Source organism: Pedobacter suwonensis (genome assembly GCF_900111825.1).
Lineage (GTDB): Bacteria > Bacteroidota > Bacteroidia > Sphingobacteriales > Sphingobacteriaceae > Pedobacter > Pedobacter suwonensis.
Genome location: NZ_FOJM01000018.1, coordinates 1 through 57,671, shown reverse-complemented (window position 1 = coordinate 57,671; position 57,671 = coordinate 1). Strand labels below are relative to the sequence as shown.

Below are 57,671 nucleotides of genomic sequence, written 5' to 3'. Positions count from 1 at the left end.
AAAGGGAAGATCAGATCATAAAACGTAAAACCGTTCCATGGAGAATGGTGCAGCTGATTGCTGATTCCAATAAAAAATTTTTCAAAGAAAGATAAGCTGTCATTTGTAGAAATGGTCCAGTCTGTAGGATTTCTTTTTAAAGCATGCTCGTTCATGATCCCAGTGGCAAGGCCATGGAATATCCCTTCACCACTCACAATCCAAAACATGTCGAAACCCCGTAAAGCATCCAGGGAAATTAATCTTTTGGGCTTTTCTACCTTTTCGTCAATGTTTTTTGTTTCAATAGCTGTCATGAAAGGGTTACTTCTTGATTAAAGTGTTATAAATAACATCACCTTTATCGTTAATTACCTGCACGCGTAACTGGTCTTTATTTACTGAAAATAGCATAAAGCCATATTCTGATGCAACCATTTGTGCTTCCGGTATGAGTTTAACAGGTGTCTTCTCTGATGCACCTCCGGAAATGAAATGATGGGTTTTACCTGCTGGCTTAAGATATTGTAAACTGTGTTCGTGGCCGGTTAAATAAACATCAACACCGTATTGATCAAGTATGGGTTTCAATGTGCTTCTGATCGCTTTGGTATCATAACCATCTGTACGGCTACCGCCTGTAAACATGGGGTGATGACCTACAACAATTTTCCACTTAATTGACGGATCTTGATCAGCAAGGGTTTTAACCAACCATTTTTTTTGGCCTGTGGTGTCTTGCCCTTTAACGTTTGGACCATACTCCGCGTTTTTATAAAACTCAGGTATGAGCGGATTTGTATCAATAAATGCGATCAACACCTGATTATTTACATCTCCGTTGATGGGAAACTTCTTTGAATAATAACGGGCCGGCATTTTCCATCTTCTGCTTATTTTCGAATATTCTACCTGCGCATCAGGATTGGATTTGTAATCATGGTTTCCTAAAACTACATACCAATCCCATTGTAAAGAAAAGTCAGTATAGATATCTTCATAAGAATATTTAAATGATGGATCTTGGGGACTGATTACACCACTAGGGTAGAAGTTATCGCCGGTAGAAATGATAAACTGTGCTTTAACATCAGCGGCGGTAATGCCCATTTGTTTTGCAACCGGTTTCTGATGGTCAGCGCCATTTCGTCCCCAATCGCCTAACGCCAGAAAATGCAATGCGCCGGGGTCTTTAACTAAGGTTTTACTGGCAGCAACGGCTTCAGCCGGGTTTTTAGTAATGATTTGGGCATAAAGCGTACTGACAGAGAGAAGCGGAATAAAAAAAAGTAGTCGTTTGATCATCATTTTGAATATAGTTGCAAAGAAAGACAATGAAGTGTTAAAATAAAAATTTCTCCAGACGGATCGTCTGGAGAAATTTTAACTAAAGCTGGATTTAATTATAGCCCGGGTTTTGTTTCAATTTTGGATTGAGAATCAGCGCCGAGGCCGGAATAGGCATCAATCGATGGAAAAGTTGCGCATCTGTTTTAAAGCCCCATGTTCCTTCATATTTTCCAAAGCGAATCATATCGTTGCGGTGCCAGCATTCCCAGGCCATTTCTCTGCAGCGTTCTTTATATAAATCTTCTAAAGTAACTGAAGTCCATGCAGGTGAAGTGGTACGCACTGCTCTTAATTGATTCACTAATGATAATGCCGTTTGACCTTGGGTAGGCGTAGCCCCGCGAAGGATCGCTTCTGCTTTCATCAATAAAATATCTGAATATCTGAAAACCGGCACGTCATTGTTTTGATTTCTGCTTGATGAGGTACTGTCGCAATAAAATTTATTGTTTCTGTAGCCCATGTTCCAAGCAATTTCATCGTTTCCGGCGTCAAAAGGTCTTGATGCATCTCTCAGGGTAACATTTGGCGTAATATCTACCTGATAGGTGAGTGCAGCAGAACCATCAGAGCCTGAATAAAATTGATCGTATCCTTTTTTGGTAGTTGCGACTGTTACGGGCGAGCCATCATAATAAGTCTGCAACCCTTTGATCCATTGTGCATTCCTTTTATCATTAGGATCATTGAAATTTGCATAATACTCTGGCAAAGTACTCATTGGGGCACTTGGCGTAAATTTTAAGCTATATTTTTTCTGTAAAGAACGCGGTAGAGAGTAACGGGAATAAATCATGGTACCATTACTGAAACCCGGATCGAAAGGAATGGCAAAAATAAATTCCTTGATTTGTGGTCCGTTATCAATGAAGAACATCTTTCTGTAATCGCTTTCCAAACTATAAGGAGAGCCTGAGGCACCAATAATGGCATCGCATGCCGCTACTGCATCGTTATAACGTTGAGTCCCGGTATATACTTCGGCATTTAAGTACATTTTAGCCAAAATTGCATAGGCCGTATATTTATTTGGGCGGCCATAGGTTGCTGCTCCTGTAGCACTGCTTAAGTTCGGCAATACCTCTTTAAGTTCGGCTTCAATAAAGTTAAAAACTTCCAGGCGCGATTTGGTTTCTGGCGGCGTTGTTTGTCCGAAAGTGGTTACAATAGGTATATTTCCCCATAAGTCCATCATCATAAAAAATGCCAGGGCCCTGGTTGCCCGTACTTCGGCTACGGCTACTGTTTTTCCCGGTGATTCTGGTGCATCTTTCAGTAAAAATAAGCTCTGGTTGGCTTTACTGATGGTTGCAGAAAGCCATCCCCAACCGCTACCCACATGTCCGTTGTCTTTATTCCAGGTGTGTTTATGGTGGTTTTCAAATACCCCTCCATCATACCAGTTTCCACCACGTGCCGGCATAATGGCTTCATCAGTACTCAACGACTGCATAAAGAAGTAATCGGTACTCCAGTTTTGGCGCAGTTGTACATATACCTGACCAGTTAGCTGTATGAAGTGTTGGTCTGTTTGTGGAAATGTTTCTGGAGTAAGCTGTGTTTCCACTTTTAAATCCAGTTTATGGCAGGAAGTTAATACGCCTAGCGATAAAGCTGTTCCTGCAATATATTTGATAAGATTTTTCATCTTCTTAATTTTTAATTAAATGATACGTTTAAACCAAATAAGAAAGTTCTGGTTTTAGGATAAAAGTTATTGGTATCTACACCCGGAGCAGTACCACCCTGATTAATCTCAGGGTCTATTCCTTTGTAACCGGTAATCACAAACAGGTTATTTGCTGTGGTATATAACCGAAGAGAACTTATACCAGGGATAAGTCCCTTTTTGAACGTGTAGCCAAGTGTCGCATTATCTAAACGCAGGTAACTCGCATTCTCCAAGAATCTGCTCGAATATTTATACGAGTTGAAATCAGCTACTGATTCATTTTCAACTTCTACCGGTATATTGGTAAACTGTGCAGTACTCGGGCGGAATAAATCTGCACGGGTAACGTTCATGATTTTAACACCCACTACTGCTCTCATAAATACGCTCAAATCAAAATTCTTGTATCTCACATTGTTTGTCCAACCTAACAAAGCTTTCGGTTGTGCATTACCAAGGATATAATAATCGGTTTTATTAAGCAATCCCTGTGTTTTAATATTACCAGCAGCATCATAATATTGAGATACGCCATTGGCATCTTTACCAGCATATTTAAAGGTGAAAAAAGTACCAATCGGCTCTCCTGGTTTAAGTATTTGCAATGTTGCACCACTCTGTCCGGCTCCATCAGGAGAAACCGTAAGGCGGTCTTCGATATTAAATCTGCTGTCATCTGACAAGCTGATCACTTTATTGCGGTTATGTGCCAGGTTGAACCCGGTTGTCCATGTAAAATTGTCGGTGCTTACTGGCGTACCGTTTAAAACCAATTCGATACCTTTATTGCTCAAACTACCAACGTTCGCCGTATAGGCACCCGCTGGATATAGATTGTTATCTACGCCAAATGTCAGAATCAAATCGGTTGTTTTTTTATCGTACAGGTCAACAGAACCCGATAATCTGCCGTTGAAAAGTCCGAAATCTAAACCGATATTGGTTGTAGCAGTCTTTTCCCATCTTAAATCAGGGTTTTCATTTTGGATGGCGCCATAAGCACCTTCTCTTGGCGAACCGTTATAATAAAACTGCCCAACCTGACCATAAATAAGTTTAGTAGTTAACGGGGCAAAGCCAAGTGAGTTACCCGCTATACCATAACTACCTCTTAATTTAAGGGTTTTGATTACGCCAACGTTTTTAAAGAAGTTTTCCTGATCAATGTTCCAGGCTGCACCTACAGATGGGAAATAGCCCCATTTTTCATTGGTACCAAATACATTTGATCCGTCTCTTCTGATTGATCCCTGTAAAAGGTATTTGTTTTTGTAGTTATAATTTACCCTCGCAAAATCAGAGATCATCAAAATTTCCTGATACGTTACGCCTGGATTAAAATCAACCCTGAAGTCGGTTACCGCATAAGGGTTTCCCAAACTTAAGTTGTTGTAGCTAACCTGATTAATCGGAAAATTGGTAGAGGTAGCCTGAAAGCCATCATTATTTAATGATTGCTGATAAGAATAACCCACCACGGCATTGATATCATGATCGCCAAATTTTTTGTTCCAGGTTAAATAGGTTTCAACAATTTTATTGGTGTTTTGATAAGCATTTCTTACGGCCAGACCATCTTTACCCACTAAGGTTACGAAGCTTGGTGTTGCTGGTGGCTCAGGCGTATTGCGCACATTGTTATATCTGGAAGTATAAATGCTGTTGTAAAATGCACCGTAAACATTTTGGCTATTCTGATAGGAAGCAGAAACATCATAAGAGAAACCGAATGGTAATTTCAGGTTAACGGTTAAATTACCTAAGATATTTTTATTCTTCAGATTTTCTGTACCGTTTTCAAGCATCGAAACCGGATTGTAGTAGCTGGTTTGAATAAGGTTATCAAAATAAGACCCGTCCGGGTTTTTTACAGGCGATGTTGGCAGATAAGTGAGCATTTGCGACAATACCGTATTGCGATAAGGAACCAGGTTAGCATTACTTACCGAGTTGCTGATGTTCAATCCAATTTTTAACTTATCATTTAAAGCTTTTTGTTCAATGCCAATACGACCGATAAATCTGTTTAAGTCGCTTGTTTTTATAATACCATCTTGCTTGAAATAGTTTAAGCTTGCATTATAGGTCGTTTTTTCAGTTCCTCCGCTAAGCGATACATTATGGTTGTATGACAAGGCATCGGTACGTTGTACCTCATTCTGCCAGTTGGTGTTGGCACCTTTATCATTGGCTGGCGTAAGGGCAGTATTTGTTTTCGCTAAAAATGCCTTTAATTGATCAGCATCCATCATGTCGTATCGGTTCGATACATTTTCTACACCAAAGTAACCATTATAGCTAATTTGTGTTGCGCCTGCTACTCCTCGTTTAGTAGTAACCATAATTACGCCATTCGCCGCCCTGTTACCATAAATAGAAGCGGCAGCAGCATCTTTTAGCACGTCAATGGAAGCAATGTCATCTGGAGCTAAAATCGAAATATCGGCACCAACAACACCATCAATTACAAAGAGTGGCGATTGCGCACCATCACGTAGGGTAGAGGCACCACGCATGATGATGGCTGCGGTACGGTTTGGATCGCCACTTCTGGTAATATTTAATCCAGGTACCTTTCCTTGCAGCATCTGGCCTACATCACTAATGGCTCCCTTATTCAAATCGTCACCTTTAACCGTAGAAATGGAACTGGTTAATGCTTTTCTCGAGCTTTTTCCGTAACCTACAACCACTACATCCGTAAGTGATGAAGCTGCTTCACTAATAACCACCTGGTAGGTAGAGGCATTGGTTACGGTAAGTTCTTTTGTTTGATAGCCTAAAAAGCTAAAGAGGATTTTATCGCCTGTTTTTGCGGTGATGCTAAATGAACCACCAGCGCCTGTTGAGGTAACTTTTGTTGTGCCCTTTACCGTTACAGAGGCCCCTACAATAGGCAGTTTGGCATCGTCAATTAAATTTCCGGTAATTTTTCGTTCAGTTTGCGCATAAGCAGTGTTGAACGCCTGGCTGAGGAGTAAAAGCAGCATAAACAGGCCGCTATACTTTAAGCGTGTACAGTTAAATCTCATAATTTTTGTAAAATTAGATTCATAAATTGTTTATTTGGTTATCAATGTTTGGAGATAGAATTTAAAATTTAATAGTGGCTGGCAAATACTTCGCCACCAATGCTTTGTAATAAGGTTCCAGTTCTGCCCAGCTTTTTTGATTGGGGTTTTTAGAATATAAATCGTACGGGTTAAACAGGTTAACCCACTTGAACATTTCATGGTCTTTTTCATTCATCAGGTGTTCGTAGGCATGCTCCCGGTGTTGCGAATAAAAAGAGTGGTAACGGAGCATGTATAATCCTGGTTCAGGCAGGTAGGGTTTCATCATGTGGTATACATATTCATCATGGCCCCAAGACATGTCTACATTATCCAGTCCACAATTTTGGGTATAAACCCCTAATTTGGTCTGGTAAATTTCATTTTTGTAATCAGGATTCTCACTAAAAAATTCCGGATAAACAATTTTATCAGAATAAGCACAACCTACCGGGAAAGTATCGCCCACAACAGCCCATTGCGGTTCTCCGAATAAACAAAGTACTTTACCCATATCGTGGATTAAACCAACCAAAACCATCCAGTCCGGGTGGCCATCGTTCCTGATGGCTTCAGATGTTTGCAACAAGTGCTGCATCTGGTCTAAATCCGTATCAGGGTCAGAGTCATCCACCAGCTTGTTTAAAAAATCGAAGGCACTCCAGATCGGCATCTCTTTTTTATCAAACTTTAAGTAATCGGCTTTTTTCTGTTTTACAAAATCATAGGTTTGATAGGTATGGTTAAGCCTGTAAAATTCTTTTACACTATCCTTTTCCGTTTCTTCGTAATTTCTAAACTGCTCTTCTTTTTTGTCAGCATTGATATTTTTCGGATCTGGATAGCGGGTCAGGATATCCTCTTCCCATTGATCAAGATTTTGCAACGGATTTTGATTATCCTTTGAAGATGCGCTCTGGTTTCTCATAAGGTTAGAAATTTATTTTTACGAAAATTTTGTTGGTTGTTGAGTTAAAGTTGAGTTTTTGCAAGCTGAAAATTTTATGTTTGGCCAACTTTATTTACTTAAACGATTACGTAAAATCTTATTTCAAACGTTTGATATTTTTTTAAGTATCTGAAAATCAAATTCTTGTTATATTTTGTTTACCTGTAGCGCAAGCCTGCTGTTTTGAAGCATTTAGCGAAAAGCAAAAAAGAAAAAATGGACTTGATCGTGTGATTATTTTATATTTGCGTTTGTAGCCGGCGTATTTATTCATAAAAAAAATATCAGGTTGCTTAACCAGCAAACGTTTAAAAATCTACTTCAGTGGTTGTATCGTATAATCAATGAGGTTATTGTTTTTAAGGTGCTGCTGGTAAAGAAAGGTGAGCGCTGCCGTCGCGATTTTATCGGTAATGGTTATGCAAGCCTTAAAAACTAACAAAACAAATTAAAAACATGGCGGAAGCAGTTAATATTAAGCGGTTGGCTCAGGAGTTGAACATTTCTATCGCAACCGTTTCTAAGGCCCTCAACGACAGCTATGAAATTAGTTTAAAAACCAAAAACAGGGTATGGGATTTAGCCAGAGAACTGAATTATACCCCAAATCCGGCGGCGAGTAACCTCCGCAGTAATAAAACCAAAACTATCGCAGTAGTAATACCCTTTGTAGCCAATAATTTCTTCTCCCTATCGATCATGGGAATCGAAGAAATTGCAAGGCAGTATGGTTATCATGTGCTTATTTATCAAACCCATGAAAATATAGAGGCTGAAAAAGCATTTACCAATAGCTTGCTAAATGGAAGGGTAGATGGCATTCTTACATCTGTATCGAGCAGTGAAGATAATCGTGAATATTATGCCAATCTGGTCAAGAAAATTCCTTTGGTATTTTTCGATCGGGTTTACGAAGACCTGGATGCAGTTAAAGTAACTACTGATGATTACGAAATCGCTTATCAGGCCACTGAACATCTGATCGATTGTGGCTGTACCAAAATTGCCTATTTATTTGGACTCGAAAACCTTCCGGCGGGCAAGGCAAGGTTTGCAGGGTATCTTGATGCCCTGAAAGCACACGGCATAGCGCCTTCAGCCGAACTTGTTGTCAACTATCTGGATGGAGAAGCACTTAACCTCGAACAAATAAAGAAATTGCTTGAAAAGTTCCAACCCGATGCACTCTTTTCATCAATTGAAGAATTTATTATCCCTGCTTATTGCGCCTGTAGAGAAGTAGGTTTGCAAATTCCGGATGATATTAAAATACTCAGTTTTTCTAATCTGAGTACAGCAAAGCTTTTAAGTCCTTCGCTTACCACCATTTCACAGCCTGCTTTTGAAATTGGGCGTGAAGCAGCGAAATGCCTCTTCAAAATCCTCCACAAAAAACAATTGGATGATGAACAGAATATTATCCTGAAATCGGTACTCATCAAGCGCGAATCTACGGGCTGTTAGCCGTGTGGTTTTAAATCGTTAAAGCCTGTAACGCGAAAACGTTTACGTAATTAAATAATTCAATAAAACATCCAACATTGGGATTTTTTCTGATTTTTAAAAAAAACCAAATGTAAAATATCCTTATGAACCACCTGTCTGCATTCGACTATGTTATTTTTTTAATGTATTTTATATTAGTGTCTGCATATGGTTTTTGGGTGTACCGGAGCAAGAAAAAAAAACGTACAGATACCAAAGATTATTTCCTTGCAGAAGGTTCGCTCACATGGTGGGCTATCGGGGCATCTATTATCGCCTCTAATATTTCTGCTGAGCATTTTATCGGTATGTCGGGTTCGGGTTTTGCCATGGGGCTGGCCATTGCAAGTTACGAATGGATGGCTGCCGCCACACTTATCATCGTGGCCATATTCTTCTTACCCATTTACATCAAGAACAAGATTTATACCATGCCACAGTTTCTATCCAACCGTTATAATAAAACGGTAAGTACGCTGATGGCGGTTTTCTGGTTATTGGTTTATGTATTTGTAAACTTAACTTCGATATTCTTTCTTGGGGCCATTGCCATTGAAACCATTACGGGGATTCCGTTTAATATATGTATCGTTTTTCTGGCGATTTTTTCTGCCATTATTACGCTGGGCGGCATGAAGGTAATTGGTTATACCGATGTAATACAGGTTTTTGTTTTAGTGGCAGGCGGACTGATTACCTGTTATATGGCGCTTAAACTGGTGGCTGAAAAACTGGATGCACCGAGTGTTCTGGCTTCGCTTCCACTGTTGCGCAGCGAAGCGTCTGATCATTTTCATATGATATTTGCCAGGGGAGATAAATTTTACAACGAATTGCCCGGGATAGCGGTACTGGTGGGCGGTTTGTGGATCAATAACTTAAATTATTGGGGCTGTAACCAGTATATTGTTCAAAGGGCTTTGGGTGCGGACTTAAAAACCGGGCGTAGCGGACTAATATTTGCGGCGTTTCTAAAATTACTTATTCCGGTAATTGTGGTAATTCCGGGCATTGCAGCCTATGTATTGTATCAGCGGGGATATTTCCAGGCCGAAATGCTTGATGCAGCCGGGACGGTTAAGCCCGATCATGCCTATCCGGTACTGATGAATTTATTGCCGGCAGGAATAAAAGGCCTCGCCTTTGCTGCGCTCACCGCTGCTATTGTAGCCTCGCTAGCAGGTAAATGTAACAGTATTGCCACTATTTTTACGCTTGATATCTACAAGAAGTTTATTCAACCGGAAGCCTCAGAAACACGGATGGTTTCGGTTGGCCGCTGGTCGGTGGTTGTTGCTTCGTTAATTGCCATTGTTATTGCCCCTGCCTTGCGGAGTTTCGATCAGGTTTATCAGTTTATTCAGGAATATGTTGGTTTCATTTCACCAGGGGTTTTTGCCATTTTTTTACTCGGCTTTTTCTGGAAAAGAACCACTTCCCGCGCAGCGCTTACCGCTTCTTTATTAACGATCCCATTATCTACTTTTTTTAAATTTCTGCCTACATTAACCCGGGGCACTATCGAACCTATTCCTTTCTTAAACAGAATGTCGTGGGTATTTCTGATTATAATTGCGGTAATGGTAATCATAACTTTAGCCGATCCGAAAAGTAAAAATAACCCGAAAGGGCTTGAAATTGATAGCAGTATGTTTAAGGTTACACCGGCATTTACCATTGCCTCAGTAATTATCTGTGGTATACTGGCAGCACTTTATACTGTTTTTTGGTAACTGGAACAATTAAATACCCAAAATATTTTTTTATAACGATTTGAAAATGAAGATTAGACCTTTATTGTTTTTTGCACTGCTGATTTCTTTCAGTGGGATGGCCCAGAATAAATTATATAATATTAAGAATTATGGTGCAGTGGGCGATGGCAAAACCAATGATGCCGCTGCTATCCAGAAAGCCATTAATGCCTGTTCGGCGGCAGGTGGCGGCCAGGTTATTGTACCTGCCGGAAATGTGTTTTTAGCAGGTCCTTTCAATCTGAAATCTTTTGTTGAATTAAGGGTAGAAGGCGGGGCAAAAATCTTAGCCAGCCCTGACGAAAAATTATATACTCAAAGTGCTTTTAGGGAGAATAAGGGCGAAGGCACCATTTGGATAGGTGGAGAAAAGCTGGAACAGGTGAGCATTACCGGAGCAGGGGTAATTGATGGGAATGGAATTTCGTTTATGGGGGAGGAATTAAGTGATTCGTATGTTTTAAAACCTTTTAATATTGTAGATCCGAGGCCGCATTTGCTTACACTAACCGGTTGTAATAAACTGAATATAGATGGGGTAACTTTTCAAAATTCCGCTTACTGGACGGTTCATTTGGTGGGCTGTAATGATGTTTCCATATCAAATATCACATTGCTGAACAGCATAAAAATCCGTAATAGTGATGGTATTGACCTGGATCACAGTAAAAATGTACGGATTACCAATTGTTTCATAGAATCAGGTGATGACTGTATTTGTTTAAAAAACAGGCGCGAGTTTGAAGAATATGGTGCGTGCGAAAACATTGTGATTAGCAACTGTACCATGACCTCCAGCTCGTGTGCCATCAAAATAGGTTCTGAAAACATGGACCGGATCAGTAATGTACTCATCAATAATTGTAATATCAGAAAGAGCAACCGAGGTATTGGAATTCAGAATCGTGACGAGGGAACCGTGGACAATGTGGTTTTTTCAAACCTGTTTATCGAGTCGAAATTGTTTTCAGATGTATGGTGGGGCAAGGCAGAACCGATTTATATCACTGCTTATCCAAGAGCAACGAGCAATAATAAAGACGCTGGCTGGCGTTTACCAAAGGGCCAGACCAAAGGTAAGGTGGGTGCGGTTAAGAATATTTATTTTAGTAACATCAGGTGTACAGGAGAAAGCGGTGCTTACATCAGCGGCGAAAGCCCGGATAAAATTTCTGAAATCTATTTTGACCAGGTGAGTGTTTATCTCGATAAAACAACTAATGAAGCAGGGGGAGTATATGATCGCAGACCCAGCAATGTTGAAGGACTGGTTAAAAGCGCGGTTGCAGGATTTTATTTCGAAAATACAGGATACATCAGTTTGCAGAACAGTAATGTAGTTTGGGGTAAAAATAAACCAGCCTATGCAGGTAAGGCCCTGGAAAAAAAGAATGTAACTAAGCTTAAAATAGTTAATTTTAGCGAAACCACCGTTGAGAAGTAAGAGATTTTAATACTTTGGTTGCGTTTTAACGAACCAGGTATTGCTGTTTAAAGTGTAGATTGATCTGTTATTGGCTGCTCGTTATCCATGGCAATTTCAATCAATGCGTTATTGATTTCGCCGATGGTTTTAACACTGAAAACATGTCTGCCGGTTAACCAACGCTTGATTTCATCGGGATTAATATCCAATATGGAAGCCAGGTCGTTTTCTGTTGAACCCTTTCCAGCAAGCATTGCTATGGTTTTTTGGGCAACAGCAAGGTTTAACTGCGTTAATTTTTCAATCGCAGGATTTCCGGTTTCTTGCAGCCAGATCGAAACAAAATCATTTTCTTCCATTTTATTCTTTACTTAAAACGTCAGCTAACTTTAGCAGCAGCAGGTTGTTTGGGCGACAAATTTAGCGATTAAGCCAGTTAAAGCAAATCAGAATGAAAAGAATAGCCTAATTTTACAGAAAGTTCAAGTCAAATCAATTTAAAAATGGCATCAGATCAGAAATTTGTAGATTTTATAATCGATCAGGTCGGTTATGCAGGGCAGATTACCTGTAAAAAAATGTTTGGCGAATATGGCTTGTATTTTGATGATAAATTGTTTGCACTCGTATGTGATAACAAATTATTTGTTAAACCAACGCAATCAGGAAAGGCCTATATCAGTGATGTAGTAGAAGCGCCGCCTTATCCGGGCGCAAAAAATCAATTTCTAATTGAAGAGCAGCTGGAAGACCGCGATTGGTTGCAAAAACTCGTAGCTATCACGGTTGCTGAACTGCCTGAACCCAAACCTAGAAAAAAGAAATAAGGAGATGAATGCAGACTAAAAAAGTGTTCCTATACTTATTTTTTATGAACGGCTAGCCAAAAAAAACTATTTGTGTAAATTAAGAATTTGCATTTCTGGTTCAGAACCTGCAGAAATTTCACCTAACGGCGCTATGCCACAAGCTGCCCATATAAATTTAAAAATATTAAGGAATTCGCATTGGATGTCCCTGTCAGATTGTATTTCGTTTTCCATATTATACCGCTTTAATCTGATTATCAAACAAAAAATGGCTGGTTTTCTTTGCACTAAAATAAAGCTTTAATGTAAATATACTGTTCTGTAAAGGTTAAGGATATATTGTCTTTTTAGCGGCCATTACTTATATAATCAAGGTGATGGAGAAAACCCTTCACCTGTCCTTACACGCAAATACAACGAAAAAAAAGACGTTGTTTCATGCTTTAAAAAATAAAAAACATCATTCATATTGTGCTTTTTGGTTGAAATCAAAGTGTTTACAGTAAGTAAACCGATTTAAAATATAGTTTAAAACCCTGTATTTCTGTTTCTAAATACAATTTTTCCTGCCTAAACCTGAAGTTCAACTTCATTATAACTTCATAAAACTGTATTTATTTCGCTATCGAATTAAATCATTGCGTAACCATCATTTATTGAAATCAAAAAAGCATCTATAAACCGGTTGTGGAATGCTTTTCATAAATAAATGGTTACCCACGGAAACTAATTAGAGAAAAAATAAATCAGATTAAAACCACTCCAAAAAAATGAAAAGAGTTCTCATGTGCTTAGGCTTGTTTACTTTGCTTTACGCAACAAGTTGCACCTCGAAGAAAGAAGAAAAAGAAGAAGTAGCCACTTACGCGGTAACTTCCCCCGTACGAATGGACACCTCCTTTACCAAAGAATATGTTTCGCAGATCAAATCTGTTCGGAATATCGAAGTTAGGGCCCAGGAAAAGGGTTATCTCCAAAATATTTATGTAGATGAAGGCCAGCATGTAAAAGCAGGCCAGTTGTTGTTTAAAATTATGCCTAAAGCAGCACAATCTGAATTGTTAAAGGCACAGGCAGAAACCAAATCGGCTCAAATCGAACTGGAAAACACCAAATTACTTTCAGATAAAAATATCGTTTCCAAAAATGAGCTGGCCATGGCCAAAGCAAAGCTGCAATCGGCAAACGCCGAAACTTCTCTGGCGAAATTCCACCTGTCTAATACCGAAATCAGGGCACCTTTCGATGGTACGATCGATCGTATCCCTTTAAAATTGGGAAGTTTGGTTGATGAGGGGGCTTTATTAACCAGCCTGTCAGACAATAGCCAGGTTTTTGCATATTTCAATGTGTCAGAACCTGAATATTTAAACTACCAGAGTGCTGCGAAAGCAAAAGGTCAGCAAGAAGTGAGTTTATTATTGGCAAACGGCGAATTTCTAAAGGCAAAAGGTAAAGTAGAAGTTATTGAAAGCGAGTTTGATAACGAAACCGGAAATATTGCTTTCAGGGCAAGGTTCAACAACAGCGATAACCTGCTTAGAAACGGCGAGACAGGTAAGGTTCATATGGTCGTACCACTAAAAAATGCCATCATTATCCCGCAAAAAGCCACTTACGATATCCAGGACAAAACCTATGTTTTTGTAGTGGATAAAAATAATAAGGTACACTCTAGGGTAATTACCATCGCGGGCGATCTTCCTGATTTGTACATCGTGGGCGATGGCATTACCGTTGAAGATAAAATTCTGCTTGAAGGCGTACAAAAGGTTAAGGACGATGATAAAATTGCCTTTAAATTTCAGCAACCTCAGGAAGTATTGAAACAATTGAGATTGAAAACAGAATAATCTAAACCCTCTATACTTAATTTATGTTTAGTAAATTCATACAAAGGCCAGTCCTTTCTATCGTAATATCACTGGTTATTGTGTTTTTAGGGGTGTTGGCCATTAGCTACCTGCCTGTTACACAGTTTCCAACCATATCTCCTCCCAAAGTGAACATCACTGCAGAATATCCGGGAGCGAATAATGAACTTTTAATTAAATCTGTCGTTATTCCGCTTGAGCGTGCGCTTAACGGTGTACCGGGCATGAAATACATTGCATCTGATGCGGGTAATGACGGCGAAGCCTCGATACAGGTGGTATTTAATTTAGGTACCGATCCCAATCAGGCTTCGCTTAACGTACAGAACCGTGTGGCTGCTGTAACCAACAAGCTGCCGCCCCTGGTTATCCGCGAGGGCGTAAAAATTACCCGCGAAGAGCCAAACATGCTGATGTATATCAACTTATACAGTAAAGATCCTAAAATGAATCAGAACTTTCTGTATAACTATGCCGATATCAACCTGCTTTCAGAACTTAAACGGGTAGATGGTGTAGGTTTTGCCGATATTTTGGGTGATAGGGATTATGCGATGCGGATCTGGTTAAAACCCGACCGTATGCAGGCTTATAAAATCTCGGTTGATGAAGTGATGAAAGCGCTTGACGAGCAAAGTTTAGAAGCTTCGCCTGGTAAAACAGGAGAGAGTTCAGGTAAACGTTCGCAGGCTTTCGAATATGTACTCAAATATTCAGGTCGTTTTAATACCAAAGAAGGCTACGAAAATATCGTGGTAAGGGCTACTCCTGATGGCGAGTTGCTCCGCTTAAAAGATATTGCCGATGTAGATTTTAGTGCTTCTGCTTATAACTTATATTCAACCTTAAATGGAAAAGCATCCGCTGCAATTGTTTTAAAACAATCATACGGCAGTAATGCCAGCCAGGTTATTAAAGATGTGAAGGCCAAAATGGCCGAAATCAAATCGGCATCCTTTCCAAAAGGTTTAGATTACGAGATCAGTTACGACGTTTCCAAATTCCTCGATGCATCTATCGAAAAGGTTATCCATACACTGGTTGAGGCCTTTATCCTGGTAGGTTTAGTGGTATTCTTATTTCTTGGCGACTGGCGGTCAACCCTTATTCCGGCTATTGCTGTACCGGTATCATTGATCGGAACATTTGTATTTATGCAGTTCTTTGGCATTACACTTAACCTGATTACCTTGTTTGCATTGGTACTCGCCATTGGGGTGGTAGTAGATGATGCCATTGTGGTAATTGAGGCGGTGCATGCGAAGATGGAGCATGACAGGCATCTTTCGGTGTTAAAAGCTACACAACAGGCCATGAAAGAGATCGGGGGTGCTATTATTGCCATTACCTTCTTAATGGCCTCGGTATTTATTCCGGTAGCGTTTATGTCTGGACCGGTGGGTATTTTCTATCGCCAGTTTTCCATTACCATGGCCACGGCCATTATCCTTTCAGGTATTGTAGCGTTAACACTTACACCTGCGTTGTGTGCCATTATGCTTAAAAACAATCATGGTACGGCAAAAAAGAAAACCTTAATTGATCGTTTTCTGGATGGCTTTAACCGGGGTTTTGGTAAATTATCAGGCAAATACGAATTTGTATTGAGCAGGGTGGTAAGCCGTAGGTTGTTAACCTTCGGGGTATTGGTAGCCTTTTGTTTCGGTGTTTGGGCATTAAGCGGAAGCGTGCCTTCAGGCTTTATTCCTAACGAAGACCAGGGAATGGTTTACGCCATTATTCAAACCCCTCCGGGATCGACTTTGGAACGTACCGATCAGATTGCCGAGAAACTGCAGAAAATGTGCGAAGATATTGACGGTGTTAAATCGGTTTCCTCTCTGGCCGGATACGAAATCCTGACCGAAGGTACAGGATCTAACTCAGGTACCTGTTTAATTAACCTTAAAGATTGGAGTGAGCGTAAACATTCTGCGCAGGAGATTATTGAAGAATTGGATGAGAAGTCAAAATCTATACCAGGTGCAACTATCGAATTTTTCCAGCCACCGGCAGTACCGGGTTATGGTGCTGCAGGCGGTTTCGAACTTCGCTTGCTGGATAAAGCAGGTAGCGGCGATTACAAAAAAATGGAAACCGTGGGCAATGATTTTGTACGCGAGCTGAACAAACGCAAAGAGCTATCGTCTGTATTTACTTTCTATAGTGCCAGTTTCCCTCAATATATGCTGGATGTGGATAACGATATTGCACAGCAAAAAGGCGTGAGTATTGATAACGCGATGAATACGCTATCTACTTTTGTCGGCAGTAACTACGAAACCAGCTTTATTAAATATGATCGCCAATATAAGGTAATTGTACAGGCTTTACCTCAATACAGGGCTTTACCAGAAGATATTTTAAAACTCTCGGTTAAAAACAGCCGAGATGAAATGGTACCTTTCTCGGCCTTTATTAAAATGCGCCGGGTTTATGGTCTGTCTGAAATTACGCGTCACAATATGTACAACGCCTCTGAGATCAGCGGACAGGCCGCACCGGGTTACAGTTCAGGCGAAGCCATCAAAGCCATTACCGAAGTAGCACAGAAAACCTTACCAAGGGGATTTGGTATCGATTGGGCAGGTATCTCTAAAGATGAGGTATCAAGAGGTAACGAAGCCATTTACATCTTCCTGATTTGTTTAGGTTTTGTTTACCTGGTATTGGCTGCACAATATGAAAGTTTCATCCTGCCACTTTCCGTAATCCTTTCTTTACCTGCTGGTATTTTTGGTGCATTCCTGTTCCTTAAGTTATTGGGTTTGGAAAACAATATCTACGCCCAGGTAGCCATGGTCATGTTAATTGGTTTACTTGGTAAAAATGCGGTATTGATTGTGGAATTTGCCACACAGCGCCAAAGCCAGGGGGCAAGCGTGCTTAAGGCGGCAATGGAAGGGGCAAGCGTGCGTTTCCGTCCGATTTTAATGACTTCGTTCGCCTTTATTGCCGGTCTGATTCCGTTGATGATTGCCACCGGTCCGGGTAAAATTGGTAACCGTACCATTGGTTCTGCCGCTGCCGGCGGTATGCTTTTCGGTACCATTTTCGGGGTAATCGTGATCCCTGGCTTATATTATATATTCGGATCAATTGCAGCAAAACACAAGCTGATCAAAATTGAGGAAGAACATCCGTTAACTGAAGAAATTGAGAATAATGTTTAAGAATAAATTATATAAAGGCCTTGGACTGGTGTTGATATGCGCTGCATATACCGCCTGTAAGCTGCCGGAAGTAGCCCAACGTGCCGAAAATAGAAATACCCCTGTGAGCTTTAACGGCTCGCAGGATACCCTGAGTTCTGCCAGTATACAATGGCGTAACTTTTTTACCGATCCCAATCTGATCAACCTGATTGATACGGCACTGAAGAATAACCAGGAGCTGAATATTACCCTTCAGGACATTGAAATAGCCAAAAATGAAATAAAGGCCAGAAAGGGCGAACTTTTGCCGAATGTAACCTATGGTGTAGGAGCAGGTTTGGATAAAGTTGGCCGTTATACCAGTTCAGGTGCGGGCGATGCTTCTACAGAAATTACACCGGGCAAAGGTGTGCCGGAAGTATTGCCTGATTATCGTTTTGGTTTACAAGCCAATTGGGAAGCCGATATCTGGCATAAACTGCGTAATTCTAAAAAAGCAGCCATTAATCATTACCTGTCTACGGTTGAAGGTAAGAATTTTGTAATCACCAATTTAATTGCTGAAGTCGCAAATTCATACTATGAATTACTGGCATCTGATAATCAGTTGGAAACCGTGAGAAAAAATATCGAACTTCAAAGCAATGCACTGGAGTTGATGAAAATTCAAAAGCAAGCCACGAGGGTAAACGAACTGGCTGTACGCAAATTTGAAGCAGAAGTATTGAGTTCTAAAAGTTTGGAATTTGATATTCAACAGGATATTATTGAAAACGAGAACAAAATTAATTTTCTGTTAGGCCGTTTCCCTCAGCCCATTATCAGGGATAAATCAAGCTTTACTGATCTGGTGCCGGCAACCGTACACACGGGTTTACCAGCGCAATTGCTGGCCAATCGCCCTGATATTAAACAAGCGGAGTATGAGCTTGCAGCGGCTAAATTGGATGTGAAAGTGGCTAAGGCCCAGTTTTATCCATCATTGGGAATTTCTGCGGCTATCGGTTATCAGGCTTTTAATCCTTCTTACTTACTGAGAACACCAGAATCCCTGATTTATTCGCTGGCAGGAGATCTGGCCGGACCGCTGATCAATAGAAACGCCATCAAGGCAGAATACGCTTCTGCAAATGCAAAGCAATTACAAGCTGTTTTTGATTATGAAAAAGCCATTTTAAACGGTTACATTGAAGTAGCCAACCAGATGTCGAAAATCAGCAACCTGCAAAAAAGCTACGATCTCAAATCCAAACAGGTTACCGCCCTTACACAATCCATCGATATTTCGAACGATTTGTTTAAAGCGGCACGAGCTGATTATTTTGAAGTATTGATGACCCAGCGTGATGCTTTGCAATCAAAATTGGAGCTAATTGAAACCAAAAAACAACAATTAAATGCTGTAGTAGATATTTACCAGGCACTTGGCGGCGGCTGGAAATAGGAAGCACCAGCATGGAAAACCATAAAGCATAGTAAAGTAATCCTTATATTCTGTAAGGCTGTTCCCCAATCCGGAGCAGCCTTTTTTTTTCTGGCCTTAGCTTCTCTTTCTGGTCTTAGCGTCCCGCTAACACCTTTTTTACTATCAGTGGTGTCAGATGTTACCATCTGACACGTATTAGTTTAGTGAGTACATTAGTTCCTCATTTATTTATCATAAAATTCGTTTGGAAAACAATGCGATTTACCTGTGGTTATCTTTATCGTAGAATTTATCATTATATCTGAAATAAAATGGGAAAAACAACATTTAAATTTGGCGGGTTAGAGGTTAACCGTTTAGGTTATGGCGCCATGCAGTTAACGGGTAACGGTGTTTTTGGAGAGGTGGCAGACCGCGAAAATGCAATAACCGTTTTGCGCGAAGCAGTAGCAAATGGCGTTAATTTTATTGATACTGCAGAAGCTTACGGGCCGAAGTTTAATGAATCGCTTATTGCAGATGCCTTATCACCTTTTCAAAAAGACCTTTTTATTGCTACCAAAGGTGGGTTCGACCGCCCAGGCCCTAATAAATGGGTACCTAATGGAACACCTGAAAAAATCAGACAGGATATTGAAGGCAGTTTGCAACGCTTAAAAGTAGATTCAATCGATTTATGGCAACTGCATCGCATTGATCCGAATATTGAGGTTGCCAAAACCCTGGCTCCGGTGGCCGAAGCGGTTAAGGAAGGTAAAATAAAACATGTGGGTTTGTCAGAAGTAACCATTGATCAGATTAAGCAGGTTCAGGATATTCTTCCTGTAGTTTCTGTTCAAAATTTATACAACCTTGGCAACAGGCAATGGGAGCGTGTTTTAGATTTTACGGCAGAACAAGGTCTGGCCTTTATCCCATGGTTCCCTTTAGCTTCTGGTCCGCATAAATTAGCAGATAAAATTAAAGCGATTGCCGAAAAACATAAAGCCACTACCGCTCAGATTGCTCTGGCCTGGTTGTTAAAAAGATCATCAAATATCCTTTTAATTCCCGGAACAAAATCTGTAGAACATTTAAAAGAAAACTTAAAAGCTGCAGAAATTGAATTGACTCAGGAAGAATTTGAAAGTTTGGCAAATTAACATTGTCATTCTCAGTGCAGCGACGAATCTTTTTTACTTTGTTAGAATGATCTGGTCTTAGCGTTTGATCTGGTCTTAGCATCTCGCTAAGACCTTTTTTTTCCGTGGTGTCTGCTGTTACCAGCTGACACTGATAAAACCCTTTCATTTGTAAAAAAGCCATGACGCAAGCACTTAAATTATTAATATTCTTTTCTGGTCTTAGCGTCTCGCTAAGACCTTTTTTATTAAAATGTTGCTTTCTGAGGAACAATTTATGATATAGAGATCAACCTAAGCGACAGGTTTTTTGCATCATATTTTTTCCGTGGTGTCTGCTGTTACCAGCTGACACTAATAAAACCTTTTCATTTGTAAATAAGCCATGACGCAAGCACTTAAATTACCAATATTCGCATTTAAGTGTGATATTTAGGCATGAAACAAATCATCCTGACCGCTGGCATGCTATTGTCTGTTATTTTTCAAAAAACCATGGCACAAAATAAAACCGAAAACACACCCGCTATTTTAAATCACATCGCTGTTTATGTGTCAGATCTGGGCAAAGCCACTACTTTTTACCAAAGTGTATTCAACCTTAAAATAATTCCTGAACCTTTTAAAGATAACCGGCATACCTGGTTTACTTTAGGACCCGCCGGACAGCTTCACCTGATACAGGGTGCAAAAGGCAATGAAACTTTCGACAAAAACGGGCACTTATGTTTCAGCGTTCCATCAATTGATGATTTTGTAAAAAAACTAAACGCCAAAAACATCAGCTTTGAAGATTGGGCCGGAAAAGAAAAAGGCATTACGCTTCGCGTTGATGGTGTAAAACAGATTTATTTTAAAGATCCGGATGGCCATTGGCTGGAAGTAAACGACGACAAATAATTTCCTGAAATACTTCAGAACTTTTTCTACTATACGGTCTATGTTCATCTTATCCTGCAAGCTTATGAAATTTAAATACTTTTATGCACTACTACTACTACTACTACTAATCGTTGGGTTAAGCTCAGCAGTTCAGGCACAGCAGGAAAAAGCTGAAGCAGATTTTAAATCGGTAATGGAAAAATACAATGCAGTTGGGGCTTCAGTGGCTGTGGTAAAAAATGGCCGGATAATTTATAACCACTCTTTCGGTTTAAAGGATCTGGAGCATCAGACCCCATTAAACAACCAGGATATTTTCAGAATTGCTTCCATTTCCAAGTCTTTTTCGGCAACTGCCATCATGCAGCTGGTAGAGGCAGGTAAAATTTCGCTTGATGATGATTTTGGAGAGCTGGTGGGTTTTAAAGTCAGGAACCCAAAATTTCCCGATCAGAAAATTACCTTAAAAATGGCATTATCACATACTTCCGGTTTAAACGATTCGCAGGGATATTTAAATTTAGATGTGATCAATCCTGATAAAAATCCAGACTGGGCCAAATGTTATAACGATTATGCCCCGGGAAGCAAATTTGATTATTGTAACCTTAACTTTAATATGATTGGTGCTGTTATCGAAAAAATATCTGGTGAACGCTTTGATAACTATATAAAACAACATATCATAAAGCCGTTGGATCTTTATGCAGGGTATTGTGTTGACTCTTTAGATAGTACACGTTTTGTAAAACTGTATGAATACCATCCTGATAGTAAAAGTTATACACTGTCATCAAATGCTTATGCGCCGAGGCGAACCGAGATTGCCAATTATGTAATGGGCTACACTACGCCTGTTTTTTCGCCAACCGGCGGAATGAAAATTTCTGCTCATGATTTGGCCAGATATATGATCATGCACATGAACTACGGAACATCAGATGGCGTGAAAATAATAAACAGAAAAAGTGCGAAAATAATGCAAACGGCGCTAAGTGCTGATGAGGGCTATGGTTTAGCCATCATGACTGCAGATGATTTGATACCGGGAGTTAAGCTAAAAGGGCATACCGGCTCAGCCTATGGTTTACACAGTACGATGTTTTTTAGTCCTAAACATAAATTTGGATTTGTGATCATTACCAATGGAATAAATGCGACTTATACAGACGGATTACCCGACTTTAGCCGTGCCGCTATAAACAGCCTGTACCAATCGTTCTTTAATCACCTAAAGTAAGTTAGACAATCCATTTTTATGAAAAAATACCGATAACGTTCTGATGCCGGCATTTGGATGGCTTAAGTTATTACCTTTAATTTTCCGGTTTAAAACACCTTTAACGGGTGGAAGATCAATCAGGTGCGTATATTCGGTAATGGTTTGCTCAACCGCTACCGTATTTTTGCTTTCATTTTTATTATTCATACATTGGTTATTGATTTACAAAACGTTGATAGGTACTTCCTGATTTAATTTTTTCCATCATGAAATGTTCCTTCAGTTTTGAAAACTCCATGCTGTGTAATGCTTTTACGGCTGATTTAAGCTTTTCAGTACTGATGCCTAATCTTGCGGCCCAGTAATTGCGATCCTGCTCATCTGCGATTTCGATAAATTCTTTCCTGGCATTCATCGAATTAACTTGATATTCCATGTCTATAAATTTTGGTTAGTAATCATCTATTTAAACAGGCAGAATTCCATTTGGTTTTAAAGTTTTGTCAGTAAATTCTCAGAAATATGGTATAAATAACAGGTTCTGTTTAAAATTATAGGTCAAACCACAATTGTTTCTACCAAAAAGCCAGATTTATTGCATCATTGCCAGTATAGTAATTTTTTTTGCGTTAAACCCGCATCACTTTCATTCATAAAACATTAGGTTTTGTCGATTTTCGTTTTTATAATTGTATTGTAATATATTTTTTACAATGCTAAATTATTTTCTAGCCACCAATCAAAGTTTGCCTTCAGGTCGTAAGTTCTATCAAGACAATCGTTTTGTGTTGTTTATCTGGGTGCTGATTACCCTTATTTTTGTAATAGATTCCTGGATAACACACCGTTACAACAATTATCTGATTTTCGAAAATACATTCAGAAACCTACTGCATGAGCGTTCACTCTATGCAAATTATCCGGCTTACCATGATGATTCCAATCATTATGGCCCTGTTTTTAGTGTGTTGATTGCTCCATTTGCCATTTTTCATAACTGGATAGGATTATTGTTATGGAACCTGTTTAATTGCTTCTTCCTTTTTAAGGCCGTGCAAACCTTGCCCTTAACCGAAGATCAAAAAATTGCTGTAGGTTATATCGCTATTCCCTGTTTAATAGAATCGATGCTCAATCAGCAGTTTAATGCCGGTGCGGGGGCATTAATGGTATTAAGTTATACCCTGCTCAATAAAGATAAAGGAATATGGTCTGCACTTTGTATCGTACTGGGTACCTTTATTAAATTGTACGGCATTGTGGGGCTGGTTTTTTTCTTTTTTTCGAGAAATAAGCTCTCTTTTGTGTTGTGGTTGCTTTTATGGTCGGTGGTTATATTTTTATTACCGATGCTTATCGCTTCACCAGGTTATGTGCTGCACAGTTATGTAGATTGGAAAAACTCTTTAATGAGTAAAAATATGGTAAACGTACTGGGAGGGGGGATTGATATTTCCATTATGGGTTTCTTCAGAGCACTTTTCAATGAAAAGAATATACCGAACTTTCTATTGCTGAGCCTCGGTGCTTTATTATTCAGTTTGCCTTTTATAAACCTGTCGCGTTTCAAAAAAAACCGCTTCCAGTTAATGATCCTGTCATCGGTTTTGATTTTTCCGGTATTGTTTAGCACAGGTGCAGAAGACTGCACTTTTATCATTTCAATTATCGGGGTAGGTGTATGGTATGTGAAAGAAAAGAATGAGGTGATGAAAAGGATACTACTACCCATTTTATTGTTAATTACCTGTAATTTCCCGCTGTTGTTATTCCCGGTCTTCGCAAAATCGCATCCGTTATCACTGGCAATCATCAGCTTTCCTTATTTTCTGGTTTGGTTGAGGATTATTTACAGTGCAACCTATAATAGTTTCTGGTATGCAGAAGAAACAGAACCTGAAATGGTTACTGCATTAGCAGATTAAATTTTAAATGTTTGTTTTTTTTAGGTTTTAACAGCTGTTTGCACAAACGGAGGTTAAAACCTTTTTTGTTATGGGGCTGTTTTATAATCATCTAATCAAGAACAGTTATGGATGATAAACAAAAAACAGGTAACCCTGATCGCGCAAGGATCAATGTTAATGAAGGTTATGAGCTGGATTATTGGTCTAACAAATTTGGTGTGAGCAAAGATAAACTCAAGGCCGCCGTAGAAACAGTGGGTACCGCTGCCAGTGCAGTTGAAGATTATTTGAAAAAGTAAAACCTTAATTCTATGAGTCTGAAAAAGTATGTTTCCAAACGCGATTTCTCCAAAACTACCGAACCGAAATCGGGTAAAAGCAGCGATCGGAATAAATTACATTTCGTCATTCAAAAACACGATGCTTCGAGGTTGCATTACGATTTCAGACTCGAAATGGAAGGCGTTTTAAAAAGCTGGGCGGTACCAAAGGGTCCTTCAACCGATCCTAAAATTAAACGCCTGGCCATGATGGTAGAAGATCACCCTTATGATTATAAAGATTTTGAGGGGATTATACCAGAGGGCGAATATGGCGGCGGAACCGTTATTGTATGGGATGAAGGTACTTATGAGCCGATAGAAGCCATTAAAGGCAAAAAAGCACAGGAAAAACATTTGCTGGGCCAGTTAAATGATGGTTCTTTAAAAATCAGGCTGAATGGAGAAAAACTTCAAGGCGAATTTGCACTTGTTAAAACAAATGGCATGGGCGAAAATGGCTGGTTATTGATCAAACATAAAGACGACTACGCTTCAACGAAAGATATTACCAAAGAAGATAAATCTGTGCTGTCTGGTAAAACGATCGAAAAGATGGAAAAAACATCAGATAAAGTTTGGAAAGCCGGAAAAGAGCAGGATTTGAAAACGGAAAAAAAAAGCCCGAAACTAAAGGTAAAGAAAGAAACTAAATCCGTTGGTGATGAAGTTACCGTAGATGTTAAAAGCATTCTGAAAAAGGCGCCGAAAACTGCTATCCCCACGGGCATAAAGCCCATGCTGGCCACGCTTGTTAATGAACCATTTGATGATCCTGACTGGCAGTACGAGGTAAAATGGGATGGTTACCGTGCCATGGCCTTTCTTAACAAGGGTAAGGTTGACCTGTTATCCAGAAATAATAAATCCTTTAATGAAAAATTTTATCCCATTTACGATCTGCTTTCAGACTGGAAACTGAATGCAGTTCTTGACGGCGAAATTTTGGTGTTGAATGATAAGGGCATATCTAATTTTGGTTCATTGCAGAACTGGAGAAGCGAGGCAGATGGCGAACTTGTTTTTTATGTGTTTGATATCCTGTGGTATGAAGGCAAAAACCTGATGGAGCTGCCACTTTATCAGCGCCAGGCCATATTAAACGAGATTTTACCCACAAATGATGACCGGATACGTTTAGGAAAAGTTTTTAAAGCAAGCGGCGTTGATTTTTTTGATGCGGCCGAAAGGATGGGCCTGGAGGGGATCATCGCAAAAAAAACAGACAGTACCTATAGCACAAATTACAGATCTAAAGAGTGGCTTAAAATTAAGGTACATAAAAGGCAGGAAGTGGTTATTGCAGGTTTTACCAAAAATGCCGATACCAGCAAATCTTTCAGTTCTTTGCTACTGGGCGTTTACGAGCAGGGAAAACTGCAGTATGTAGGCAAAGTGGGGACAGGATTTTCAGACAAGCTCCAAAAATCCATGATGGAGCAGTTTAAGCCGATTATTGTGGATCAGAGTCCTTTCGAAAGTATTCCTGATGTAAATAAACCCTCGCGTTTCAGGCCCAATCCGCCAAAGGCGAAAGCCACCTGGTTAAAACCCGAACTGGTATGCGAAGTTGCTTTTGCTGAAGTAACAGATGATGGGGTTTTCCGTCATCCTTCCTTTCAGGGCATGCGCGAAGATAAAAAAGCCAAAGATGTGGTCAGGGAGGTAGAAATGCCAACCGAAAAAGTAGTGGAAGATGCAGAGACCCAAAACCCACACGCAAAAGCAATTAAAGCACCCGAAGGCAAAGTACCGAAGACCTTGTTAAATCCAAAGGATGAAACCCAGGTAAGGAAAATTAAAGGGCATGAACTTAAATTTACCAACCTGAGTAAAATATACTGGCCCGAAGATAAGGTGACGAAAAGAGATATGTTTAATTATTATTACCAGGTTGCTGAATATATTTTGCCTTATCTGAAAGACCGCCCACAGTCGCTTAACCGTTTCCCTGGGGGTATACATGGAAAAAGTTTTTACCAGAAAGATGTAAAGGGGAAAGCACCTGACTGGGCCAAAACCTTCCCTTATGAAAATGGCGACGGTGAAAAAAAGGAATACCTGGTTGGAACAGATGAAGCCTCTTTGCTTTGGATGGCCAGTTTAGGCTGTATTGAGATGAATCCCTGGTTTAGCAGGGTACAAAGCCCCGATCATCCCGATTATTGTGTAATTGATTTAGACCCCGATAAACAATCTTTCGATCAGGTAGTGGAAACCGCGTTGGAAACCAAAAAGGTACTGGACGCGATTGATGTACCCAGTTATTGCAAAACATCAGGCTCAACCGGGATACATATTTATATTCCGTTAAATGCAAAATACAGTTACGATCAAAGCCAGATGTTTGCCAAAATAGTGGTGAACCTGGTACACCAGCAAATACCCGAATATACTTCCCTGGAGCGGATGATCAGTGCCAGAAAAGGCAAAATGTATCTCGATTTTTTACAGAACAGGCCAGGGGCAACCATTGCCGGACCTTATTCTTTACGCCCGAAAATTGGTGCAACGGTATCAATGCCTTTACATTGGGATGAAGTTAAGCCAGGTTTGAAAATGAAAGATTTTAATATTTTTAACGCCATTGATCGACTAAAGGTTGAAGGAGATCTTTTTAAAGGCGTTTTAGGCAAAGGAATAGATTTGATCAAGGCGGTAGAGAAAGCTAAAAGTGTTTTTGGATAAGCGTAGCTTCTTTAATGCTTTCCTTTATATTTGGTAAAAAATTTAAAGATGATCGCACACCACGTTTTATTCTGGCTAAAAGCCGATACCACCGATGAGCAGAAAGTTGCTTTTCGCAACAGCTTACAAACATTGGAAAATATTGAAGTAGTAAAAAGTTTTTATGTCGGTGTACCGGCACCCATTGAACGTGCTGTTGTAGATACCACTTACACCTTTAGCCTGCTTATATTATTTGAAGACCTGGCAGCACATGATGTTTACCAGGTTCATCCATTGCATAAAGCTTTCCTGGATGAGTTCAGGATTTACTTTGAAAAGGTTGTAATTTACGACGCAGCATAAACCTCCGTCGGGCTGTACAATAGGTTAGATATAACACTAATCTGTAAGGTTTACCGCTCAAGGCAGGTAACCGAAGTGCCGTTAAAATATTAAAACGGCACTTTCATAAATTAATGGTTATGATTATGTAGGTTATGGCTTTTTCACCCTCAGGGCCACATATCAATAATATCTGTATCGTATTTGCTTACTGCAGTTTAATCGCCAGGCTTTAAAATGTGTTTCAAAAACTCAAAAAAAGCCAGATTTTTTCTAACCCATGTTCTGAATAATATGAGAAGTATGAAATCCAGTTACCCAATTTTTTTAATAGGCCTGATTTTTACCATCTGCTGTAGTTTCATGCCGGATAAGCAAGATTATCCCCGTTTAGGTATCGTATCCGGTTTAGCACAGGATAGTTTAGCTTATGTTTCAGGTTTTAAAATGATTGGCGAATCAGTTCCGAAAATGCTTTCGCCTCAGTTAACTGATGAGCAGTTCAATGCTAATCTCGAAAAAATCAAGGCAGCAAAATGTAAAGTGTTAAGCTGTAATCTTTTCTTTCCATCAAATATTAAAATTGCCGGACCTGATGTAGATGAAGCGAAAGTTTTAAGATATACCGAAACGGTGCTTTCAAGAGCCGGGCGGGCAGGGGTTAAGTTTATTGTTTTAGGAAGCTCGGGTGCCAGGACTATTCCTGCTGATTACAATATGGTGAAGGCAAAAACAGATTTTATTGGTTTATGTAAAAAGCTGGCCAAAATTGCAGGCAGATATGAGGTTACAATTTTGTTAGAAAACCTGGAAACTACCGAAACAAATTTCATCACCTCGTTAAAATCGGCAGCTGAGGTGGTAAGAAAAGTTAACCACCCAAATTTCAGATTAAATGCTGATATATTTCATATGATGCGTGAGAGCGAGGCTCCTGATGAAATTATCAAGGCCGGTAAATGGATTGGATTTGCAGAAGTTGCTGAAAAAGAAAAAAGGTCGCTGCCTGGTGTAATGGGCGATGATTTTAAACCTTATTTAAGGGCTTTGCACCAGATAAAATATAAAGGATATATTTTTATCGAAGGCAACATCAAAAATGCAGCTACTGAAATACCAGTTGCCTTTACATATCTTTCAGCACAGATTGCAGCCGTATATGCAGAGCCTAAACCTTGATGATTGAACCAGATTTTTGTAAAGCAGCTTCACCAGAAAAATGAAAGCTCCAGTTACCAGGCTATTTAGCAACGATAGTTAGTTTTCGTTACCATGCAGGTATGGCCGTTAATTGTATTTAATAAACTCTTGAATAATTAAACAGTAATAGCCTGTTCAGCTTTCATAAGTTTAGGGGCCATGTTTAGTGCTGATAAAGAAATACTGATGTTTACCTGATAAAAACCTTCTTCATCAATTCCGGCAGTCATTTCGGCATCCTGATGGTACGCATAGTTTAAACGGTTACGGATATTATCCATACCGGAGCCAAAGCCTACTTTACTTTTTACCAATCTGGGTAAATTACGGCCTTCGATGTGTAGCTTACCATCAATAGTATAAACAGCTATACTGGCCTTATTTTCTACATCGCTTAGGTTTCCATGTTTAAACATATTTTCCAGAATGGTGAGCAAAACCAGTGGAATTATCTTAATTTCATCAAGATCGGGTCCGCTGGCCATTTCAATATAAATTGCACCCTGTGTAATGTGATGCAAACCAATCAGGTTTTCGCACTGTGAAATTTCTTCACTTAAATATACAAAACCTTCATTATGTTGAGTATTGGCAGCAAAACGCATCATATCAGAAAGGTAGAGCATTACTTTTGCATCTTCCGGAGAGTAGGTGCTCAGCTTTTGGTGTACAAACTCAAAGGTATTAAAAAGCAAATGCGGGTTAATCTGTGCTTTCATAAATGCGTTTTTAGACATGGCCAATTCCTTTTCCATTTTCTCTTTCTCAAGAAGCATCTGAAAACGCTGTTTCTCGATCCGGGATTTTTCGGTTTTTTCTTTAATAAACCGTTTCAAGAAATAATAACCTGTAGAAAAAAGAAGAAAAAATGAACCTCTGTAAAGTACCTTGCTTATTCTAACCTTAAGACTTGGCAGTTCTCCGGGCAAAATATTGGTGTAGTTATTTAGCAAAATGTCTACGCCGGTAACTGTGCCTAAATAAATCAGAATGGTTGATACAACAACTACCGGAACTTTCCATAATGCACCATTAGGAAATGTGGTTGCTTTATCCAGCAGTAGAGCATAAGTATAAAATAAGGTGATATTAAGGGTATAGTGAATAGCATAATTACCAAATGTACCTAACTGGCCAAGAAAGTAAATCACCATCACAGTCTCCCAAAAGATAAATGCTGTCCAAACAATGATGTGTATACGATAAGTATTCAGCCATTTTTGCAGCATAGTCACGCTCCGTTTTAATCTATCCATAAAGGCATATTTACTATTTGTGTAACAACTAAAGTTATAGGGTGCACCCGCCGCTAGTTTTCGAAAAAAAACAATTATGAAAACTCAAAAACTAGCTAAAAGAACACTTTTTGTATTTAAAAAAAAACTGTGCAGAAACATCAATAGACCAACATCCAGTTCTGAACCCACTACTACAACGTTTACTACACTTACTGGTCTAAATTAAAATCAATAAACGTTTTCATCAGTAGCCGTCATTTCTTACGGCTGCTGATAATTAACCTTTCTGAAATAAAACTTTTAAATTCATGGTGATAAATGTCGCCAACGGTAAAGCTAATGTGGTTATTCATGGTAATCCTGTTGCCATCTATATGCAAAATTTTATCAATGGCTACAATATAACCACGGTGTAACTGTATAAAACCTTTTTTAATGCTAAGCTGTTCGCGAACATCTTTTAAGCTTAAGTAAGCAATAATTACTTTGCTTACGGTATGTAGTTTAATATAATTGTGAAAGCTTTCAAAAGCGATAATATCCTCATATTTCACCATTACCGCACGGTGTTCTTCTTCCTTATTTTTAACCAGAAAATAGTCTTCATTGGCTCCGCCCGTCATTTCATGCCCAAAAAGCCTGGTAATGGTTGTTGCAAATTTAGCATAGCTATATGGTTTAAGCAAATACGCATCTCCGGCAGCCTCAAAAGCATCAAAAGCATATTGCTGATGAGAAGTGGTAAAGATGAGTTTTCTGGTTCTGAAGCGGATAGCTTTGGCCAGTTCGAGCCCTGAAATCTGGGGCATTTCCACATCCATAAAAATTACATCAACTGTTTCTGAGCTGGCTAACTCTCTTAAAGCAGTAATGGGATCTGTAAATTGCTGCACTAGCCGCATGTTTGGTGTATCTTCTATATATTTTTGCAGCCCTGCTAAGGAACTGTACTGGTCATCTATGGCTATGCACTTAATCATCTTCAAAATATCTGGTTCTCTTATAACGAAATTACGCCTTTTTGTAACGAAAAACGTACTATCTGTACGCAATAATTTAAAGTTTCTCCTTTGTTTATTAATTTAACTAAAATATTTGTCAATTAAGTTCAATTGATGCGGGCAATAGCCATAATCCATAAAATACTCTACAATATTGGTGTTTATAGCAACTAATTGATTTGCTATCAATATAATAAGTTTAATCAACTTAAGAGCGCCTGCCCATCTGTTTTGTTACCAGAATATACAAACTCCTACAGTGCTGTAACGGGTAATGTCTGATTCTTTTTTGTTTTTTGCATAGATCCTCTTGTGCTATTGCCGGTTGTGTTGGCTAAGCGTCATAAGTATTCATTTAAGGCAGACTTGGTTTTATTAAGGATATTTTTGCAATACAGATTTATCTTTTTAGTTTATGGCTGATCACTTATTGAAAAATATACCTTATTCCGTTCTCGATCTTGCAACCGTTTTAGATGGTTCTACTGCTTCAGATACCTTTAAAACCAGTTTAGATTTAGCAAAACAGTCTGAAGCTTTGGGTTATACGCGTTACTGGTTTGCCGAACACCATAATATGGCCGGCGTGGCCAGTTCGGCGCCGGTGGTATTGATTGGTTATATTGCGGGTAATACCACCCGCATACGGGTAGGCTCAGGAGGCATTATGCTGCCTAACCATGCGCCCTTAATAGTGGCCGAACAATTTGGAACATTGGCTTCGTTATATCCTCACCGCATTGACCTCGGTTTGGGCAGGGCGCCCGGCACCGATCAGGTTACGGCAATGGCCATCCGTGGCGAAAATTTTAATGCCGTTCATAGTTTCCCCAGGGATATTGAAAAATTACAGCAATTCTTTTCTGCCGGTAATAACCGGGCGGGGGTAAGGGCCATACCTGGCGAAGGATTGGATATTCCGATCTGGATTTTGGGTTCAAGCACCGATAGCGCCCGTTTGGCAGCAGAAAAAGGACTTCCGTATGCTTTTGCCAGCCATTTTGCCCCAACGTATTTCGAACAGGCCGTTTCCATTTACAAGAATAATTTTAAACCGTCACCGTTTTTGAGCGAGCCTTATGTAATGGCTTGTGTAAACGTGGTTGCTGCCGATACCGATGAGGAAGCAGAACGTTTATCGAGTTCGGTAAAAAGGATGTTCCTTGGCGTAATCACCGGTAAAAGAGAAATGCTCAAACCAGCGGTTGATGATATCAATATGTATTGGGACCGTATGGAAAAGGAAGCGGTTGAGCAGATGTTATACTACTCTTTTATTGGCAGCGCCAAAACCATTCAGGAAAATTTAACAGCTTTTGTAGCAAAGTATGGTGTAAACGAGATCATGAGTACCTCGCATATTTACGATCATCAGGCAAAGTTGCGTTCGAATGAAATTTTTGCAGGGTTGTTTAAAGGTTAAGGTAATATTTGAAACGATGAGGGGAACTCCCCTCCTGATTCAGGAGGGGTGGGGGTGGTTATGAAACAGAATTTATTCTGCTCGCCTTTTGTTGGCTTGTCTCATTGTTTTTCCGTCATCCTTGAGTGCAAGATTTTTTAATGCCTTTATCGCGAAAAATCCGTCATCTCGACCGCAGTGGAGAGATCTTTTAAGATCGCTCAAACATTTCTCCGTTTCATTGCGTTCCAGTCGGAATCAAGACCGGTTATTAACAAGAAAATCTGCGAGGCCGGGTGGCAGGGCGCATACAGCATGAAGTATAAACATTATCCATGGATCAATTACTTTGAAACTTTGAGGGGAACTCCCCTCCTGATTCAGGAGGGGTAGGGGTGGTTATGAATGGAATTCTCTTCTAGTCCGTTCCGCCAACTTAGGCTTGCCTCGGCTCACCGCCGCCGAAGGGCTCTTACTTTTTTCATTGTTTGTATATGTTTTTATCTGTCTTCAAGCTTGCTTCTCAGGTTTCTTGATAAAAAGGTAACAAACCTGAGCACAGCGAAGGCATGCCTGCCATTAAAAACAACAAACACAAAGGCATAACTGAAAGGCTTGCATCGTTTTTTATGAGATAATGTTGTTTTTATCGGTATAAAAGATTGCTGCGCAATTACTTGTAAAAAGCTACGGAAATCTTTATTGTGGCAGCATCGAGGCTCTTACCCTTTGCTTATCCCCACTGCTCTCGCTTTGATCCTGCCTTAGCTTGTGGGGTTATGTGGGGGGTAACTGCAAAGCTTTCCGTGCTTTTTCCGGCGGAAATCTGCGAGGCCGGATCGCAGGGTGTATAAGATAGTTTCTAATATGGTATTTGTTCCATCAATAAATCCGTCATTTCGACCGTAGTGGAGAAATCTTTTAAGTTAGGTTAATAGTACATTCTTTGCCATGGCTCTGGCTTGCCTCGGTTAGCCACCGAAGGGCTCTTACCTTTTTCTTGATAAAAAGGTAACCAACCTGAGCGCAGCGAAAGCATGCCTGCCCTAAAAAACAACAACAGAAAAGGCATAACTGAAAGGCTTGCATCGTTTTTTATGAGATAATGTTGTTTTTATCGGTATAAAAGATTGCTGCGCAATTCCTTGTAAAAAGCTACGGAAATCTCTATTGTGGCAGCATCAAGGCTCTTAGCCCTGGCTTTGTCCCACCGCTCTCGCTTTGATCCTGGCTTGGGCTGTGGGTTATGAAGGGGTAACTGCAAAGCTTTCCGTGCTTTTTCCGGCGGAAATCTGCGAGGCCGGATAGCAGGGTGCAGACAGCATGGTATATACGATAGTTTCTAAGATGGTTTTGTTACATCAATAAATCCGTCATCAATAATCCGTCATCTCGACCGCAGTGGAGAGATCTTTGAACCTGCATCAAAACGATGAGTAACACTTCAGGAGGGGCTGGAGAGGTTTGCCCACTTTCCCGGCCTGTTCCCACGCAGCTATAGACCGAAATAACCCTAAAATAAGTTTCTCGTTACCTTTTATTTAGTTAATGTTGAATCGCCAAACGAAAACGATGCAAACCTTTGCTATCGTTCATCTATAACTTGGCGCTGTTTCAACTAAAGCAAGTCCGAAGCAGTAGGCAAGTTAGTGTACAGCAGGGGATAAGCAAGCCTGGCCGGAAGGTGGGGTAAACGTGGTGTAAATGTGGGGTGAAGGTGGACTTTAGAATATTTTTTTTGGGATATTTAAATCAGATTGATTAAATTGAGTGATCATCCCTTTTGTTTAACCTAAAATACTAAAATTATGGCTAACCAGAATGGAATTATTAAAATTAACGGACAACTCGGCGATCTCGTTTTTTACAAACGCGGAAATACAGATGTGGTCAGACAAAAAGCTGCCCACAAACAGCAAACCGAAGCGAGCAAAAAAAGCAGTCGCGATTTTGGCAGCGCCAGCAGAAATGCGGCTTACATCCGCAAGGCATTTGCTCCACTGGTTAAACTTTATGCCTATGGCGATCTTGTTAACCGCCTGAACAAACGTTTTATCGAAATCTTTAAAACCATCCCTGCCGAACACGCCGGAAATAGAAGGTTGATGGATGGTAACATCGCCCTGCTTAAAGGTTTCGAATTTAACGCCGGCAAGCCCCTTGAGCAGTTATGGCTGAACGAAACCGATTTGCGCATCGAACCTGGTGGATTAGTAAAACTGATGCTGCCTAAGTGCGAAACAAAAAAGCTTCTGAAACCACATCCTAAGGCGACTGAAGCCCGGTTGCAGCTCATGGGTTTTCATTTCCACCTGGATGATAACGGCGGCTACGAAATAATGGAAGTAAATGATCTGGTGATCCCTTTACATCAAACCCATTTTCCGAAAACAAGCTTAGCCTTGAAGCTCGATCACCAGGGCGACAAAGCGTTGATTTTTGCCATGGGCATTTCTTTTTTTTCAGGCAGCGCACGCTATGCCGACCGGCGTTATTATGCGGCTAAAATTATCCAAGCCCTGCATGTAAAGGATGGTGTAATCGTCAATTTTGTGGCGCAACCTCAAGTGCACAGCGAGGTAGTGGAGCAGGGGGATAGGCTAAGCTGGGTGGTGGAGGAAGAGTGAGTTTGCTGTTATTTAATCCCGGGTTTTAATTAAAAATAGTTTAATTACCCTTGTTTAGGGTACGTGAAACCGTATAGTATATTTAAAAAAACTATCAAATTTGACCCTTGTTTTATCGGTCATATTTAGTTTAATCGTTCAAAAACGCTAATTTGTGGCCTTAAAATCATACAATGAATTACGGAACCCGCATAACCTCTGTACATAATGGATTAGTTTATTTACTGGTGACGCAGGTGGTGGCGAATTAACATCCGCTAGTATAGCACCGTGAAATTTTAAACCTTGCTTAATATGAATTCTGAATTAATTTTATACCAATCTGAAGATGGGCAAACTAAAATACAAACCCGTTTAGAAAACGAAACCGTTTGGCTTACGCAAGATCAAATGGCCTTACTTTTCGGAAAGGCAAAATCGACCATAAACGAACACATTAAAAACGTTTATGAAGAAAAAGAGTTGGAAGAAAGCACCACCATGCAGAAATTCGGAAATTCCGAATTTCAGCAAAAACCGTTTAACTACTACAACCTTGATGTAATTATTTCTGTTGGTTACCGCGTAAAAAGCTTACAAGGTACCAAGTTTAGGCAGTGGGCAACAGCCCGGTTACGCGAATACTTGGTAAAGGGGTTTACCATGAATGATGAACTGCTGAAACAAGCAGGTGGTGGCGATTACTTTGATGAGTTATTGGCTCGGATTAGAGACATTCGTTCTTCTGAAAAAGTATTTTGGCGCAAGGTATTGGATGTGTATGCCACCAGTGTAGATTACGACCCAAATACCGAAACCTCGCAAACCTTTTTTAAAACCATACAAAACAAAATGCATTGGGCAGCACATGGACAAACCGCTGCAGAAGTGGTATATAGCAGAATTGATGCTGCAAAACCTTTTTTAGGCTTAACTAACTTTAAGGGCGTACAGCCTACCCAACAAGAAATTGCTGTAGCCAAAAATTATTTAAATGAGCAAGAACTTAATGTATTAAACCGAATGGTAACGGCTTATTTAGAGGTAGCCGAATTACAAGCCTTAAACCGCAAACCCATGTACATGCAAGATTGGCTGCAACGGGTTGATGACTTTTTACAAATGACAGGTAATGATATTTTAATCCATGCCGGTACGGTTAGCCACCAACAAGCTTTAAACAAAGCTAACGAAGAATATATCAATTATAAAAAAAGCCTGAAAAACGAACTTTCTAAAGTAGAACAAGATTTTGTGCAGCATTTAGAACAAAGTACTAAACAGCTTAAAAAGAAAAACAATGGAAATTAAGCTGAAGAAATACGATGCCTGTAAAGATTGTGGTTTGGAATGGTTGGGGGAGATACCTGAGGGTTGGGAAGTTAGCATTTAGATTTGGTAGCGCAATTGGGTTTGGGCATTCCACCTATTTCAGAAATTACCCTAAAAATTGTTTCAAATGCTCTGATCATTTTCTGAGATTACATTTCCGATTAGCGACCAGGTTAAGGCAAAAACCCTTATTGAACACTTGAAAACTAAAAGTAGTGGAGATATTTTTTGAGGGAATGGGGGAAACCGTAGGGATAGGTGGCGTAAATAGAAGAAGTTTGATCAGAGAAGTATCTGGTAAACTATATAAATACCATAAGAATATTTTATATGATAAATAAATAGTTTGGAAAAAAATTAATTGAAATCTAAATAATAATTATAATTTTTGATCAATCTCAAAATTAAATTAACGCAAAAAATGATTCCTTTAATATTTCCTAATCTCTAAGATTCTATCAACTCCTATTCTTTTACGATCTTATATTCTATCTGGATAATAATTCTATAGGAAAGAGTTTAAGATTATCTTCATTGAAGTGCAGGAAAAAATAAATTTATAAACAATTAATATCCAAATGAGTAATTACCTTGATTATCTTGATAAAACATTTCTAGAAGAACTTAGTTATAAAATTTGGTCAACAAAAGGTGCCCGCTTTCATGCGCATAGCAGGTTGGTAAGACTTTCTAAATTATCGAGTTTATGTAATAGCTTAATTTCAGTATACCTGATTGCTGTAGGTTTACTTTCTGTGTACAACGTTTATAACACACAATTAGGCAATGAGAATGTAATTGCTTATTCAATTACTTGCTTATCAATCCTAGCTTTAGTTTTTGGACAAATTGAAAATGCAAAAGATTTTAATGTCAAAGCTAAAGAATTTCATGCTTGTGGATTAGAGCTTTCGGAATTATACAATGAACTGCGCATTTTCAAAACATTAAATCCAAATGCTAGTATGGAAGAAAAGGAATTATTTACTAGAGATACAGCATCGAAATATCAGCGTATTTTAGAGAAATATGATAATCACCAACCCATAGACATCGAACGATTTAAGGCGACTAAACCTGATTATCATAAATTGAATAAAATGGATGTTTGGAAGATATGGGTGAATTATAATGCCTTTACTTTCTTTATTTATTATTTCTTGATCGTTGTTCCTCCTCTTTTGGCTATTATAATTTTTATAGCAGTTTAGTCCGCCAATGTCTGCTTTTGTACTTTATTCATATACAAATTAAGAATCGGGCTCAATGTTATTTATCTTTCAGACTCCCTTGGTATGTTGTCTCATGTTTTTGAAAATCAACTGGAGAAGATACTTAAGGCAATTTTAGATAGAAATGTTAAACAAGAACAGGTTAGATTGATAATTTAAGATCGACATAAAAAGGTTTTACCTCAAAATTTCCCAAATCAACACTATATGCTTAAATTGGGCATCATTAGCCTTATGATCGAAGAAATAACAGCAGCATTAATAAAATTTAGAGACGAGCGCGATTGGGCACAGTTTCATAATCCCAAAGATTTAGCACTTGCCTTAAATATTGAAGCAGCAGAGCTACTCGAGTTATTTTTATGGAAAAATGCCGAGGATGCCAATGTTGATAAAATAAAGGAAGAACTCGCTGATGTGTTTTCTTATGCACTTTTGTTAGCTGAAAAATATAACCTGGATGTAAAGCAAATTATTCTCGATAAGATTAAGCTTAACGACACCAAGTATCCGGTAGATAAAGCCAAAGGCACGGCTAAAAAATACGATGAGTTATGAGCATGTCTTTCGAACTCTCAATAGACGTTTCCGAACCTTACGATTTTAATACTCAAAGCTTAAGTAAGATTCAGCAAAATCCCTGGGTTAAAAACCAGTGGCCATTGGTTTATTTTATACAGAATGAGGTAATGGCCGAGGCTTATGTAGGCGAATCGACTAATGCTGCCAGCCGCATTAAGAATCATTTAGCAAATCCGGTTAAAGCTGCTGTATTTAATAAGATTTCTATTATCGGTAGTGATAAGTTTAACAAGTCAGCTACCCTTGATATTGAATCCAACCTGATACAATACATTGCGGCCGAAGGTACTTATAAGCTACAGAACGGTAATTCTGGTTTGGTAAATCACAACTATTATCAGCAAGACTTATACAAAGATTTGTTTAAGGAAATCTGGAAGAAACTGCTTGACAAAAAAGTTGTAAGTAAATCGCTAAAGGAGATAGAAAACTCTGAATTATTTAAATACTCACCATATAAATCGCTCAACGAAGATCAATACCTTTCGGTGCTGGAAATTCTGGAAGGCTTAACTCAAAATAATAGTAATAGTATTTTTGTAAGAGGCAGCGCAGGTACAGGTAAAACCGTTGTGGCAACCTATCTTTTAAAGTTATTGGCAACCAATATTTTAAATACGGATGTGGAAGAGTTTAATGATGATGAACTTCGGGAAGTAAATTATATCCGAAATTTTCAATTAAAGTATCCTAACGCAAAAATAGGTTTGGTTGTGGCTATGAGCTCACTGAGAGAATCGTTGCAACAAGTTTTTAAACAGGTGCCCGGACTAAAACCATCTATGGTTATCAGCCCATCTGAAACTTTTAAAAGTAAAGAGAAATACGATTTGCTTATTGTTGATGAAGCGCATCGTTTACGCCAATATAAAAACATCAGCTGGATGGGGGCGTTTCGGCAGAATAATCAAAAACTTGGATTAGGTGATAATGGTAATGAGCTAGACTGGATTATGGCCAACAGCAGGAATCAGATTTTCTTCTATGATGAGCCACAATCCGTAAAACCATCTGATATAGCCGGAATACATTTTACTAAGCTTCTGGAAGATCAAGGTACAATTAAGCTACAGCTTAATTCGCAAATGCGTGTTCAGGGAGGAGAAAATTATATCAAGTTTATTGATGATCTGCTAAACATTAACCGTGAAGATAAAACAGTTTACAGATCTGCGAATTATGAATTGTTCTATTTCGATTCGTTAGCAGATTTATATACGGAATTAGGGAAAAAGGAACAACATTATGAGTTGTGCCGCATGGTGGCGGGTTATAGCTGGCCATGGCAATCGAAAAATAATAAAACGGCCATTGATATCGAAATTGATAATTTATCTTTTCAATGGAACCAAACCGATAAGGATTGGGTAAATTCTCCAAATGCTTTTAAAGAAATTGGCTGCATCCATACTACCCAAGGATACGATTTAAACTATACAGGTGTGATTTTTGGAAAGGAGATTGATTATAACAAAAACACCGATCAGATTGAAATCGATCCTAAACAATACTTTGATATTAATGGAAAAAAGGGTATAGCCAGCCCTGCTGATTTAAAATCATACATCATAAACATTTATAAAACCATACTCTATCGTGGTATTAAAGGAAGTTTTGTTTATGCCTGCAACCCTAATCTGGCAACTTACTTAAAAAAACATATTCCACTTTTCGAAAAGGAACCTGCATTAAGGATTATACCATTTAACCAGGTTAAACCTTATGTAAATGCTGTACCCTTATTGGATATAACGGCTGCTGCGGGTAACTTTAGCGATTTACAAATCCATGCCGATTTTGAATGGGTAGAATTACCGTTTAATATTACCCCTCAAAAGGGTTATTTTGTTTGCAAGGTAGTAGGTGAGTCGATGAATAAGCGGATTCCAAACGGCGCTTATTGTTTATTCAGGCAAGATGGTGGTGGCAGTAGAAACGGTAAAATTGTTTTGATTCAAAGCACCGCTATTCAGGATGCTGACTTTGGTTCTGGTTATACTGTGAAAGAATACCACAGCAAAAAGGTAGTAACAGATGAGGGTTGGCAGCACAATGCAATCAGTTTAAAGCCTTTATCTGATGATTTATCTTACGAAGCAATCGAATTGACTGAAGATGAATTGACTGATTTTAAAGTGGTAGGGGTATTTGAAAGGGTATTAACTTAAAAAATAATTTTCAGTACGAATTTTCTTTCAATACGGAAACCCGTAATTTTTACATCTCATGGTCCAGTATCTTGGCACCATGAAAAGATTCTATTATATCCTGTTTTTAAGTATAGGCATACTGGCCTGTAGCAAGCAAAATGAACTAGGAGGAGGTACAGATACCGAAACTTATACGCCATGTGGTACCTATAAATCGGACCAAAAATTATATCAGGGCTCTAAGGGTGGTTGTTTTTATTACAATAGTAAAGGCAATAAGGAATATGTTGAAAGGAGTGCGTGTAAATGTTAATTCAGCTTTAAGCTTTAACATATTAGAAATTTGGAAACTTCAGCTTATTCGTCTATATTACAGATATCTAATATTTTAAGCTCGATACTCTCCATATTCTTAAAAGGCCGGTGTTTTATTAAAGGCCAACATTCCATTAATGTAGTTTCATCTAAATTGATAGGCTTTTTGCTAATTCAATATTTACCAATTACTAAAGTATCAACTTTAATCTATAAAAAATTATGGGCGGATCAGGAGGAGGTGGATATGTTCCACCACAAAGATCACTTTTCGATTGTGAAACGGGTATTATCACAGTAAATGTTTCTTCAATAAATGTCACTGTTTTAGATAAACACGATGTTGGAGACTTGCTGGGTGTAGAAATAGGGAGTAATGATGCATTAATACTTGAAGATGGTGATGGTGAAATTCTTGGTGCTATATTGCATCTTAATACATCTGATATTATAGCTTGCATTAATGGCGGAGCCGAATATGAAGCAAAAATATTAGATATCAAATCGCCAGCATGTAAGGTGCAAATAAAGAGGAGGTAGCTATGATATCGGTTGTTGGCGGAATATATAGGGAGATTGATTATGATGATATCTCTATGGAAATTTTTGGCTCTGGATTCCGATGTGTGAAATTTCTTTTGGAAAATAAATGTGAAGTTAAGTTTAACACTGCGGGTAATTTAGAAGTTTCGAAATTTTTGACAGAGAATAAAAAAGTTTATGAAAATTTTGATTTTAATTGTCTTGATTATGAAGATTTCATAACCTTTAAATATAGTTTCGCACTAGACAATCCTACTATATTTCCAAATATTCTTAACATTAAAAAGTCAAACACTATATCTGTAACAGATGAGAATATTATTTGTTATGGTATGTTAGAAACTGATTTTAGTGTAAAAGGCAGTAAAGTTGTTTACGATCCTCAAACTTCCATTAAGCCAATAAAATTCAAAGATATTGGAGTCGCTGAAGAATTGATATACATAGTAAATTTAGATGAAGCAAGATCAATTTCTTCCTCTGAAGATATAAATGAAATTAAAAGATACTTTTTTAATGAAGAAAAAGTTAAAGCAGTAATTATTAAAAATGGACCTTACGGAGCAACACTCTATCAAGAGGAGAATGAAGCCCAAATTCCTTCATTTATAACGGATAATGTAAATAAAATTGGTTCGGGGGACATATTTACAGCTAGTTTTGGGTATTATTGGATGGAAATGGGCCTCGATCTTGAGGAATGTGCTCTTTATGCATCTATGTCAACTGCCCTTTATTGTGATAAAAAGATTTATATAAATACTTCTTCTACCCAGACATTTAGCTGTAAAAAATTCGTTAATAATAAATTGACTGACAGATGCATATACCTAGCAGCGCCTATTTTTTCCATAGCTGAGCTAATTTTAATTGATAAGATAAGAAATGCTTTTCTTGGATTTGGCGTCAAAGTTTTCTCTCCGTTTCACGATATTGGTTTAGGAGATGATGCAACTATTGCGAAAAAAGATATCGAAGGGATTGATAAGTCTGATATTGTATTCTGTGTTCTAGATAACTTAGACTCTGGAACCTTAGTAGAAATTGGTTATTCAATTGGAAATGGGAAAAAAATGATTGGTTATCATAGAACTTGTTATAAACCTCAGCTAACAATGTTAAATGCAGGTGACGTTACGATTTATAACAATTTAACAACAGCAATTTATCATACAATATGGAATTTGTAAAAAAAGCAACCCTATTATCTGGGGGAGTTGACTCAATATGTTTGACTTATGGTTTAATGCCAGACATTGCTTATACAATTGATTATGGCCAAACTGTTGCAGAAAGAGAAATATATGTGTCGAAATATATATGCGAATTATTAAATATTGAACATAAGATTATACAAATTAATTGTAGAAGTTTAGGGGCAGGAACTTTAGCTGGTGCTGATAATTTAAGATTTGCGCCGTCTGAAGAATGGTGGCCATACAGAAATCAGCTGCTAATCACGTTTGCAGCAATGATGGGAATAAAAGATGGCGTTAGTGATCTGCATTTGGCTTCGGTAAAATCTGATAAATTCCACAAAGATGGAACAGAAGAATTTTACAAATTAATAAATGATACAGTTTCTTATCAGGAAGGGAGCTTAAAAGTTCATTGCCCTACATTGAATTATTATAGCCATGAGTTGGTATCAAAATATAATGTTCCTATTGATATGCTAACTATTGCTCACTCCTGCCATATTTCAAATTTAGCTTGTGGTAAATGTTCGGGATGTTTAAAACAATTAAAAGTAAGACACGAGTTGAAAATTGATTAGTTATTAATGAGTTGAACTAGCTATAGCGTATTTTTGATTCTTATTTTTTCCTAATTACTCAAAAATACCCGTATAGACCTGAGAGAATACTGTATACTAATAAAGTATGGAGGTAAGAACGTTGTCATAACGAATGATCATTTGATGTATCAAATAAACATTATTCTATTTTGGGACCCCCACACTAATTAGTTCTTGGCATTTGTTTAGTTTAATCGGTTTACAACTTCTTCTAATTCTTTGTCAGAGAGTAAGGTTATGTGAGGATCGAGCTCTGATTCGAAATCAAGAATCGCAGTCTTGTTACTGATTATCCATTTTTTTACCTGGTCTTTATTACTGATGTGAGCTGTTTTTAGATAGGCTTCATAATCTTTTTTCTTTACTCCTTTTTCTTTATTTTTTTCGTCCATCAAGAAAGCATACTCAGTATTGTTTTTTACAAAATGTGTAAAACCATATCTCAAAAACCTATTATATGAGCTTACTAAACCTGAATCACTTGATATCAATTTTTTCGGTATAAAAATAATAGGCAGACCATCAAAGACCGGAAGATCAAATGTTCCGTTTTCCCATGATTTTGTCGAATAGTTGAAAACGTTTCTGAGTTTTATGGCTTTTGTAGGAATGCCATGTTTAGTGCATTGTTCCTGGGTAAAAGTAATCAGCTGACTTTTAATGATACTTACAATTATATCGGATATACGATCGGGTCCAACCTGATCGATACCAAAGTAAAGAGTATTGTAAGAAAACTGCCCAGTTTTTAGTGAGTTAATCACAAATTCAGTATTATCCTGAATGAGCTGTTTTAGCACACTACCTACTGAATTACCGTGTGGGCGTTTTGATGAAAATCCCAACCTTGTTTGATTTGACTCATGAAGCCCTTTTAAAAGCTTGCGGGTATCATTTGGCTTATTAAAAACTACACTTTGAAAAAGTTGATTAAGAAAAGCATCTAGAGATTTTTTCATTTCCAAAGTGAGCGGGCTTGCGAACTTTAGTACCTTGTTATAATCTAGAAAGGCAAGGTTGTCGAATTCCAGTTTTACATTAAGGAATTCAACTGTTGATTGGCTGTGCCCGATCTTATCGAGTCCAAACTCACTAATAATTGTTTTGTTCATAATTTTTAATTTTTCTTTTTTTTAATGTTGTGATAATCTATCTCGCCCTGATGACTTTCATCAATGCAATTTTTAATTGTGTAGTTCATAGTTTTCTGTTTTTCATTTCAAGAATCATCAGTCAAATATTGTGCCATTTTAACAAACATTAAATATAAATGTTTGTTTAACAAACATTGATATTTAAAAAAACTATTTGTATTCTTGCAGAAAAATCATATATTTACTTATGGACTTTAAAACGGCGTTAAATCAATTAGTTGGTAGTCGAATTAAAATAAAACGAGCTGAACTCGGCTTAAGCCAAGATGAATTGGCCTCTAAAATCGATCTGGCTAGGGCATCCATATCTAATATTGAAATTGGTCGCCAGCAGCCTACACTCAGTACTCTTTACGACATTAGTCAGGTACTGGAAACCGACGTTCAGTCACTCCTCCCAACTTATTTAGAAGTTAAGTCAGAAACAATCTCGAAATCAGATCCTTTGGAAATCCTCAAAACAAAAGATGTTACAGATGGTTCTAAAGAGAAGATCGAGAAATTAATTGCAGGCATAATTCCAAAACCTAACTTATGAAATATATTGAGGATAGAGCCAACGAGCTTTTACGAAAACTGGCTATTCATTCGGCTCCTATAGATCCGAAGAAACTTGCGGAAAAGTTAGGGGTCATTGTTCAGAAAGTCGATCTTGACAGTGATGTGTCAGGTCTTTTTGTCACAAAAGACAATGTGTCATATATTATGTATAATAAAGGAGAAAATAAATTCAGGCAGCGTTTTACAATAGCACATGAATTAGGACACTATATGTTGCACAAGGAAATCTCTCTTTTTATCGATAAAACACAGCGAGTTCTTTACAGAGATTCCGCTTCAACGACTGGAGAAAAATTAAAAGAGCGTGAAGCTAATGCCTTTGCCGCCGCGCTTTTGATGCCAAAAATATTGGTAGAAGAAGCAGTGACTGAAGTACCTTATGGAAAAGATACAGTAGATTATCTTGCAGACAAGTTTCAGGTAAGTCCACTAGCAATGAGTTTTAGACTATCAAATTTAGGCTACGAAATAGGCTGGTAGAGAGGTAAACGAATATACGTCAATTTTCATTTTATTAACTTGTATAAATTGTAGTTCTATATGAAAAGTCCGATAGGCCCAAAAAGATTGAAACCTTTAAATCCTATCAGAAATATATAGCGCATTGCTAACAGAATAGTATTACGAAGATCGATAAAACAAAAAAATCCAATCATTTCTGGTCGGGCTTTTACTTTTATAGCTATTTTTCTATTTATTCTTTAATAGTTCCACTTTCTCTCTTTCGCTTGTTAATAAACGCTCATATAGTTCAACTATCTTTTCAATTGTATTAAATGTGGATTGGTAGTTTAACAAGCTGGCAATTAATGTTGGATTATCGCTACTGTTAATATTAGCACTTTCGCTTATTTATCCAAAGCCGGAATCGTTTTTCTTTGGAAATAACTATCTTTTTTGTTTCCTACTTTTAGCTGCTAATGCTTCTTGCTCGGCAATAGTGTTTAGCTTAACTCCTTTATAAATCGTCTTGGCCATATCGCCAGGCTCAACATCCAGTGCAAGCGCTATCAAGTATAGTTCTTCTCCGGAAAGCTTAGTGCTTGCGTCATTACTTAGCAGGCTTAAGCGAGATTCAGTAATACCCGTCTTCCTATAGATTTCTGCTTTGTTAGCAGATTTCAAAATTAAGTATTTGCCAAGTTCTGTAAGCTCCGACTTCTTTTTCACGCTGATCGTTTTTTGATAAACATACCAAGTGAAAGTTTTACTTAGTAATTTTTGCACTTTTCATTTGATTATTTAAAGAATACTTTAGAATATCTAAACTCTTATTGTTATATTCGTGTATAAATTAGGTATTAACAAAGAGTCTCGGCTACCAAATTCTCACAATAAACAGCCAACGAGACAATAGATTAATGCCTATGGTGATATTTTGCGTAATTTAGTGCGCACTATAGCATCATGGGCTCTATTGTAATTCCGTTGGCAAGGCCGTGAGAAGCCCGGTAGATGGTATTTAGAGCCCAGCTATAGTGTTTCTTCATACCAACAAGACTCGTAAAACCATACGAGTATGAAAGCTAAATCCATTACCATTGCAGGGAAACCGCTTTCGCGGTTTTATCAACTGCCTTTAGAAAAGGGGAGCAGGGTGTTAAGGTTAGCGGTGCTGGAGCAGATCGCTAGCGCATTTAGCGTAGGTAAAAAGCCTGAGCCGTTGGCCATCACATCGCTTTCTTTTAATCAGGGTTTGTTAACCGTCACTGTTAAATTGGAAGGGGAAGAGGCAAGGGTTTACATCGCGGTAGCATATGATAACCTGTTGGTGAGCTGTAGTGTTGATACGGATGAAACTTACCTGGGGCGTTATGCTTACCTTACTTTGTGTACCATGATGCGGAGTGGTTACTGTAATTTTCAGGAATATTACTGGCCCGAATGTTTTGCTTTGGGCAACAAGCGGTCGGGATATGTAAATGTGGTGAAAAAACCGGGCGGTATCACCATTACCTTAAAGAAAAAGTTTAGCGGTTTGTTTAGGCCTGGTGATGATTTGCCGGATGTTACGGAACGAACGGTAGTACCGCGTGAGAGGTTATCGGGTAAAAATGTGATAGCACGGCTGGCACCAGTTAGCATTGGTTATTGTTTTGCCAATACTGATCTGCAAAAGTTCCACAGCAACCATTATCCTTTTTTAATTCCTTATGTTTTTGCGGCCACGGCTTACCTTAAAACGGTTAAATCTTTTAAACGTTTCGTGTTGAATCCGCACGATGTGGATGGCATTAGCCTCTCGCCACAACAGGAGGAACTGAACAGCATTTGCTTCGCCATGAAAGAGATCGCTGCCATCCGCTTTAACGCCAATGCCCACCTGCCCGAAAAGGTAGCCGAAACCGATAAACTTAACGACGCAAACCAGCTGGCGCTTTTAAAGTTATGGAACAAGGCTTTGCCGCTATTGATGCAACAGCGTTTTACACATTACTTCTACACCTATGGCATGCGCAATGTTACGGGCAAACCTGTAATGCGGGATATGAAGCTGGTTGAATTTTCGATGGAGGTGCCTGTTTTGAGTTTCGTGCTTAAAGATGAGGGCGATTATTATGAACTGGAATTGAAGATTAAGGTGAAAGGGAAGTTGTTGCATCTGAATACGGATCAGTCTGGCCTGTTTTTGGTTTGCGATAGTGCTAACCCGTATTTGTGGTATTTGCTTGAGGCGGAAATGGATTATAAACTGGTTTGGTTTTTTAGTAAGGTAAATTTTAAGGTGCAGGTGATTAAAGGGTATTATAGGGAGTTTTTTGAGGGGTTTGTGGAGAGGGTGGAGAAGTGGTATGAAGTGAAGAGGGGGTAAGGGGGGTGTTTAATTACTAATACGGTCGTCATTCCCGCGCAGGCGGGAACCACGAAGTGCTCAGCGAAGCTAATCTTAATGCAATCGCTATTTTCTTTTCCCTGGCTCGGGCTTGCCTCGGCTCACCGCCGCCGAGGGCTCTTTCTTTTGGCTTGGCCCAAAAGAAACAAAAACCCAAGGCTTGCATCTTTTCTTGTAAAAACCTACGGAAATCTTGATAGCGGCAGCATCGAGGCTTTTAGCCCTGGCTTTGTGCCACCGCGCTCGCTTTAATTCTGCCTTGGGCTGTGGGGTATTAGGGGTAAGTGCAAAGCTTTCCGTGCTTTTTCCGGCGAAAATCTGCGAGGCCGGGTAGCAGGGTGGAGATAGCGTGGTGTATAGGATAGTTTCCAATATGACGTTGTTTCATCAATAAATCCGTCATTGCGAGAAGGCTTTTTCAGCCGACGAAGCAATCTTACTACTATGGGTAATCTGCGATTTATACCTCAGCTCGGGCTTGCCTCGGCTCACCGCCGCCGATGGGCTCTTACCTTTTTCTTGATAAAAAGGTAACCAAAAATCAAGGCTTGCATCTTTTCTTGTAAAAACCTACGGAAATCTTGATAGCGGCAGCATCGAGGCTCTTAGCCCTTGCTTTATTCCAGCGCGCTCGCTTTGATCCTGCCTTGGGCTGTTGGGTTATGAGAGGGGAACTGCAAAGATTTCCGTGCTTTTTCCGGCGAAAATCTGCGAGGCCGGTAGCAGGGAGGAGATAGCGAGGTGCATAAAAATATTCATGTATTGATTCTTATGAAACTATGAGGGGAACTCCCCTCCTGATTTAGGAGGGGCGGGGGTGGTAAATAGTCGTTGTTCCATCAATAAATCCATCATTCCCGCGCAGGCGGGAATCTTAATGCAATCGCTATTTTCTTTTCCCTGGCTCGGGGCTTGCCTCGGCTCACCGCCGCCGAGGGGCTCTTTCTTTTGGCTTGGCCCAAAAGAAACAAACCTGAGCGTAGCGAAAGCATGCCTGCCATCAAAAACAACAAACACAAAGGCATAACTGAAAGGCTTGCATCCGTTTTTTATGTGATCGTATTGTTTTTATCGGTATAAAAGATTGCTACGCAATTCTTGTGAAAACCTACGTAAATCTTTATAGCGGCAGCATCGAGGCTCTTAGCCTTTGCTTTGTTCCACCGCGCTCGCTTTGATCCTGCCTTGGGCTGTGGGAGTATGAAAGGAGGTGCAAAGCTTTCCGTGCTTTTCCGGCGAAAATCTGCGAGGCCGGTTAGCAGGGCGCAGATAGCGAGGAGTAGAGGGAATTCTTCTCTAGCTGTCATCCTGAGGTACGAAGGATCTTTTAATTGCAGGTTATCGCGAAAAATCCGTCATTTCGACCGTAGCGGAGAAATCTTTTAAGTTAGGTTAATAGTGTACATTTTTGCCCCTGGCTCGGGCTTGCCTCGGCTCACCGCCGCCGAGGGGCTCTTTCTTTTCTCTTGATAGAAAAGAAACAAACCTGAGCGCAGCGAAAGCATGCCTGCAGTTAAAAACAACAAACACAAAGGCATAACTGAAAGGCTTGCATCTGTTTTTTATGTGATCATGTTGTTTTTATCGGTATAAAAGATTGCTGTGCAATTCTTGTAAAAAGCTACGGAAATCTTGATAGCGGCAGCATCGAGGCTCTTAGCCTGGCTTGTTCCCACTGCGTTCGCTTTGATCCTGCCTTGGGCTGTGGGGTTATGAAAGGGAGTGCAAAGATTTCCGTGCTTTTTCCGGCGAAAATCTGCGAGGCCGGATAGCAGGGAACAGATAGCAAGTGCATAAAATATTCATGTATTGATTCTTATGAAACTATGAGGGGAACTCCCCTCCTGATTTAGGAGGGGCGGGGGTGGTTATGAAGAGAATTCTCTTTAGTCCATTCCCTTTCAGGTGAAAGGTACCGATAGGCGGATAGGGGTTTAGGGCGCTCGCTATAACGAGGTTCAAAGATTTCTCCATTCCGCTGCGCTACAGTCGAAATGACGGTCATTCTTCTAAAAACAAAAGCCGCAGTTCTTTCGATCTGCGGCTTAAGTTTGTGCTGTTAAGATCCCCGCCTTCGCGAGATCTGATAGTAATCGGATGACGACTTTTTCTTTTAAAATTACGGCTTCTTACCAATGTTCAGCCTGATGTTGACTTCGAAATCGCCATCAGTATAACCGCTGATAGCAGAAGTAGCCGTATTGTAGTAGGCCATAAAATACAGGGTCGATTTGTAATTCATCCCGAAACCAACAGTAGCATTCTGCGTATTGTGGTACATGGCCATTACGTATAACTTATCGTTAGCGAAGTTTGCATTTAAACCGGCATCCCATAAATTTTCGTAATTCTTGATGCCCCTGAAAACACCTTTAGGCTCGAGGCTGATGCCATTCATACCCGAGGCCAGCATGAACTTATAACTCACCGCCGAATAAAACGTGGGTTTATCGGCAAAGTTTAAATCGTCTTTCCTGAAAACCGAACGCATGTTAGGTACGGCGCCTTCAACGGTTAATCCTTTTGAGGTATAAGAGATACCGAAATCGCCATCCAAGTAATAACCGCGGTCGTTAAAACGGGCGATGGATGGGTCGTTAATATCGCTGTTTCTTATACTGTTCAAATCGAGTTTATCCTGACTGGCACCAAAAGAGATCCCGAAATTTAATTTCTGATCGTCGCTGTTTAGCGGCAGGTGATAGGCAAAGGTACCCACAGCCTTGGTGCGCTGGATGCCGCCCGATTTCTCGTTGTAGATGTTTACGCCCCAACCCACTTTATTTACCTGCTGATCGAGGGTTACGCTTTGGGTAATGGGTGCGCCCGGAATGTTTGACCACTGTTTTCGGAAACTGCCGTTGATGTTAAAACCTTCGTTAATGCCCGCCATTGATGGGTTTACGAGGTAACGGTTCTGAAAATACTGTGCATTGAGTGGAAGGATCTGTGCTTGTACAGATCCTAAAAATAATGTGCCTGCAGCAAATAGAAACGTTACGCGACGCATTTGCTTTATGTTTTTGGTAATTGCTCTCATGTCTGTAATTAGTCTCTAATGATGTTGATGTAACCTTTAAATGTACCAATGCCGTTCCCTAAATCGATGATGTAATAATAGGTTCCTTCGTTTAAGGGGCTACCGTTTATGGTTCCGTCCCAATCGTTGGCATAGGTATGTTTGGTGTATAATATCCTTCCGGCCTTATCGAAAATCTTTAAGGTGTTGTTTGGATAGTAATCGATGTTTTTAACGATAAATTTATCGTTGTAACCATCGCCATTAGGGGTAATTACGGTACTGGCTTCTAGTTTATAATCTTCTATTACCGTAATGGCAATGTTTTGCTCGCTTACACAACCGCTCGCATTGGTTACGCTAACGCGGTAAGTACCGCTCTGTTTCGGGCGGATGGTTAGGGCAGACGTATTCTGTCCGCTCACGATATCAGCGCCTGTCCAGCTGAATTGCGTACCACCTGTAGCGGTTAACACGATTGCATCGCCTTTAGAAATGGATAAACCTTTATTACTGCTGATGGAAACTACCGGTAAAGCATTTACGGTTATGGTAGCCGTTCCTGTTTGAGGCTGGCCACAGTTGGCATCTTTTAAATTGATCAAATTATAGGTAAATGCCCCGGCTATATTGGTAGGTGCCGATACGGTTACCGATGCGCTTGTTGCGCTAGTGCTTACCGTTTGGCTTGCCCCGCCGTTAATGTTGTAGGTAAAGGTATACGGTGCCGATCCGTTTGCGCCGGTAAAAGTGATGGTTTGAGGCACACCATTTAAACAAACGGTAGCTGTGCCGGTAATGCTGGCGGTAGCGGTTGAGGTTACGGTTAATTTAAAAGTGCTGGTGGTTTTATCTACTCCTCCAAAATCTGTTCCGCCATTATCCATTACGGTAACCGCAATGTTGGCCACACCGCTTACATTGTTTTTTAAGTGGTAGGTAATGGTTCCTTTATCGGCACCGTTTGAGGCTATGCTTAATACATCAAACAGGTTGGCATTATCTGAAGTAACCGAAAGGGTAGTGTTCTGCGTAGTTTCCGGACCGGCAGAAATTCCGGTTAAGGCAATCGTCTGGTTGGCTGGTGTGAAACAAACAGCCTGGTTAGGCACTGCATCAATTGTTGGGGCGCCATTGCCGAACAAATACCGCGTGCGGATCGGGTAATGATCGGTTGTGGTAGAACTGTAATTGGTGACCAGGTTTTTAACGCCATCTAAAACCTCGGCCGAGGCCGTAATATAGTTAAGGTAAAGGCTTTTGCTAATGATTACGTTATCGATTACGGTATTAAAGCCGGCTGTAGATTGTTTTCCGGCTAAGCTTAAAGGCAGGGTAACCGGGAAATAGTTTGCTGCATCCTGTGTAAAATCGACATACGAAGTGCCGGTACCTGCAGGCATTGGGGCAATGGTTTTATCGGCATCGAGTACATCGTTAAAATCGCCGAGGATAATCACTTTTTTACCGGCTAGGTTAGCATCAAGCCAATCTTTTAACTGTTTGTTGCCAGCTTTTCTGCGGTTGTAGGAGTCAATCTGATCGGCAGTTGTGCCTGTGTTGGCTTTGGCATGAATCTCGACGAAATAAACCGTATCCAGTTTATTGTTGATCTTTACCTGTGCCTGCATCATATAAGGGAAACGGCCTGACGACCAGTTTTTGTAAGGTGTACCATCGGCACTGGTTGCCGGTACAGCCGGGTTGTAGGTGTCTCTTAAAATACCGAGGGTAGAAATGGGTTTAATCAAATCGGTACGGTACATAAAGGCCAGTTTTTGTGCCAATGGATAATCGGCATCAGCTTTATTATCGGCGTATGATCCGAACTCGCTGAAAACGACATTGTATCCTGCCGGTAAAACCGTGTTCCTGAATAAAGTGGTATCTACCACCTCTGCAAAACCATAAATATCTGCATTGAGGTTATTTACAACCGTTTTTACATTGGCCGCCTGTAAGGCATCGTTTGATGGATCTTGTGCCGGACTGCCAAACCATTCGATGTTCCAGTTGACCACTTCAAGGGTATTAGAAACATCGAAGGTATTTCCGCTTAAGGCAACGGTTTTATTTGCCGAACCGGAAGTGGCAATATTTACATTGCCGGTATAACTGGTGTTCGCCGCGGTTGGCGAAAATTTCGCATACACGGTTGGCGAAGTATTGTTGATATCGGCTTTCGGATAGGTAATGCTGCTGCTATACGTTCCGGTACTGGTTTTAGACAGTGTGAAGTTGGCCGGAGCAGTTAAGGTAACATCGCCCGTTAAGTTCCCTGCAGAAAAACCAAAGCTATTTGCTGCTGAAGTGGTATTGGCCGCCTGAAAGCCAAAACTGATGCTCGATGGCGACGTAGTAATGTCGACCGCAGGTGGCGTGTTCGAATTGGTTACCGCAAAATCATCAACTGTCCAGCGGCTGGCTGATGAAGTGGTAGAATTATACACAATAGCTACATAAACTGGTGTAGCTTTATAGGCTGATAAATCGATGTTATCTGATTTGGTCCATTTATCGCTGCCCGTTTCAGGGAATTTACCATCCAAACTGGTCCATGTGGCCAATGCAGGATTACCTGAACCCATATAGTTGGTCGAGATTTTTAACTGCAGTTTATCTCCTGCAAAGGCAGATCTGGTCCAGAAAGATAAGATAGCGTAATTGAATGATGAAATATTTAAGGCCGGAGAGATTAACCAGTCTTCGTTAAGGATGTTCCCGCCCGAGTAACCATTAATCTGCACGGCATTGCCTGCACTGCCCGCACCAGTTGGGTCGGAAGCATCGTGACCAAAAGTTGTGGTACAGCCCCAGGTTTGCGGACCGGTTACGCTGTACTGGTAAAAACCATCTGATAAGGCTGCACTGCCCACCGTAGTACAGTTTTCGAAATTGAAAGCCGTTTGGTTAGGATCAATAGCCGGACCACTTAAAGCCAGTGAAACTGAGGTGGCACCTGCGCTGGCATGTACAATGGCTCCGTTTGCGTTACCCACTGCCGTTGGACTGAATTTAACATAAACCGTTTGGTTGGTGGCTAAATCTGCAACGGTATAGCTAAGGGTATTGGCGAACGTGGCATTATCTTTCGAAATGGAAAAAGGACCGGTTACCGTCAGCGTGGTATTGTTGGTTAAATTACCTGCCGATAAAACATAAGTTTTGGCTGCAGAAGTGGTATTGATGGCCTGGTTACTGAAGGCCAGTGTTTTTGGCGTAACTACCAAATATGGACCTGATGTCGACACCGGTTCTGTTACCGAGCTGTTTTGTGGATTCGGTGTTCTGACAATAAAATCAGCAGCATTTTGATCACTATCATAGCCGTTACCGGCAAATTCTTCTGTACCACCGGTACCCATGGTGGTGGCATCAGATGTAGCACTGGCTTTTCTTTCTATAGAAGAGGTATTGTTTGGTGCCGGTGCAGGGGCGGTACCTTCAAAGCCGTTGGCTGTAGCGCCAAAACCTACCAGATCGATAACAGCTGTGCCGGTTGGCAAACTACCGGTTTGCGCCGTAGTGCTATTGCTTAATAGTACTTTACCTGCGGTACCACTCATTGTAATGGTGCCGATTTTATCAGGTGTTGGCAGATTGGCGGTACCGCCTGAACCTGCAGCTTGTTGGATGAGGTAAAAACCTTTTGGTGCAATGCTGCCCGATAAGGTAGTAACCTGCCAGGATGTTCCGGTTGCGCTGGCATACTGCACGCTCCAGCCTGTTAAATCTACAGCACTAAGTGTTGGATTGTATAACTCGATAAAGTCGTTTTTATAAACTGCACCCGAGTTGCCACCGCCACCATAAACTTCAGAAATAACTACATGGTTAGCACCCGTTGGCTCTTTTACTGATGAGTTTTGAGGATTAGGGGAAGTAACTACAAAATCGGTACTGTTGTTATCGGTATCGTAGCCGTTACCGTTAAATTCTTCAGCACCTCCAATCGCTAAAGTAGCCGCTGTAGATGTGGCGCTTGCCTTACGTTCAATAGAAGTGGTATTGGAAGTTGCCGGTGTAGGTGCGGTTTCGAAACCTGTAGCCGTTGGGCCAAAACCCACTTTATCTACCACTGCTGCGGTTGATGGATTGGCACCTGTTAAAAGCACGTTCGAATTGCTTAAAATAACTTTTCCGGTTGTACCCGATAAGGTTAAGGTTCCGATGGCATCTGGCGTAGGTAAATTAACCGTTCCGCCGGCGCCAACAGCTTCCTGAACTAAATAGAAACTTTTTGCAGGGATACTGCCGGTTAAATCTGTTTTAGCCCAGGTGCCTGTACCGGTAGCGTTTAAATACTGCACACTCCAACCCGTTAAATCAACCGCGGTATTGCCCGGATTATATAATTCGATAAAGTCGTTTTTATAAGTTGCACCGGTGTTGCCGCCACCTCCATAAACTTCTGAGATTACAATATGTGTGGCTGCTGCAGGCGGTGTGGTACCCACACCTGTTGTGCTAATGTTCTGTGTACTTGCACCATTACTTGAGATAATGATATTGCCTGATTCAGGGCCTGTAGTTGTAGGGCTGAAGCGTACGGAAACTGTTTTACTTGTGGCTAGTTCAGCCACGGTATACACTAAAGAAGTGCTATAGGTTACATTATCTTTTGAAAGATAAAAAGGTGCCGTGGTGGTTACATTAACCACATCAGTTAATCCCGATGCACTCAAATTAAAAGTTTGTGCGGTAGAATAGGTACCTGTATTTTGAGAACCAAAATCGAAAGCGGTTTGGTTTACCGTTAAAATGGCTGATAGCCCATTTCCGCTTACGGCAACGTTAACAGGGCTTGCGCCGGTGCTGGTATTGGTAATATTGCCACTGGCATTACCTGCTACCGTTGGACTAAAACGCACATAAACCAACGGTGAGGCCGCAACCTCGGCGGTAGTATAACTGATGGCATTGCTGAACGTAACATTGTCTTTTGAGACAGAGAAGGGTGCCGTAGCATTTACTGAAACGTTTGCAGTAAGATTGGCGCCACCTAAAGTATAACTTTGTGCAGTAGAATTAGTATTGATGTTCTGATCGCCAAAAACCAATGCGGTATTAGATGCCGATAAAACCGGTGTAGCGGTAGTGCTGCCATTGGGGGTGATGCTAAAATCGTCGACAGCGTAAATACCGTCGCTTCCTAAATCATCAGTGTCTGTCCAGCGGATATAAAGTGTGGCACCATTTACCCATGTAATGGCAGTGATGCTTCCTGAAATAGCGGTTTGGTTTGCAGGAAGATTTCCGTCAACGCCAGCTGCCGCGGTAGTGGTGGTTAACTTTTCGTTAAGGTCCATTCCGGTAAGTGGCAACCAGGTGGCCGATGCATCGGCAATGCCCGTGGCATTAAAACTATATTCGAAATTCAGTTTTTCGTTTACGGTGGCGTTTGAACCGGTTCTCCACTGTTCCATCACACCCGATAAATCGATTGAAGTTACAGTTGAGCCTGTATTATTCTGGAAGCCGGCACCAAATCTGGGTACTAAAGCACCAGAAGCCAAACTTCCCAAAGAGCGATCGGATGCCCCGGCAGTACCCACATTATATGCTGCACCGCTGTTTGATGAAGTGCTGTAAACCACTAATGGCAAGGCCGAACCAACAGTTGCGGTATTTGTACCGCCGGCTTTAACGGCGCTCCATCCGGCAACGGTTGAAGTCCCGGTTGATGTCATACCGTCAAAATTTTCTGATTTAGCTGTGTTTATTGCCGTTAATGAAACCTGGGCAGATAAATAGTTAACAAAAACCAGAAGAAATAAAATAAACAGTAAAGGTTTTTTCATAGAATAAATTATTGTTTACAACAAATGTATATGCAATTGCCTTATTATCAGATTAATTTAATGTTAATTCGAAAAAATGTGGAAAAATAAATGTAATGTGGGGTAATTTTATGGTTGTGTAAACGTTATTGCGCTTTTTGAATGATATAGTAATGTTTAGGGGAGAGATCCTTGGCCTTTTCATAAACATTGTTCGCTATTCCCGCGCAGGCGGGAACCACGCAGTGCTCAGCGAAGCTAATCTTAAAGCACTTTGCTATCCTTTATCCAAAGGCTCAGGCTTGCCTCGGCTCATCGCCGCCGAGGGGCTCTTTCTTTTGGCTTGGCCCAAAAGAAACAAAAAAACAAGGCTAGCATCCGTTTTTTATGTGATCATGTTGTTTTTATCGGTATAAAAGATTGCTACGCAGTTCTTGTAAAAAGCTACGGAAATCTTGATAGCGGCAGCATCGAGGCTCTTAGCCCTTGCTTTGTTCCACCGCGCTCGCTTTGATCCTGCCTTGAGCTGTGGGGATATGAAAGGAGGTGCAAAGCTTTCCGTGCTTTTTCCGGCGAAAATCTGCGAGGCCGGTTAGCAGGGTGCAGATCGCATGGTGCCTACCGTAGTTTCTAATATGGTTATTGTTCAACCAATAAATCCGTCATTCCCGCGCAGGCGGGAATCTTAAAGCGGTTGCTATTTTCTTTCCCTTGGGTCGGACTTGCCTCGGCTCACCACCGCCGAGGGGGCCTCTTACCTTTTTCTTGATAAAAAGATAACCAACCTGAGTGCAGCGAAAGCATGCCTGCCATTAAAAACAACAAACACAAAGGCATAACTGAAAGGCTTGCATCTGTTTTTTATGTGATTATGTTGTTTTTATCGGTATAAAAGGTTGCTGTGCAATTCTTGTAAAAAGCTACGGAAATCTTAATTGCGGCAGCATCGAGGCTCTTAGCCTTTGCTTTATTCCACCGCTCTCGCTTTGGTCCTGCCTTGGGCTGTGGGGTATGGGGGGAAAGTGCAAAGCTTTCCGTGCTTTTTCCGGCGAAAATCTGCGAGGCCGGTTAGCAGGGTGGAGATAGCATGGTGCGGAAAACATTTATGGATTGATTACTTTGAAACTATGAGGGGAACTCCCCTCCTGATTTAGGAGGGGCGGGGGTGGTCAATAGAACTGATTTAAAAGATCCTTCGCTGCGCTTAGGATGACAGCAAAAAAAAACGCAGTTCTTCCGATCTACGGCTTTTCGTTTTAACATCAATCTAAATTTGCTTTAAAATCTGTTAGACGTTGCATTAAGATCCCCGCCTGCGCGAGGATGACGGATCATTCTTTAAAATTAAAGGGGAACTCCCCTCCTGCAGGAGGGGTTGGGGAGGTTTTGCCCTTTGCTCGGGCTTGCCTCGGCTCACCGCCGCCGAGGGGCTCTTTCTTTTGGCTTGGCCCAAAAGAAACAAAAACCCAAGGCTTGCATCTTTTCTTGTAAAAACCTACGGAAATCTTAATTGCGGCAGCATCGAGGCT

Annotated in this window: 44 protein-coding genes (1 of these 44 running past the window's edge); 28 read left to right on the top strand and 16 right to left on the bottom strand. The window is 40.0% G+C overall.

Annotated features, from left to right (window positions below; genetic code table 11):
- From BM107_RS20655 to BM107_RS20635, 5 genes are all read right to left on the bottom strand, one after another.
- Window positions 1-296 carry the start of an acyltransferase family protein gene (locus BM107_RS20655; protein WP_090986886.1) on the bottom strand. Its footprint begins 931 nt before the window's first position, so the window shows 296 of its 1,227 coding nt (coding positions 1-296); its start codon is at window positions 294-296; the stop codon falls past the left edge of the window.
- Between the two features lie 7 nt (window positions 297-303).
- Entirely contained in the window at window positions 304-1,287 is a 984-nt protein-coding gene (locus tag BM107_RS20650) for a purple acid phosphatase family protein (RefSeq protein ID WP_090986884.1), read from the bottom strand.
- A 91-nt stretch (window positions 1,288-1,378) separates the two neighbouring features.
- Window positions 1,379-2,977: a RagB/SusD family nutrient uptake outer membrane protein gene (locus BM107_RS20645; protein ID WP_090986883.1), complete on the bottom strand. Its 1,599-nt coding sequence runs from the start codon at window positions 2,975-2,977 to the stop codon at window positions 1,379-1,381.
- A gap of 11 nt (window positions 2,978-2,988) precedes the next feature.
- Window positions 2,989-6,033 carry a SusC/RagA family TonB-linked outer membrane protein gene (locus BM107_RS20640; protein ID WP_090986881.1) on the bottom strand — a complete coding sequence of 1,015 codons (3,045 nt, stop codon included), beginning with the start codon at window positions 6,031-6,033 and terminating at the stop codon, window positions 2,989-2,991.
- A 61-nt stretch (window positions 6,034-6,094) separates the two neighbouring features.
- Window positions 6,095-6,982: an inositol oxygenase family protein gene (locus tag BM107_RS20635; protein ID WP_090986878.1), complete on the bottom strand. Its 888-nt coding sequence runs from the start codon at window positions 6,980-6,982 to the stop codon at window positions 6,095-6,097.
- 477 nt (window positions 6,983-7,459) lie between these two features.
- Here BM107_RS20635 and BM107_RS20630 point away from each other — a divergent pair, with 477 nt between their 5' ends.
- The 3 genes from BM107_RS20630 (at window position 7,460) to BM107_RS20620 (ending at window position 11,686) form a co-directional block, all read left to right on the top strand.
- Complete coding sequence (locus tag BM107_RS20630; RefSeq protein WP_090986876.1) at window positions 7,460-8,467, top strand: LacI family DNA-binding transcriptional regulator; 1,008 nt, start codon at window positions 7,460-7,462, stop codon at window positions 8,465-8,467.
- A gap of 125 nt (window positions 8,468-8,592) precedes the next feature.
- The gene (locus tag BM107_RS20625; RefSeq protein WP_090986874.1) at window positions 8,593-10,221 is read left to right on the top strand and encodes a sodium/sugar symporter; all 1,629 of its coding nucleotides are present in this window, start codon (window positions 8,593-8,595) and stop codon (window positions 10,219-10,221) included.
- A 46-nt stretch (window positions 10,222-10,267) separates the two neighbouring features.
- Window positions 10,268-11,686 carry a glycoside hydrolase family 28 protein gene (locus BM107_RS20620; protein WP_244278875.1) on the top strand — a complete coding sequence of 473 codons (1,419 nt, stop codon included), beginning with the start codon at window positions 10,268-10,270 and terminating at the stop codon, window positions 11,684-11,686.
- 47 nt (window positions 11,687-11,733) lie between these two features.
- Here BM107_RS20620 and BM107_RS20615 read toward each other — a convergent pair whose 3' ends face one another.
- Window positions 11,734-12,027: a hypothetical protein gene (locus BM107_RS20615; RefSeq protein WP_090986870.1), complete on the bottom strand. Its 294-nt coding sequence runs from the start codon at window positions 12,025-12,027 to the stop codon at window positions 11,734-11,736.
- 144 nt (window positions 12,028-12,171) lie between these two features.
- Here BM107_RS20615 and BM107_RS20610 point away from each other — a divergent pair, with 144 nt between their 5' ends.
- The 4 genes from BM107_RS20610 (at window position 12,172) to BM107_RS20595 (ending at window position 18,950) form a co-directional block, all read left to right on the top strand.
- Window positions 12,172-12,495 (top strand): TfoX/Sxy family protein, encoded by a 324-nt coding sequence (locus BM107_RS20610; RefSeq protein ID WP_090986868.1) that lies wholly within the window; start codon window positions 12,172-12,174, stop codon window positions 12,493-12,495.
- 752 nt (window positions 12,496-13,247) lie between these two features.
- Entirely contained in the window at window positions 13,248-14,330 is a 1,083-nt protein-coding gene (locus BM107_RS20605; RefSeq protein ID WP_090986866.1) for an efflux RND transporter periplasmic adaptor subunit, read from the top strand.
- Between the two features lie 23 nt (window positions 14,331-14,353).
- Window positions 14,354-17,524, top strand: a complete 3,171-nt coding sequence (locus BM107_RS20600; RefSeq protein ID WP_090986864.1) for an efflux RND transporter permease subunit — start codon at window positions 14,354-14,356, stop codon at window positions 17,522-17,524.
- The gene (locus BM107_RS20595; RefSeq protein ID WP_090986862.1) at window positions 17,517-18,950 is read left to right on the top strand and encodes a TolC family protein; all 1,434 of its coding nucleotides are present in this window, start codon (window positions 17,517-17,519) and stop codon (window positions 18,948-18,950) included. Before BM107_RS20600 ends, BM107_RS20595 begins: the two co-directional genes overlap by 8 nt.
- On the opposite strand, the gene BM107_RS24545 is transcribed toward BM107_RS20595, so the two are convergent.
- The gene (locus tag BM107_RS24545) at window positions 18,920-19,117 is read right to left on the bottom strand and encodes a hypothetical protein (RefSeq protein ID WP_139222316.1); all 198 of its coding nucleotides are present in this window, start codon (window positions 19,115-19,117) and stop codon (window positions 18,920-18,922) included. The genes BM107_RS20595 and BM107_RS24545 overlap by 31 nt on opposite strands.
- A gap of 126 nt (window positions 19,118-19,243) precedes the next feature.
- Between BM107_RS24545 and BM107_RS20590 the strand changes: the two genes are divergently transcribed.
- The 3 genes from BM107_RS20590 (at window position 19,244) to BM107_RS20580 (ending at window position 22,175) form a co-directional block, all read left to right on the top strand.
- On the top strand, window positions 19,244-20,074 hold the full coding sequence (locus BM107_RS20590) for an aldo/keto reductase (RefSeq protein ID WP_090986859.1): 831 nt from the start codon (window positions 19,244-19,246) through the stop codon (window positions 20,072-20,074).
- Between the two features lie 417 nt (window positions 20,075-20,491).
- Complete coding sequence (locus BM107_RS20585; RefSeq protein ID WP_244278874.1) at window positions 20,492-20,953, top strand: VOC family protein; 462 nt, start codon at window positions 20,492-20,494, stop codon at window positions 20,951-20,953.
- A 64-nt stretch (window positions 20,954-21,017) separates the two neighbouring features.
- Window positions 21,018-22,175 (top strand): serine hydrolase domain-containing protein, encoded by a 1,158-nt coding sequence (locus tag BM107_RS20580; RefSeq protein WP_090987006.1) that lies wholly within the window; start codon window positions 21,018-21,020, stop codon window positions 22,173-22,175.
- Here the strand turns inward: BM107_RS20580 and BM107_RS20575 are convergent.
- Both BM107_RS20575 and BM107_RS20570 read right to left on the bottom strand, forming a co-directional pair.
- The gene (locus BM107_RS20575; protein WP_090986857.1) at window positions 22,167-22,364 is read right to left on the bottom strand and encodes a hypothetical protein; all 198 of its coding nucleotides are present in this window, start codon (window positions 22,362-22,364) and stop codon (window positions 22,167-22,169) included. The genes BM107_RS20580 and BM107_RS20575 overlap by 9 nt on opposite strands.
- 7 nt (window positions 22,365-22,371) lie before the next feature.
- The gene (locus BM107_RS20570; protein WP_090986855.1) at window positions 22,372-22,593 is read right to left on the bottom strand and encodes a DUF1877 family protein; all 222 of its coding nucleotides are present in this window, start codon (window positions 22,591-22,593) and stop codon (window positions 22,372-22,374) included.
- A gap of 277 nt (window positions 22,594-22,870) precedes the next feature.
- On the opposite strand from BM107_RS20570, the gene BM107_RS20565 reads away from it, so the two are divergent.
- The 5 genes from BM107_RS20565 (at window position 22,871) to BM107_RS20545 (ending at window position 28,575) form a co-directional block, all read left to right on the top strand.
- Window positions 22,871-24,082 carry a glycosyltransferase family 87 protein gene (locus BM107_RS20565; protein WP_090986853.1) on the top strand — a complete coding sequence of 404 codons (1,212 nt, stop codon included), beginning with the start codon at window positions 22,871-22,873 and terminating at the stop codon, window positions 24,080-24,082.
- A gap of 107 nt (window positions 24,083-24,189) precedes the next feature.
- Complete coding sequence (locus BM107_RS20560) at window positions 24,190-24,363, top strand: DUF3606 domain-containing protein (RefSeq protein WP_090986851.1); 174 nt, start codon at window positions 24,190-24,192, stop codon at window positions 24,361-24,363.
- 12 nt (window positions 24,364-24,375) lie between these two features.
- Window positions 24,376-27,072, top strand: coding sequence for a DNA ligase D (ligD, locus tag BM107_RS20555; protein WP_090986849.1), 2,697 nt, complete (start codon window positions 24,376-24,378; stop codon window positions 27,070-27,072).
- 48 nt (window positions 27,073-27,120) lie between these two features.
- Window positions 27,121-27,417 (top strand): Dabb family protein, encoded by a 297-nt coding sequence (locus tag BM107_RS20550; protein WP_090986846.1) that lies wholly within the window; start codon window positions 27,121-27,123, stop codon window positions 27,415-27,417.
- 282 nt (window positions 27,418-27,699) lie between these two features.
- Window positions 27,700-28,575, top strand: coding sequence for a sugar phosphate isomerase/epimerase family protein (locus BM107_RS20545; RefSeq protein WP_159435290.1), 876 nt, complete (start codon window positions 27,700-27,702; stop codon window positions 28,573-28,575).
- A 137-nt stretch (window positions 28,576-28,712) separates the two neighbouring features.
- On the opposite strand, the gene BM107_RS20540 is transcribed toward BM107_RS20545, so the two are convergent.
- Together BM107_RS20540 and BM107_RS20535 are read right to left on the bottom strand one after the other, a co-directional pair.
- Window positions 28,713-29,852, bottom strand: coding sequence for a sensor histidine kinase (locus tag BM107_RS20540; protein ID WP_090986842.1), 1,140 nt, complete (start codon window positions 29,850-29,852; stop codon window positions 28,713-28,715).
- 236 nt (window positions 29,853-30,088) lie between these two features.
- Complete coding sequence (locus BM107_RS20535; RefSeq protein WP_090986840.1) at window positions 30,089-30,814, bottom strand: LytR/AlgR family response regulator transcription factor; 726 nt, start codon at window positions 30,812-30,814, stop codon at window positions 30,089-30,091.
- Window positions 30,815-31,250: 436 nt separating this feature from the next.
- Here BM107_RS20535 and BM107_RS20530 point away from each other — a divergent pair, with 436 nt between their 5' ends.
- From BM107_RS20530 to BM107_RS20485, 10 genes are all read left to right on the top strand, one after another.
- Window positions 31,251-32,258 carry an LLM class flavin-dependent oxidoreductase gene (locus BM107_RS20530; protein WP_090986838.1) on the top strand — a complete coding sequence of 336 codons (1,008 nt, stop codon included), beginning with the start codon at window positions 31,251-31,253 and terminating at the stop codon, window positions 32,256-32,258.
- Window positions 32,259-34,045: 1,787 nt separating this feature from the next.
- Window positions 34,046-34,864, top strand: coding sequence for a hypothetical protein (locus BM107_RS20525; protein ID WP_090986836.1), 819 nt, complete (start codon window positions 34,046-34,048; stop codon window positions 34,862-34,864).
- A 294-nt stretch (window positions 34,865-35,158) separates the two neighbouring features.
- The gene (gene rhuM / locus BM107_RS20520) at window positions 35,159-36,154 is read left to right on the top strand and encodes a virulence RhuM family protein (protein ID WP_090986832.1); all 996 of its coding nucleotides are present in this window, start codon (window positions 35,159-35,161) and stop codon (window positions 36,152-36,154) included.
- Window positions 36,155-36,753: 599 nt separating this feature from the next.
- Window positions 36,754-37,386, top strand: coding sequence for an SLATT domain-containing protein (locus tag BM107_RS20515; RefSeq protein WP_090986830.1), 633 nt, complete (start codon window positions 36,754-36,756; stop codon window positions 37,384-37,386).
- 255 nt (window positions 37,387-37,641) lie between these two features.
- Entirely contained in the window at window positions 37,642-37,965 is a 324-nt protein-coding gene (locus tag BM107_RS20510; RefSeq protein WP_090987005.1) for a nucleotide pyrophosphohydrolase, read from the top strand.
- The gene (locus tag BM107_RS20505) at window positions 37,962-40,157 is read left to right on the top strand and encodes a DNA/RNA helicase domain-containing protein (RefSeq protein WP_090986828.1); all 2,196 of its coding nucleotides are present in this window, start codon (window positions 37,962-37,964) and stop codon (window positions 40,155-40,157) included. The genes BM107_RS20510 and BM107_RS20505 overlap by 4 nt, the downstream gene beginning before the upstream one ends.
- 79 nt (window positions 40,158-40,236) lie before the next feature.
- A complete protein-coding gene (locus BM107_RS20500) occupies window positions 40,237-40,452 on the top strand; it encodes a hypothetical protein (RefSeq protein ID WP_090986826.1) in 216 nt (71 codons plus the stop codon).
- A gap of 224 nt (window positions 40,453-40,676) precedes the next feature.
- The gene (locus BM107_RS20495) at window positions 40,677-40,994 is read left to right on the top strand and encodes a hypothetical protein (protein WP_090986824.1); all 318 of its coding nucleotides are present in this window, start codon (window positions 40,677-40,679) and stop codon (window positions 40,992-40,994) included.
- 2 nt (window positions 40,995-40,996) lie between these two features.
- A complete protein-coding gene (locus tag BM107_RS20490; RefSeq protein ID WP_090986822.1) occupies window positions 40,997-42,187 on the top strand; it encodes a PfkB family carbohydrate kinase in 1,191 nt (396 codons plus the stop codon).
- Window positions 42,175-42,774, top strand: a complete 600-nt coding sequence (locus BM107_RS20485) for a 7-cyano-7-deazaguanine synthase (RefSeq protein ID WP_090986820.1) — start codon at window positions 42,175-42,177, stop codon at window positions 42,772-42,774. Before BM107_RS20490 ends, BM107_RS20485 begins: the two co-directional genes overlap by 13 nt.
- Before the next feature lie 206 nt (window positions 42,775-42,980).
- Here the strand turns inward: BM107_RS20485 and BM107_RS20480 are convergent, their stop codons facing one another.
- On the bottom strand, window positions 42,981-43,907 hold the full coding sequence (locus BM107_RS20480; protein ID WP_090986818.1) for a hypothetical protein: 927 nt from the start codon (window positions 43,905-43,907) through the stop codon (window positions 42,981-42,983).
- 229 nt (window positions 43,908-44,136) lie between these two features.
- Between BM107_RS20480 and BM107_RS20475 the strand changes: the two genes are divergently transcribed.
- Together BM107_RS20475 and BM107_RS20470 are read left to right on the top strand one after the other, a co-directional pair.
- Window positions 44,137-44,487, top strand: coding sequence for a helix-turn-helix transcriptional regulator (locus BM107_RS20475; protein ID WP_090986816.1), 351 nt, complete (start codon window positions 44,137-44,139; stop codon window positions 44,485-44,487).
- The gene (locus tag BM107_RS20470; protein WP_090986814.1) at window positions 44,484-44,990 is read left to right on the top strand and encodes an ImmA/IrrE family metallo-endopeptidase; all 507 of its coding nucleotides are present in this window, start codon (window positions 44,484-44,486) and stop codon (window positions 44,988-44,990) included. The genes BM107_RS20475 and BM107_RS20470 overlap by 4 nt, the downstream gene beginning before the upstream one ends.
- A gap of 408 nt (window positions 44,991-45,398) precedes the next feature.
- Here the strand turns inward: BM107_RS20470 and BM107_RS20460 are convergent, their stop codons facing one another.
- Window positions 45,399-45,737 (bottom strand): helix-turn-helix domain-containing protein, encoded by a 339-nt coding sequence (locus BM107_RS20460; RefSeq protein ID WP_244278873.1) that lies wholly within the window; start codon window positions 45,735-45,737, stop codon window positions 45,399-45,401.
- 292 nt (window positions 45,738-46,029) lie between these two features.
- Here BM107_RS20460 and BM107_RS20455 point away from each other — a divergent pair, with 292 nt between their 5' ends.
- Complete coding sequence (locus BM107_RS20455; protein WP_090986812.1) at window positions 46,030-47,322, top strand: hypothetical protein; 1,293 nt, start codon at window positions 46,030-46,032, stop codon at window positions 47,320-47,322.
- A 2,140-nt stretch (window positions 47,323-49,462) separates the two neighbouring features.
- Here the strand turns inward: BM107_RS20455 and BM107_RS20435 are convergent.
- The 3 genes from BM107_RS20435 to BM107_RS24965 form a co-directional block, all read right to left on the bottom strand.
- Window positions 49,463-50,383: a PorP/SprF family type IX secretion system membrane protein gene (locus tag BM107_RS20435; protein WP_090986804.1), complete on the bottom strand. Its 921-nt coding sequence runs from the start codon at window positions 50,381-50,383 to the stop codon at window positions 49,463-49,465.
- 8 nt (window positions 50,384-50,391) lie between these two features.
- Window positions 50,392-56,163 carry a lamin tail domain-containing protein gene (locus tag BM107_RS20430; RefSeq protein ID WP_090986802.1) on the bottom strand — a complete coding sequence of 1,924 codons (5,772 nt, stop codon included), beginning with the start codon at window positions 56,161-56,163 and terminating at the stop codon, window positions 50,392-50,394.
- Between the two features lie 1,310 nt (window positions 56,164-57,473).
- On the bottom strand, window positions 57,474-57,671 hold a 198-nt coding region (locus BM107_RS24965), incomplete at its 5' end, for a hypothetical protein (RefSeq protein WP_208864435.1).

What these genes read in the sequence shown, in the direction of transcription:
- BM107_RS20605 (WP_090986866.1), top strand. Translation starts at nt 13,248, where the DNA reads ATGAAAAGAGTTCTCATGTGCTTAGGCTTGTTTACTTTGCTTTACGCA.
- BM107_RS20485 (WP_090986820.1), top strand. Translation starts at nt 42,175, where the DNA reads ATGGAATTTGTAAAAAAAGCAACCCTATTATCTGGGGGAGTTGACTCA.
- BM107_RS20455 (WP_090986812.1), top strand. Translation starts at nt 46,030, where the DNA reads ATGAAAGCTAAATCCATTACCATTGCAGGGAAACCGCTTTCGCGGTTT.
- BM107_RS20500 (WP_090986826.1), top strand. Translation starts at nt 40,237, where the DNA reads ATGAAAAGATTCTATTATATCCTGTTTTTAAGTATAGGCATACTGGCC.
- BM107_RS20495 (WP_090986824.1), top strand. Translation starts at nt 40,677, where the DNA reads ATGGGCGGATCAGGAGGAGGTGGATATGTTCCACCACAAAGATCACTT.
- BM107_RS20630 (WP_090986876.1), top strand. Translation starts at nt 7,460, where the DNA reads ATGGCGGAAGCAGTTAATATTAAGCGGTTGGCTCAGGAGTTGAACATT.
- BM107_RS20535 (WP_090986840.1), bottom strand. Translation starts at nt 30,814, where the DNA reads ATGATTAAGTGCATAGCCATAGATGACCAGTACAGTTCCTTAGCAGGG.
- BM107_RS20525 (WP_090986836.1), top strand. Translation starts at nt 34,046, where the DNA reads ATGGCTAACCAGAATGGAATTATTAAAATTAACGGACAACTCGGCGAT.
- BM107_RS20650 (WP_090986884.1), bottom strand. Translation starts at nt 1,287, where the DNA reads ATGATGATCAAACGACTACTTTTTTTTATTCCGCTTCTCTCTGTCAGT.
- BM107_RS20620 (WP_244278875.1), top strand. Translation starts at nt 10,268, where the DNA reads ATGAAGATTAGACCTTTATTGTTTTTTGCACTGCTGATTTCTTTCAGT.
- BM107_RS20430 (WP_090986802.1), bottom strand. Translation starts at nt 56,163, where the DNA reads ATGAAAAAACCTTTACTGTTTATTTTATTTCTTCTGGTTTTTGTTAAC.
- BM107_RS20580 (WP_090987006.1), top strand. Translation starts at nt 21,018, where the DNA reads ATGAAATTTAAATACTTTTATGCACTACTACTACTACTACTACTAATC.
- BM107_RS20590 (WP_090986859.1), top strand. Translation starts at nt 19,244, where the DNA reads ATGGGAAAAACAACATTTAAATTTGGCGGGTTAGAGGTTAACCGTTTA.
- BM107_RS20490 (WP_090986822.1), top strand. Translation starts at nt 40,997, where the DNA reads ATGATATCGGTTGTTGGCGGAATATATAGGGAGATTGATTATGATGAT.
- BM107_RS20615 (WP_090986870.1), bottom strand. Translation starts at nt 12,027, where the DNA reads ATGGAAGAAAATGATTTTGTTTCGATCTGGCTGCAAGAAACCGGAAAT.
- BM107_RS20600 (WP_090986864.1), top strand. Translation starts at nt 14,354, where the DNA reads ATGTTTAGTAAATTCATACAAAGGCCAGTCCTTTCTATCGTAATATCA.
- BM107_RS20480 (WP_090986818.1), bottom strand. Translation starts at nt 43,907, where the DNA reads ATGAACAAAACAATTATTAGTGAGTTTGGACTCGATAAGATCGGGCAC.
- BM107_RS20540 (WP_090986842.1), bottom strand. Translation starts at nt 29,852, where the DNA reads ATGGATAGATTAAAACGGAGCGTGACTATGCTGCAAAAATGGCTGAAT.
- BM107_RS20640 (WP_090986881.1), bottom strand. Translation starts at nt 6,033, where the DNA reads ATGAGATTTAACTGTACACGCTTAAAGTATAGCGGCCTGTTTATGCTG.
- BM107_RS20565 (WP_090986853.1), top strand. Translation starts at nt 22,871, where the DNA reads ATGCTAAATTATTTTCTAGCCACCAATCAAAGTTTGCCTTCAGGTCGT.
- BM107_RS20570 (WP_090986855.1), bottom strand. Translation starts at nt 22,593, where the DNA reads ATGGAATATCAAGTTAATTCGATGAATGCCAGGAAAGAATTTATCGAA.
- BM107_RS20560 (WP_090986851.1), top strand. Translation starts at nt 24,190, where the DNA reads ATGGATGATAAACAAAAAACAGGTAACCCTGATCGCGCAAGGATCAAT.
- BM107_RS20475 (WP_090986816.1), top strand. Translation starts at nt 44,137, where the DNA reads ATGGACTTTAAAACGGCGTTAAATCAATTAGTTGGTAGTCGAATTAAA.
- BM107_RS20625 (WP_090986874.1), top strand. Translation starts at nt 8,593, where the DNA reads ATGAACCACCTGTCTGCATTCGACTATGTTATTTTTTTAATGTATTTT.
- BM107_RS24545 (WP_139222316.1), bottom strand. Translation starts at nt 19,117, where the DNA reads ATGGTAACATCTGACACCACTGATAGTAAAAAAGGTGTTAGCGGGACG.
- BM107_RS20610 (WP_090986868.1), top strand. Translation starts at nt 12,172, where the DNA reads ATGGCATCAGATCAGAAATTTGTAGATTTTATAATCGATCAGGTCGGT.
- ligD (WP_090986849.1), top strand. Translation starts at nt 24,376, where the DNA reads ATGAGTCTGAAAAAGTATGTTTCCAAACGCGATTTCTCCAAAACTACC.
- BM107_RS20470 (WP_090986814.1), top strand. Translation starts at nt 44,484, where the DNA reads ATGAAATATATTGAGGATAGAGCCAACGAGCTTTTACGAAAACTGGCT.
- BM107_RS20435 (WP_090986804.1), bottom strand. Translation starts at nt 50,383, where the DNA reads ATGAGAGCAATTACCAAAAACATAAAGCAAATGCGTCGCGTAACGTTT.
- BM107_RS20635 (WP_090986878.1), bottom strand. Translation starts at nt 6,982, where the DNA reads ATGAGAAACCAGAGCGCATCTTCAAAGGATAATCAAAATCCGTTGCAA.
- BM107_RS20585 (WP_244278874.1), top strand. Translation starts at nt 20,492, where the DNA reads ATGAAACAAATCATCCTGACCGCTGGCATGCTATTGTCTGTTATTTTT.
- BM107_RS20515 (WP_090986830.1), top strand. Translation starts at nt 36,754, where the DNA reads ATGAGTAATTACCTTGATTATCTTGATAAAACATTTCTAGAAGAACTT.
- BM107_RS20545 (WP_159435290.1), top strand. Translation starts at nt 27,700, where the DNA reads ATGAAATCCAGTTACCCAATTTTTTTAATAGGCCTGATTTTTACCATC.
- BM107_RS20575 (WP_090986857.1), bottom strand. Translation starts at nt 22,364, where the DNA reads ATGAATAATAAAAATGAAAGCAAAAATACGGTAGCGGTTGAGCAAACC.
- rhuM (WP_090986832.1), top strand. Translation starts at nt 35,159, where the DNA reads ATGAATTCTGAATTAATTTTATACCAATCTGAAGATGGGCAAACTAAA.
- BM107_RS20530 (WP_090986838.1), top strand. Translation starts at nt 31,251, where the DNA reads ATGGCTGATCACTTATTGAAAAATATACCTTATTCCGTTCTCGATCTT.
- BM107_RS20510 (WP_090987005.1), top strand. Translation starts at nt 37,642, where the DNA reads ATGATCGAAGAAATAACAGCAGCATTAATAAAATTTAGAGACGAGCGC.
- BM107_RS20645 (WP_090986883.1), bottom strand. Translation starts at nt 2,977, where the DNA reads ATGAAAAATCTTATCAAATATATTGCAGGAACAGCTTTATCGCTAGGC.
- BM107_RS20550 (WP_090986846.1), top strand. Translation starts at nt 27,121, where the DNA reads ATGATCGCACACCACGTTTTATTCTGGCTAAAAGCCGATACCACCGAT.
- BM107_RS20595 (WP_090986862.1), top strand. Translation starts at nt 17,517, where the DNA reads ATGTTTAAGAATAAATTATATAAAGGCCTTGGACTGGTGTTGATATGC.
- BM107_RS20505 (WP_090986828.1), top strand. Translation starts at nt 37,962, where the DNA reads ATGAGCATGTCTTTCGAACTCTCAATAGACGTTTCCGAACCTTACGAT.